We start from the raw sequence: 55,316 nt of genomic DNA, 5'->3' as shown, positions 1-55,316 counted from the left end.
CTCGACCACCAAGTCGGGCATCCCCGTGCTCACCGCCGTGGACCCCTCCCAGGTCAAGGCGAGCGCGAAGACGCTCGCCAAGATCCCCGAGATCATGGAGTGGCAGGAGCTGAACTTCGGCCCCTACCCCTTCTCGTCGACGGGCGCGATCGTCGACAAGGAGGACGACGTGGGCTACGCCCTGGAGACCCAGACCCGCCCCACCTTCCCCGGCGCCCCCGACACCGAACTGCTCGTCCACGAGCTGGCCCACCAGTGGTTCGGCGACTCCGTGACGCCCAAGTCCTGGCAGGACATGTGGCTCAACGAAGGCTTCGCGACGTATGCGGAGTGGCTGTGGCAGGAGGACCACGGCGGCGACAGCGCGCAGGAGATCTTCGACCAGATCTACGCGGGCGACTACTACGAGTCCGACGAGGACAACAAGGCGATCTGGGCCTTCCCGCCGGCGAAGCCGCCGTCCGCGGCGCGCATCTCGGACAGTCCCGTGTACGAGCGGGGCGGCATGGTCGTCCACAAGATCCGGCAGGCGGTGGGCGACGACACCTTCTACGACATCGTGCAGGGCTGGACGAAGTCGCGTCGCCACGGCAACGCGGACACGAAGGACTTCACGCGGTACGTCGAGGAGCACGCGGGCGGCGACGCGGCGCGCGAGAAGGTGCGCGCGATCTGGGGTCCGTGGCTCCACGAAGACGGAAAGCCGGACCACCCCTGAGGCCTGAGAGGTGATCCGGCCTTGTTCCAGGGGGCCAGAGCTACTTGACGTTCACCCCGGTCCAGGCGGCCGCGACCGCCTTCTCCTCGGCGCTGCCCGCGCCGTACAGGTCGGCGGCCGCCTTGAGCGTGGCGGTGCGGGCGCCCGCGTAGTTGGTCGTCGACGTCATGTAGACGGACAGCGCCTTGTACCAGATCTGGTAGGCCTTGGTCCGTCCGATGCCGGTGAGCGAACTGCCGTCCGCCGTGGCGGAGTCGTAGGAGACGCCGTTGATGGTCTTCGCGCCGCTGCCCTCGCTCAGCAGGTAGAAGAAGTGGTTGGCGACGCCGGACGAGTAGTGCACGTCGAGGCGGCCGACGTTCTTGGACCAGAAGTCGGCGGAGTTGCCGTCCTTGCTGGGCTTGTCCATGTAGCGCAGCGGGGTGCCGTTGCCGCGGATGTCGATCTTCTCGCCGATGAGGTAGTCGCCGACGTCGCTCGGGTTGTTGGCGTGGAACTCGACGGACGTGCCGAGGATGTCGCTCGTCGCCTCGTTCAGACCGCCGGACTCCCGGCTGTAGTTGAGCTTCGCGGTGGCGGCGGTGAGGCCGTGGCTCATCTCGTGGCCGGCCACGTCGAGCGAGGTCAGCGGCTTGAGGTTGCCCGCTCCGTCGCCGTACGTCATGCAGAAGCAGGCGTCGGACCAGAAGGCGTTGACGTACGCGTTGCCGTAGTGGACGCGGGAGTAGGCGGCCTTGCCGTCGCCGGCGATGCCGTTCCTGTTGAACTCGGACTTGTAGAAGTCCCAGGTCTGCGCGGCTCCGTACGCGGCGTCGACGGCGGCGGTCTGCCGGTTCTGCGGCGTCCCGTCGCCCCACTTGTCGTCGGCGTCGTGGAAGAGGGTGCCGGTGCCCGACGTGCCCCCGTTGAGGTCGTACGTCTTGTGGCCGCCGCGGGCGCCGTCGGTGAGGTCGTAGCCGCCGGACGCGGAGGCGGTCGAGCCGACGGCGACGGAGCCGCTGTACTGCCCCGTCCCGGTGCCGTTCTCGATGGCCTCGTGGCTGAAGAGCTGCTTGCCGGTGCGGGCGTCGGTGACGACGTGCAGCTCGCTGGGGGTGCCGTCGTGCTGTACGCCCGTCACGACGGTCTCGTACGCGAGGACGGGCGAACTGCCCTTGTCCCCGGCCCAGATGACCTTGCGTACGTTCTTGGCGCCTGCCTTCTTGGAGTCGGCCGCGGCGACGGCGGACTTCTTGGCGTCGGCGCTCGACACATCGGCGTCCGTCGACGCCACGGATATCCGTCCGCCGCGGGCCTTGTCGACGCTTTTCAGCTTGCCGCTCTTGGCGGTGTGCGCGACGAGGTCGCCGCCGAGCACGGGCAGGCCCTCGTAGGTGCGCTCGTAGCGGGTGTGGACGGTGCCGTCGGTGTCCTTGACGACATCGCGGACGACGAGCTTCTCCTTGCCGCCGAGTCCGATCGCCTCGGCGGCCGAAGATGCGTCCGCCTGGGCCGACTTGATGGCATCGGCGCGCTGCGCGGCGCTCAGGCGCAGGGTGCCCGCGCCGGCGGAGTCCTGGTCACCGGCCGCGGTGGCGGCGGTGGTGCTCTGGACGCCGATGACGACCATGGCGGCGGATGCGGCGAGGGCGGCGGCGCGAACAGCGGCCTTGCGAGGGGTGGGGGACTGCTGTCTCACTGGCTCTCCTTGAAAGGGCTTGGCCGGGTGGGGAGCGGCGGAGAGAGAGTGACACCGGTGACCCGTTGATTGACGGTTCACGAACAACTCTTTACTTGTTCTTGTCCGAATGGTGCGGCCCAATGTCCGCTATGCGTACGGTTGTTGGCTACCTCAGCGGCTTGCGGAGCACGGCGCACGGGCGCTCCGCGCCGCGATCCTTCCGGTGGTCCACGACCTCGTACCCGAGCGAGCCCCAGAAGGCGAACCCCGCGTCATCGCCCTCAAGGACGGCGAGCCGCACCCCCGCGCGCCCCTCCTCCCGGAACCGCTCCTCGATCATGCCCGCGAACTCCCGCCCGTACCCCTTGCGTTGCTGCCGCACGTCCACCATCAGCAGCCCGATCCACGGATCGGGGTCGGCGGGATCGGGATGCCGGTCCAGCGTGATCCCCACCCCGACGACCCGCCCCTCGGAACGGGCCAGCAGCACCTCGGCCCCCGGCACGGCCAGCTCGTCCGCCAGGGCGGCGGCGACCTGCTCGGGACGGATGTCGTCGGGGTCGGGGAAGTCGCCGGAGAGCGCGTGGAAGGCGCGGTTGGAGGCGTACACGGCGGTGAGCTCGGTGAGCAGTTCGCCGGGCAGGGCGCCGCTGTCCGACGGGGTGAGCGGTTCGAGGATCATGCGGCGCAGATTAGTGGACGGAGGGGCCTGTTCCCGCTGCCGCCCATTTCGCTTTCTTTCCCTCGCGCACCAGGAATTGATTCCGGCATCGTGCGTCTGAACAAATTCAGGACAGCTGTCGATTTGGCCGGAAGAACGGGTGCCGCGAGGCGCGCGAATTCTTCAATCTGTACGAGCGTCGCCGTGCCCACAGAGAATCTGTGAGGCGGGAAAGTATTCGGTTCTCAACCAAAAAGTGCGGCGCTCAACCAATTCCCCGGAAGGGAGAATTACGTGGCAAGCAGCAGGGCACGTATCCGCGTCGAGCTCGTCAAGGTCCACTGTTTCGACACCGAGGACAACCTCGGCGGCGACGAGTTCTACGTCGTGGGTGCCGCCGCCTGTGGTGACATCCGCAACGTCGTCCTCACCAAGCCGCTCGACATCAACGACCAGCAGACGAAGATGTTCAACCCGACCGAGTCCGTGATCTTCGAGGGCGAGGTCGGCATGGACGACACCCTCACCCTCGGAATCGCCGGCTACGACGAGGACTTCAGCTCGGACTGGGGCAAGTACGGCCAGGCCCTCAAGGAGATGCTGGACTCCGTCAACAAGGTCGTACCCATCCCCGGCCAGTTCGGCCAGCAGCTCATCGACGTCTCGTACACGGCGATGAGCGAGGTCCTCAAGAAGATCGACCCGGACGACGAACTCGGTCAGCTCACGGTCTCCCGCCCCATTTCGGAAATCCACGCGGGCGACAAGCCGTGGCCGTTCGAGGGCGGCACGTGGATGGGCAAGTGGAAGTATGAAGTGACGTACCGGATCACCAAGATTCCGGTGGAGTAAACGAGTAGCGAGTAGCGAGTAGCCGCAGGTCTCTTCTGGATGGGACGGCTTTCCACACACGGAGGCCGTCCCATTCCGGGCTTTACGGCCTGGACGTCAGGGACTTGAACGCCCGGGTCTGCTCCACGATTGCCCGCTCCGTGGGGAGGCGTTCGATGGAGGACGCGCCGAAGAAGCCGACGATTCCCGTCGTGTGGGCCAGGACGTACGCCGCGTCCTGCGGCTCCGCGATCGGCCCTCCGTGGCAGAGCACCAGGATGTCGGGGTTCACCTCCTTCGCCGCGTCGTGCATCTCCTGGACCGCTGCCGCCGCCTGGTCCAGGGTCAGGGCCGTGCCCGCGCCGATCGAGCCCTTCGTGGTCAGGCCCACGTGCGGGACGAGGACGTCCGCGCCCGCGCGGGCCATCTCCGCCGCCTGGGCCGGGTCGAAGACGTAGGGGGCCGTCAGGAGGTCACGGGCGCGGGCCTCGCGGACCATGTCGACCTCCAGGGCGTAACCCATGCCCGTCTCCTCGAGGTTGGCGCGGAACGTGCCGTCGTAGAGACCGACCGTCGGGAAGTTCTGGACGCCCGCGAAGCCCATCGCCTTCAGCTCGTCCAGGAAGCGGCCCATGTCCCGGAACGGGTCCGTGCCGCACACCCCGGCGAGCACCGGGGTGTCTTTCACCACCGGAAGGACCTCCCGCGCCATGTCGACCACGATCGCGTTCGCGTCGCCGTACGGCAGCAGCCCGGCGAGCGAGCCGCGGCCCGCCATCCGGTAGCGGCCCGAGTTGTAGATGATCAGGAGGTCCACGCCGCCCTCCTCCGCGCACTTGGCGGAGAGGCCGGTGCCCGCGCCCGCCCCGATGACGGGATTCCCCGCCGCCACTTGGGAGTTGAGGCGGGAGAGGGCTTCCTTGCGGGTGATCGATGTCATGAGGTCAGCGCTCCTTGATGCCTGTGAGTGCGTACGTCGATGCCTGTGTGCGGGTGCGTCACGGCGCCGTCTTCAGCTCGCGCGAGCTGATCAGCTCGTCCAGGCGGTTCGCCATCGCCACCGCGAACGCCGCGTCGTTGATGTGTACGTCCATTTCGTGGAGCCGCACCCCGCTGCCCCGCACCGTCGTGCGCAGGGCGGCCAGGCCCGCCGCGTCCGCCGCCGCGTCCTCGAACGGGCCGCCGTCGATGTCCACGGCCGAGACGCCGCGCAACGGCCAGAACAGTTCGGCGGGGCCGCGTGCCGCGGCGAGCTTGTGGCCGAGCGATGCGCCCAGGGCCGCCATCTCCTGGGCGGTCGTCCGCATCAGGGTGACCGTGGGGTTGTGGACGAGCAGATTGCGGTCCGCGAAGCGTGCGGGGACGGTCGGCTCCGGGCCGAAGTTGACCATGTCCAGGGCGCCGGGGGCGACCACCTGGGGGATGCCCGCGCGGCCCGCGGCGGTGAGGCGCTCGGGGCCCGCGGAGAGGACACCGCCGACCAGATCGTCGGCCAGTTCGGTGGTGGTCAGGTCGAGTACGCCGTCCAGGAGACCGTCGGCCGCCAGTTTCTCCACCGCGCGGCCGCCGGCGCCGGTGGCGTGGAAGACCAGAACCTCGTAGCCCAGCTCCTCCAGACGGGCGCGGGCCGCGTCGATCGCGGGCGTCGTCACGCCGAACATCGTCGCCGCTACCACCTTGCGGCCCTGGCCCGCGAGTTCGTCGTGGTTGCGCTCGAAGCGGCGCGCCATGCCGGAGGCCGCGGCCGCCGCGTTGCCGAGGACCTGCCGGGAGACCGAGTTGATGCCGGAGATGTCGACGACGCTGTACATGAGGGTGATGTCGCTGCTGCCGACGTACGGGGCGACATCCCCGCCCGCCATCGTGCTGACGAGAACCTTCGGCACCCCGATCGGCAGCGCCCGCATCGCCTGCGCGGCGATCGCCGAGCCGCCGCTGCCCGCCGCCGCGAGCACCGCGTGCAGCCTGCCGGCGCGGTGCAGGTCGAGGATCACCTCGGTCACACCGTCCGCCATCGCTGCGACCGCCGCGCCCCGGTCGCCCGAGCGCCGCAGCTTCGCCAGGTCGTGTCCGGCGGCGCGGGCCACGGCGTCGGCCGGTACGTCGGGGGTGGGCGCCTGCGCGGGGGGCGGCAGTATGCCCGTGTCGACGAGCAGGACGTCGCTGCCGTACTCCCGCAGGCGCTCGCGCAGCCATGCGTACTCGGCGCCTTTGGTGTCCAGCGTGCCGACCAGCACCACCGTTGCCATGGGCCTCACACTCCTTCACGCTCCGGTTCGCGGGTCGTCCGTCCCGCCGCTTCGCCGCGGATCCTTTCCCACCCACTCACCCGATCACCCTGCGACGCACCGACGACGAAGGCCCCCGGCGGTGATCCCGCCAGGGGCCCTCGTCAACTGCCTGGTGAACCTCAGACGTTGACGCCGAAGTCCTGCGCGATACCGACCAGACCGGACGCGTAGCCCTGGCCCACCGCGCGGAACTTCCACTCCGCACCGCTGCGGTACAGCTCGCCGAAGACCATGGCGGTCTCGGTGGCGGCGTCCTCGGAGAGGTCGTAACGAGCGATCTCGGTGCCGCCGGCCTGGTTGAGGATGCGGATGAAGGCGTTCCGCACCTGGCCGAAGTTCTGCGAGCGGTTCTCGGCGTCGTAGATCGAGACCGGGAAGACGATCTTGTCGATGTCGGCCGGGAGGCCCGCCAGGTTGACGTTGATCTGCTCGTCGTCGCCCTCGCCCGCACCCGTGACGTTGTCACCGGTGTGCACGATGGTCTGGTCCGGCGTCGCCTTGTTGTTGAAGAAGACGAAGTGGCCGTCCGAGAAGACCTTGCCCTGGGGGTTCACCGCGATCGCGGAGGCGTCCAGGTCGAAGTCGGTGCCAGTGGTGGTGCGGACGTCCCAGCCGAGGCCCACGGTGACGGCGGTCAGGCCCGGAGCCTCCTTGGTGAGCGAGACGTTGCCACCCTTGGACAGGCTTACTGCCATTGTTGGGAGTCCCTTCCCTCGTTGCGTACGAACGGGCTTCGTACTGGGGACGAAGCTACCGTCACCTCTATGAACGTCGACCGGGGTCCCAGAGGTTCCAGTTCCTTTTACTTTCTTTACTCACCTCTGGCACCACACGTCCCCGGCGCGTCGGCATGACGACCGTAAATACGGGTGACGTGGACCGGACAGACGCGGGACCATGGAGCACATGTCCGGTCCCTATGTCATCCGCGGCTCCGTCTCCTTGCCCGAGGCCGAGCTCATGTGGCGTTTCTCGCGGTCCTCGGGGCCGGGCGGGCAGCACGTCAACACCAGTGATTCGCAGGTGGAGCTGAGGTTCGACCTGGCGAACACGGACGCGCTGCCCGAGGTGTGGAAGGAGCGCGCCCTGGAGCGCCTCGCGAGCCGTCTCGTCGGCGGCGTCGTCAGCGTGCGGGCGTCGGAGCACCGCTCCCAGTGGCGCAACCGCGAGATGGCCGCGATCCGTCTCGCCTCGCTCCTCGCGGAAGCCACCGCCCCGCCGCCGCGGCCCCGCAGGGCCACGAAGATCCCCCGTGGCATCAATGAGCGGCGGCTGCGGAACAAGAAGCAGCGCAGCGAGACCAAGCGCGGCCGCTCGGGCCAGGGCTGGGGCTGAACCCGCAAACCCGCTTCAGCAATCTCCGCTTCAGCGATCTCCGCTTCAGCAAACCCCGCTATGGCAAACCTCGCTCAGCCCAGATGCCGGTACTTCCCCTTGAAATACATCAGCGGCCCCCCGTCCGCGCTGGGCAGCTCCGCCGTGAGCACGCGCCCGATGACCAGGGTGTGATCACCCGCCGTCACCGTCTGCTCGGTGCGGCACTCCAGCGTCGCGAGCGCGCCGCCCACCAGCGGGGCCCCGGACGCCTCGCCCCGTACGTAAGGGATGTCCTCGAAGAGCAGCCGGTCGCTGATCCGGCCCTTCATGGCGAACCGCCCCGCGATGTGCCGCTGGCTCTCGGCGAGCACCGAGACGCCCCACAGCGGCTGCTCGGCGAGCAGGTCGTCTATCCGGGAGCCCTCACGCAGGCTGACCAGCACCAGCGGCGGGTCCAGGGAGACGGAGAGGAAGGCCGTCGCGGTCATGCCGACGTCCTCGCCGCCCGGTGCCATCGGGTCCTGCGCGTCCAGCGGAAGCTCACGCGCGGTCACCAGGACCACGCCCGCTGCGAGCCGGGACATGGCGGCGCGGAACTCTTCGTTGCTCACCCCCACAGGATGCCTGCCGGGGGCCGGGATGCTGGGGGATGCCGGGGCGGGGGAGGCCGCGGGAGCGCCCTGGGGCGGCGCCTGCGGCGTCTGGAGTGTCTTCGGTACGGGAACCACGGCACCGACGCTAGCCCGGCACTCGCCGCCGCCACATCGGGCCCGGGGCCGAGACCGGGCCTAGGACCGATGGCCTATGGGCCGCTGCCGGGAGGGTGGACTAGGCCAGTGGACTGGACCAACGAAGGCTTCCCATCTGTGACTTGAGTCACAGGACCCATAAATTGTTGACCCTGTGTACCGAGTGAGCTGCTCGCTGTGATTCAGTGACGGTGGCAATCAGACACTGAGGTGACTCAGACACTGAGGGAACTAAGGGCGCTGCGAATCCTGGAGTTGCTGTCGAGGTCTCGGGGAGAGCGAGCAATGGAGACCGAGTCGGAGCCGTACGTCCGTCTTGCGACCCTGCGGCAGCTGCATCAAGTGGTGGCGGACCTGAACACGGCCCGAAGCCTGGCGGACACGCTGCAGACCGTCGCCGACGGCGTGGTCAACGGCCTTGGCTATGAGCTGGCGTGCGTCAATCTCGTGCGCCCGGACGGCGACCTCGTCGTCGCCGCCTTCGCGGGCAACACCGCCGCCGAGGCGCTCATCACCGGCCGGGTCGGCTCCCGTGACGCCTGGGAGCGCCGCCTCTCCATGGGCGAGCCCTGGGGCGCCCTCCGCTTCATCTCGTACACCGAAGGCTGGATCCTCGACGAGGACGACGTCCCCCAGTGGTACACCGAGGGCCCCGAGCCCCGCTTCGAGGACGAGTGGCACCCCTCCGACCGGCTCTTCGCCCCCATGTACGCGACCGGTGCCGCCGGCGGTGAACTGCTCGGCGTGATCTCGGTGGACCGCCCGCGCAACGGCCGCAGGCCCGGCGCCTGGGGCCGCGAGGCCCTGCAGATGTACGCCTTCCAGGCCGCCATCGCGATCAGCAACGCACGGCTTCGCGCCAACATGCAGCGCGCCCTGGTCAGGCTGGAGCGCGAGCAGCAGGCGCTGCGGGCCAGCGAGGAGAGTTTCCGGCAGGCCTTCGAGTACGCGCCCTCCGGCATGGCCATCGCCGAGATGGGCGGCGACCAGCACGGCCGCATCCTGCGGACGAACGACGCGCTCTGCCGCCTCCTGGGCCGCCCCGCGTCGGCCATGCGCCGCTACTCCTTCTCCGACCTCGTCCACCCCGAGGACATCGGCACCCTCCTGCGGACCTCCGCCGAGGGCGGCCGCGCCGAGCTGCGCCTGGCCCGCCGCGACGGGACGTACGTCTGGGTGTCGCTGCGCAACTCCGTCGTCGCGGACGCCGCCGACGGCCCCCGGTTCCTCCTGACCCACGTCGAGGACATCGAGGAGCGCAAGCGCCGCGAGCTCCAGCTCGCCCACCGCGCCTCGCACGACTCGCTCACCGGCCTGCCCAACTCCGCCGAGCTGCGCTCCCGGCTCAGCGCGCGCCTGTGCCGCCGCCCGCACGCGGGCCAGCCCAGCGCGGTGGACTCGCTGGACGCCGCGTACGACGGCGCCTACGACGCGGACGGGCAGCACGGCTTCGACTACGGCCTGCACGCCGCGCAGGCGCCGAACAGCCTGCAGCAGGGCGGCGAGGGCTTCGACCACCACGTGCACACCGTCGCACCCCCGGAGGGGAACGGCGACACGGACGACGGCACCAAGGGTCTGGCCGTTCTCTTCTGCGACCTCGACGGCTTCAAGTCCATCAACGACCGCTTCGGCCACCACACCGGCGACGCCGTCCTCATCGAGGTGGCGAGGCGGCTCACCAACGGCGTACGCGACGGGGACACCGTCGCCAGGCTCGGCGGCGACGAGTTCGTCGTCCTCGCCGACGGGCTCGGCAGGGCCGACGCGCAGGACCTCGCGGTGCGGCTGCGGAACGCGATCATCCCGCCGATTCGCGTCGACGGGCGGGCGGTCCGGGTCGGGGCCAGTTTCGGCATCGGCTGGGCGCACTGCGGGATGTCGGCCGACGAAGTGTTGCACTCCGCTGACCAGCGGATGTACGTGGAGAAACGCTCACGTGCCAAGCAGCACCGGCGGGCCGGCTGACGGTCCGGATGAGGTCAACGCCACCCCGTGGCATCACTCGGAGCGGGTAGGCTCCCCCGGTCAGCGATATGTATGAGGGAGTGACCTGGGAATGACGACGCCCGGCAATAACGGCGAGCAGACGCCGAGCGCGCCGCAGGGCGACGACGACCCGTTCGGCTATCTGTACGAGGACGGCCAGGCGGCCGGCGCGACCCCGCCCAGCGGAGGCGGCGGCTACGGCTACCCGGGCCCCCGGTCCTCGTACAACCAGGTCCGCGCGGTCGGCGACCGCCGCCCTTCGTACGGTCACCCGCAGCAGGCGCAGGCGCAGCAGACGTACGGCCAGCAGGTCCCGCAGCAGCAGCCCTACGGCCGGCCGAACGCCCACTACGCGGCTCCGGAGACGCAGCCGGGCGGCGCGCCCCAGTACTCACCGGCGCCCGCGGGCACGGGCGGCGGCCGGAGCCGCGGCCCCAACACCAAGGGCCTCCTGATCGGCGCGATCGCGGTGGTGGCGGTCGTCGCCATCGGTATCGGCGCGGCGATGCTGTCCGGTGGCGGTGACGAGAAGAACGACCCGGACGCGGGCGGCAAGCCCGGCGGGGCGTCGACGGTCGAGCCCAGCGAAAAGCCGTCGAAGCCCGCGAAGAAGGACCCGGTCGACCTCCCCAAGACGGACGCGAAGGCCCTGAAGCTGGAGGGCGGCACGACGACGGCGTCGGACGTCCCCGGCGCGCAGGCCGCGGGCGGTGTCTACGTGGCGGGCCTCGACAAGGTCGGCGCCCAGGTCACGTGGACGGTGAACGGCATCCCCAAGGGCGGGACGTACAAGCTGCAGGTGACGTACGGCGTGCCGGGCAAGGATGCCAACGCGAACATCTACGTGAACGGCAAGAAGGAAACCCGTCCGCTGAACATGAAGAACTTCGCCGGCGCCGAGGAAGGCGACTGGGAGAAGGGCTGGACGAACACGTACGCCGTGATCCAGCTGAACAAGGGGACGAACACGATCGCGCTCGGGTGCGATCAGAGCAGCATCTGCGGGGCGAACCTCGACCAGATGTGGCTCAAGGGGAGCCAGGGGTAGGTTTCACCCTCCCCAGCAGCTCCTCGTACACAGTCGCGTCGAACTCGCCCGCCACGGGCGAGGCCACCGTCGCCGCCGAGAGGGCTGTCGCGCGGGTCAGGCGCTCCGGCCAGGCCAGGCCCTCCACCAGGGCCGAGAGCAGGCCCGCCACCGCCGAGTCGCCCGCGCCCGTCGGGTTGCCGTGGACGCGGGTCGGCGGGGTCGCCTGCCAGGTGCCGTCGGGGGTGACCGCCAGGAGGCCCTTGGCGCCCAGGGATGCCACCACCGTGTGCGCGCCCCGGCGCCGGGCGTCACGGGTCGCCTGGGCGGGCTCGTGGGAGCCGGTCAGCTCGGCGAGTTCGTCGGCGTTCGGCTTGACGATGTCGGGGCGGGCGGCGACGCCGCGGCGCAGCGGCTCCCCGCTGGTGTCCAGGAGGACCGGGATCTTGGCGGCGCGGGCCGCGCGGACCAGCACGGCGTACGCGCCGACCGGCACGCCCGGCGGCAGGCTGCCGCACAGCGCGACGGCGGACGCGTCGCGCAGCAACTCCTCGTAGGCGGACTGGAATTCCGCCCATTCGGCGGGCGAGACCTGCGGGCCCGGTTCGTTCAGTTGTGTGGTGTCGCCGGTCGTCGCGTCGACGACGGCGATGGTGCGGCGGGTGGCGCCGGCGACGGGCAGCAGTGCGTCCGTGACGCGTGGCTCGTGCGCGAGACGGCTGCGCAGGGTGCGGCCGGTGTCGCCGCCCGCGAGGCCGGTCACCGTCACGTCGTGGCCGAGCGCGGCGAGCACGCGGGCGACGTTCAGGCCTTTGCCGCCCGGGCGTTCGGTGACCTCGGTGACGCGGTGCGAGGCATGCGGGGTGAGGGCGGGGACCTGGTAGGTGATGTCCAGGGCGGCGTTCAGCGTGACGGTCAGGATCACTCGTACCACCCCCGGGAACGGTCACGTTCGGTCGCTTTCGGCGTCTGATCATGCCAAACAGAAGGCGGTTGGCCCAGAGGTCGGAACCAACCGCCTGGCGCTCAACAGCAGGTGAAATCACCTGAGTTGGGGCTAAAAGGGCTCAACCACCCATTCGCCCTTGCGCATCACGCCCTTGAGCTCGAAGCCCGCGTCGAGGACCACCAGGTCCGCGTCCTTGCCGGGCTCAAGCGAGCCGATCCTGTCGTACATCCCAAGGAGCTTGGCCGGATTGGCGGAGATGGCGCGGACGGTGTCCTCGACGGAAAGGCCGTCGACCGTCACCGAGCGTTTGAACGCGCGGTCCAGGGTGAGGGTCGATCCCGCGATCGAACCGCCTTCGACGAGGCGCGCCACGCTGTCCCTCACCTCGACCTCCAGCGGGCCGAGCATGTAGCGGCCGTCGCCGAAGCCCGCCGCGTCCATCGCGTCGGTGATGAGGGCGACGCGGGCCGCGCCCGCGCGGTGGAAGGCCAGCTCGAAGGCGGCGGGGTGCAGGTGCGTGCCGTCGTTGATCAGTTCGACGGTGATCCGCTCGTCCTCAAGGAGGGCGGCGATCGGGCCCGGCGCGCGGTGGCCGAGGGCCGGCATCGCGTTGTAGAGGTGCGTGGCGACGGTGGCGCCCGCGTCGATGGCCTGCACGGTCTGCTCGTACGTCGCGTCCGTGTGGCCGATGGCCGCGATCACGCCGTGCTCGGCGAGCAGGCGTACGGAGTCGATGCCGCCGGGCAGTTCGGCGGCGAGCGTGACCATCTTCGCGTGGCCGTGTGCCGCGTCGACCAGCTTGCGCACATCGGCCGGGTCCGGGTCGCGCAGGAGGGCCTCGCTGTGCGCGCCCTTGCGGCACGGGGAGATGAAGGGGCCCTCGAAGTGGATGCCGGCGATGTCGCCCTGCTCGGCGAGTTCGGAGAGCAGCCCGGCCCGCTGGACCAGGAAGTCCATCTCCCCGGTGACGGTCGATGCGACGACGGTCGTGGTGCCGTGCAGGCGGTGGGTCTGGACTCCCTTCAGTACGTCGTCGACGGTGCCGGAGGTGAAGGAGGCACCGCCGCCGCCGTGGTTGTGGATGTCGACGAAGCCGGGCACCACCCAGTGGCCGCTGAGGTCGACCGTCTCCGCGTCGCGCGGAGCGCTCCCGGCGATCCGCGAACCGTCGACGATCACTCGGCCGTCCGTGAGGGTCCCGGTGGGCAGCACCACCTGAGCACCGGCGAGCACCTTGCTAGTGGCCATCAGGCGGTTACCTCCGTGGGGTCGGACTTCGGGTCCGGCGTCGGGCCGGGCTTCTGCTCGGATTTCTGCTCGGACTTCTGGCTGACGAGGTCCCAGGCCAGCAGGCCCGCGCCCAGGCACCCGGCGGTGTCGCCGAGGGCCGCGGGCACGATCTGGGGCAGCGTCTGGAACTGGACGACGCGCGCCGCGACCGCGGCCCGCAGGGGTGTGAACAAGGTTTCCCCGGCCTCGGCGAGACCGCCACCGATGATCAGGGTGTGCGGGTCCAGGAGGGTGAGGGCGGTGATCAGACCGTCGGCGAGCGCGTCGACGGCGTTCTGCCAGACCTCCAGGGCGAGCGGGTCGCCGGACTCCACGGCCTTCGCGCAGTCCGCGGCGTCCGCGTCGGGGTCGCCGCTTGCCGCCGCCCACGCCTGGCTCACCGCGGACGCGGAGGCGAGCCGCTCCAGGCAGCCGCGCTGGCCGCAGCCGCAGGGCGGTCCTCCGGGGCGTACGACGATGTGCCCGATCTCGCCGGCCGAGCCGTGCGCGCCGGGCTCGATGCCGCCGCCGATCCCGATGGCCCCGGCGATGCCCGTGCCGAGCGGCACGAACAGGAACCGGTCGGCGCCCTTGCCCGCGCCGATCCGCCCCTCGGCGAGGCCGCCGGTGCGGACGTCGTGGCCCAGGGCCACGGGTACGCCTTCCAGCCTCCGGCTCAGCAGGTCCCGCAGTGGGACGTCGTGCCAGCCGAGGTTCGACGCGTACACGGCGATGCCGCGCTCGGTGTCGACGATTCCCGGTACGGCGACGCCGGCCGCGGCGGCGGGTTCCCCGAGCTCCTTGATCCCGTGCGCGCGCAGGTCGGCGGCGAAGCCGACGATGGACTCGACCACGGCGTCGGGCCCGCGCTCGCGGCCGGTGGGCCTGCGGGCCTCGTGCAGGAGCGTGCCGTCCGCCCCGACCAGGGCGGCCTTCATTCCGGTGCCGCCCACATCGAGGGCGATGACGTGTTTCACGGGGGACAGTCTCGCGCGTGACCCGCGAGAGGTCTAGTCCACTTCGGGTACTTGCGTGGGGTAATCGGCGGGCGATCCGTGCGGCAATCGGACGGGTGTCCGTAGTGCGCCGTTGAACAAGCGATACTGGAGTGGTGTAGACCTCGTGCTCCTGCGCGGGGGGAAATCGCAGTTCACGTAGATCATCGAGGGTGGGAACAGCTGTGCAGCGGCGCGCGACAGGACTGACCGCGGCGGTAGCCGCACTGGGCATGGCGGCGGCTCTCGCCGGCTGCGGAGGTCCGGGCGACTCAGGCGACGTCACCCTCAAGCTGGTGGCCGCCGATTATGGCGACTCCAAGGCCAACAGCTCCCAGAAGTACTGGGACAAGCTCGCCGAGAAGTTCGAGGACGAGAACCCGGGCATCAAGGTCGACGTCAGCGTCTACTCCTGGACGGACGTCGACCGCAAGGTCAAGGACATGGTCAAGGCGGGCAACGCCCCCGACATGGCCCAGATCGGCGCCTACGCCGACTACGCCGCGCAGGACAAGCTGTACCGCGCCGAGGACCTGCTCTCCATCTCCACCCAGGCCGACTTCATGGCGCCCCTCTCGGAGGCGGGCGAGGTCAACCGCGTCCAGTACGGCATGCCGTTCGCCTCCTCCACGCGCCTGCTCTTCTACAACGAGAAGATCTTCAAGGACGCCGGCCTCACCCCGCCGCAGAGCTGGACCGAGCTCGCGGCCGACGCCAAGGCGCTCAAGGCGCGCGGCGTGAAGATCCCCTACGCCCTGCCGCTCGGCCCGGAAGAGGCGCAGGCCGAGACGATGCAGTGGCTGCTCAGCGGTGGCGGCGGCTACACCGACAACGTCGGCACGTACGCCATCGACTCCACGCAGAACGTGAAGACGTTCACCTGGCTGAAGGACGAGCTCGTCGACAAGGGCCTGACGGGACCGACGGCGCCCGCCGAGCTCGACCGCGCCGAGGCCTTCGCCGCGTTCACCCGCGGCGACGTCGGCATGCTCAACGGCCATCCCACGCTGATGCGGATGGCCGAGAAGAAGGGCCTGAAGTACGGCATGGTGCCGATGCCCGGCGTGAACGGCAACGCCAAGGCCACCATGGGCGTCGCCGACTGGATGATGGCCTTCAAGCAGAACGGCCACCGCGAGGAGATCGGCAAGTTCCTCGACTTCGCCTACAGCACGAAGAACGTCCTGGACTTCTCCCGCGAGTACAACCTGCTGCCCGTCACTACCTCCGCCGCGCAGCAGATGACCGGCAACGATGACGACAAGGCGCTCGCCGAGTTCCTGGGGGAGCTGCCCACCTCGCAGCTGTACCCGGTCGGCAAGACGTCCTGGGCGCGGGTCTCCGTCGAGGTCAAGAAGTACATCGGCAAGGCCGTCTCCCCGAACGCCGACCCGGCCTCGATCCTCACCCAGATCCAGACCAAGGCGGCGGCCGAGGCGAACTCGGAATAGCGTGACGGCATGACGGGCACAACAGGCGGGCCAGACACGACCGACGACGGCACCCCGGACGGCACCGGCCTGACCGAGCGCGACCGCGCGATCCTCGCCCTGGAGCGGCAGGACTGGGTGTCCGGGCCCGGCGCCAAGGAGCGCGCGATCCGCGAGCGGCTCGGCATGGTGCCGGTCCGCTACTACCAGGTCCTCAATGCCCTGCTCGACGATCCCCGCGCCCTCGCGCACGACCCGGTGACCGTCAACCGGCTTCGGCGGGTTAGGGAGTCCCGGCGCGAGGAGCGTTGAGCGTAGGGTCGGCCCCATGGGTGACCCCGTGTACGCGCCGTCCTCTCCCGCTCCCGAGCTGCCCGAGCCCGTGACCCCCGCCGGGCGCGAGGGTCTGGCCGCGCTCCTGGCGCGGCCCGAACGTGCCGTGATCGCGCTCGACTTCGACGGCACGCTGGCCCCGATCGTCCCCGACCCGGAGCAGGCCCGTGCCCACCCCGACGCCGTGCCCGCCCTCGCCGCGCTCGCGCCGAAGGTGCGGTCCGTCGCCGTGGTCACCGGCCGCCCGGCGGGCGTCGCCGTGCGCTACGGCGGCCTCGCGGGCGTCCCCGGCCTCGAACACCTCGTCGTGCTCGGGCACTACGGCGCCGAGCGCTGGGACGCCGTCTCCTCCGCCGTGCACGCCGCCGAACCGCACCCCGGCGTCGCGGCGGTCCGCGCCGAACTCCCCGGCTTCCTCGACGCGATCGGCGCCTGGCGCGGCACCTGGATCGAGGAGAAGGGCCGCGCGGTCGCCGTCCACACCCGCCGCGCGCAGGACCCGCAGGCCGCCTTCGATGCACTGCGCGAGCCGCTCGGCGAGTTGGCGTCCCGCCACGGCCTGATCGTCGAACCGGGCCGCCTGGTCCTGGAGTTGCGGCCGCCGGGCATGGACAAGGGCGTGGCCCTCGCCGACTACGTACGCGAAGTGGGCGCCGAGACGGTCGTCTACGCCGGCGACGACCTGGGCGACCTGCCCGCCTTCGCCGCCGTCGAGAAGCTCCGCTCGGACCAGGTGCGCGGCCTGCTGGTGTGCAGCGGCAGCGCGGAGGTCGCGGAACTGGCCGAGCGGGCCGACCTGGTGGTGGACGGCCCGCAGGGCGTGGTGGAACTGATCGCGGCGATCGCGGCTCAACTTCCCTGATCTGCCCCGAGGTTGGGCGGATCGGGGATGGGATTGCCGAAGTAGTCGTGGGTGGTCCCGTCGTCGACGGGCGTGCCGATGCCGCGAGCGGGGGATCCGCTCTTCAGCCGTACGTCGTCGGGGGCGTCCGGAGTGGTGTCGGTGAACCGGGGGTCGGCGTTGACGCCGGACGCGTCGCGCGGCTGGGCGGTCCGCCAGTACAGGTTGTTGCTGTAGGTACTGACGGTGTCCTTGATGGGAGACCCGGCACCCGGCGCACCCACGAAGACATTGTCGCGGAAGGTGACACCGGTGGGCCCGTTGTTGGAGACGAGCGCGGTGTCGGCGCGGTCGGTGACGACGGTGTTCCGATAGACCTGGGTGTCGGTCGCGGCCCCGCAGACGACGGAGATCACGGCGTACGGAGACGTGGTGTTCCGGTCGTTGACGCTGATGTTGTCGTGGATGCGGTTGCCGTCGCTGGTCTTGTCGGTGGCATTGCAGACGAGGAGGAAGCCGCCTTCGTTGTCGTGGCTGTAGTTGTAGCGGTAGGTGTTGCGGACGTTGCCGCCGTCGATGTCGTACGCCATCGAGTCCCGCGTCCCATGGCCGCCGGTGACCTCGTTGTACTGGTAGAGCGCGTCCTGCGACTCCCAGGCCCAGATGCCGGCGTTGTAGCCGGCCGAGCGCATATTGAACCCGTCCACGTAGTTGTGCTCGACGCGGGCCTTCCGCGTCTCATGGATGACGATGCCGTCGCCGCCGACGTCGTGAGCCTTGTTCCGTACGAACTCGACGCCGCTGGAAAGGAGTTCGGCATCGGCGTCCGTGCCGCTGCCCCAGGTCGACATGGTGCCGATGCCGGTGCGGTCGACGTGGCGGACGGTGGAGTCCTCGACGCGGAGGCCGTTGAAACGGGTCGGGGTGGTACTGCCCTGCACGACGAAGAGAATCCCGCCGGAGGGGTCGGGGTCCTTGAAGTCGGCGCCGTTCACATCATGCACATCGACTCCGTCGACGACGAAGTGGTCGGCGGTGCCGTAGTCGGTGAGCTGGACGTAGAGCCCGGCGCGGCGTTCCGTGGTGGTGGCGGGACCGGTGTTGGAGAGGTCCAGGTTCCGGATCTCCCACTGCTCGGTGTTGATCAGATGCAGGGCGGCGCGGGCGCCGTTCGCCTGGATGCGGGGCTTGGCCTTGCCGCTTCCGTACGCGTCGATCAGCACGGGGGCGCCGGCCGCACCCGCACCTTTGGGAGCCAGCACCCCCGTGCAGCTTGTGCCGCGCCGCAGCAGCAGTTTCTCGCCGGGGGCGTAGGTGTGGGCGCTCGCCTTCTGCAGGCTGCGCCAGGCCGTTCCGGCGGAGGTGCCGGACGCGTTGTCGCTGCCGCGCAGGCAGTCGACGTAGTACGTCTTCGCCTCCGCGGCGGCGGGGGCGGCTGTCGCCCCTGCCAGGGCGAGGGCGGTGAGGGCTACGGTGCATGTGCGGCGTAGGGCCATGCCCCGGAAGGTACCGAGGGGGCTGGCCGGGGGCCCATGGACAAACGTGGGGCGGGGTTGGACGGATCTTTCCCGCCCACCCGCCCGATTGCCCCGCGGCGGCCTCGGTCTGCCCACGCGCCGTTGTCGGCCGCGCCGCCGTACCGCCGCTTCGCGGCGAAAGCTTTCCCGCCCACCCGTCGGTAGCCCGGCGCAGCCGGGGGCGGGGCAGGGGAAAGGTACCCGTAGGGTCGACCGCGTGACGAGTGATGACGTGACGTTGGCCGCGGGAGACGCGGAAGTGACCGTGCAGGCCGGGAACGGCTGCCGGGTGGGGAGTCTGCGGGTCGGCGGCAAGGAGCTGCTCCGGCAAGGGGAGCGCTACGGGTGCTTCCCCATGGTTCCGTGGTGCGGGCGGATCCGGGAGGGGCGGTTCCGTAACGGGGGGACGAGCCATCAGATGCCGGTCAACTCGCCGCCGCACGCCATCCACGGCTTCGCCCGCGACGCCCGGTGGAAGACCGCCCGAGCCACCGCCACCGAGGCCGCGTTCACATACGACCTCGCCGAGCCCTGGCCCTACCAGGGCCGCGTCACCCAGCTCGTCGCCCTCACCGAGGACTCCCTCACCCTCACCCTCGGCATCGAGACCTACGGCGACTCCTTCCCCGCCCAGGCGGGCTGGCATCCCTGGTTCAACCGCAACCTCGGCCAGGAAGACGTACGCGTCGACTTCAGCGCCGCCTGGCAGGAGGAGCGTGGGGACGACCACCTGCCCACCGGCCGCCGCATCGCCCCCGCCCCCGGCCCCTGGGACGACTGCTTCGGCATGCCCGACGGCGTCGACGTCACCCTCACCTGGCCCGAGCAGCTTCAGCTCCAGGTGAAGAGCCGCGAGCCATGGGTCGTCGTGTACGACGAGCAGGACGCCGCCGTCTGCGTCGAGCCGCAGACCGGACCGCCGGACGGGCTCAACACCCTGCCCCGCCTCGTCACCCCGATCGAGCCCCTGGAGACGGCGACGACCTGGACCTGGACGCGGCTTCAGCGGCTTTAAGCTGGCAGGCATGACTGACGACGTACGTGGCGCCCTGCTGCAGCAGATCAAGGACAAGGCCGTGGTGCACGGCAAGGTGACCCTCTCCTCGGGGATGGAAGCCGACTACTACATCGACCTGCGCCGCATCACCCTCGACGGCGAGGCCGCCCCGCTGGTCGGGCAGGTGCTGCTCGACCTCACCGCCGAGCTGGACTTCGATGCCGTCGGTGGGCTCACCATGGGGGCCGACCCCGTCGCCGGCGCGATGCTGCACGCCGCCGCCGCGCGGGGCAAGCGGCTCGACGCCTTCGTCGTGCGCAAGGCCGCCAAGGCGCACGGCATGCAGCGTCGGGTGGAAGGGCCCGACATCAAGGGCCGCCGCGTACTCGTCGTCGAGGACACCTCCACCACCGGCGGCTCGCCGCTCACCGCCGTCGAGGCCGTGCGCGAGGCCGGTGCCGAGGTGGTCGGCGTCGCGACCATCGTCGACCGCGCCACCGGCGCGGGCGAGAAGATCACCGATGGCGCCGGGGTGCCGTACCTCTTCGCGTACTCGAAGGACGACCTCGGACTGGACTAGAGCCCTCCCGCTCCTGCGGCTGGAGCCGGACGGCGAGTCTGGAAAGATGGGGGCGACGATGACGTCGCCCCCTTAGGTCAGGGCCAAGCACACACCCGCACATCACAAGGAGCGGACACATGCCCATCGCAACCCCCGAGGTCTACGCCGAGATGCTCGACCGGGCGAAGGCAGGCAAGTTCGCCTACCCGGCCATCAACGTGACCTCCTCGCAGACCCTGAACGCGGCCCTGCGCGGCTTCGCGGAGGCCGAGAGCGACGGCATCATCCAGATCTCCACCGGTGGTGCGGAGTTCCTGGGGGGCCAGTACAACAAGGACATGGTGACGGGCGCCGTCGCCCTCGCCGAGTACGCGCACATCATCGCCGCGAAGTACGACGTCACGGTCGCGCTGCACACCGACCACTGCCCCAAGGACAAGCTGGACACCTACGTCCGTCCGCTGATCGACGTCTCCGCCGAGCGCGTCAAGGCCGGCCGCGACCCGCTGTTCCAGTCGCACATGTGGGACGGCTCCGCCGAGACCCTCGCCGACAACCTGGCCATCGGACAGGAGCTGCTCGCGAAGGCCGCCGCCGCGAAGATCATCCTTGAGGTCGAGATCACCCCGACCGGTGGCGAGGAGGACGGCGTCTCGCACGAGATCAACGACGAGCTGTACACGACCGTCGACGACGCGCTGCGTACGGCGGAAGCCCTTGGTCTCGGCGACAAGGGGCGCTATCTGCTCGCCGCCTCGTTCGGCAACGTGCACGGCGTCTACAAGCCGGGCAACGTCGTCCTGCGCCCGGAGCTCCTCAAGGACCTCCAGGAGGGCGTCGGCGCCAAGTACGGCAAGACCGCCCCGTTCGACTTCGTCTTCCACGGCGGCTCCGGCTCCACCGAGCAGGAGATCGCGACCGCGCTTGAGAACGGCGTCGTGAAGATGAACCTCGACACCGACACCCAGTACGCCTTCACGCGCCCCGTCGCGGACCACATGTTCCGCAACTACGACGGCGTCCTGAAGGTCGACGGCGAGGTCGGCTCGAAGAAGCAGTACGACCCGCGCACCTGGGGCAAGCTCGCCGAGGCGGGCATGGCCGGGCGCGTCAGCGAGGCCTGCGCGAACCTGCGCTCCACGGGTACGAAGCTGAAGTAACCGGCACCCGCCGGGGCCACGGGCCCGGCATCCCGCCTTTCAGGACGGGGTGCCGGGCCCGTCGCGTGGCGTCATGGCGCAGACTGGAACCCATGGCCATTCACAAGGATCTGCTCGGGGGACCGCCCCCGACCCACCTGCCCGACGACCCCGAGCCGCGCGAGCTGCTCGCGAACGGCGCGGCGCCCGCCGACGTCGCCGCCAAGTACCCCACCTCCTCCCTCGCCTGGGCGCAGCTCGCCGACGAGGCGTTCGAGCGGGGCAGCGTCGTCGAGTCGTACGCGTACGCCCGTACCGGCTACCACCGCGGCCTCGACTCGCTGCGCCGCAGCGGTTGGAAGGGCCACGGCCCGGTGCCGTGGGAGCACGAGCCGAACCGCGGCTTCCTGCGCGCCCTGCACGCGCTGGCCCGCGCCGCGCAGTCGATCGGCGAGCAGGAGGAGTACGAGCGCTGCGCCGGCTTCCTGAGGGACTCTTCGCAGACGGCGGCGGACACGCTGGGCTAGCCCCTGACCACGTGCGAGACCTGCCTGGGCGCCGCTGTGACCAGGCAGGTCTTGCCGTTTCGTGGGATGTTGCGGAGGATGCCGGTGGGGACCGGGGCCCCCGTGTCGGTAACGGCAGGGGCGGACCGCTACCCGTAGTACGTATTCAAGGAGACCGCGATGTCCGCGATGTCCCACGAGGCTCACGAGGCGGAGACCCCGAACCTCGATTTCGCCGGCACCACCCCTTACGAGGACTACGTCCAGGCGGACGTCCTCACCCACCTCCAGCACCCCCGCTCCGAAGATCCCGGAGAGATGGTCTTCCTGGTCACCACCCAGGTGATGGAGCTGTGGTTCACCGTCATCGTCCACGAGTGGGAGACCGCGTCGCACGCCCTGCGCCGCGACGACATCCCCGTCGCGGTGGCAGCACTCAAGCGCAGCATCCGCGAGCTGGAGGCGCTGAACGCCTCCTGGCGCCCGCTGGCCCAGCTGACGCCCGGGCAGTTCAACTCCTACCGCGCCGCGCTCGGCGAGGGGTCCGGATTCCAGTCCGCGATGTACCGCCGCATGGAGTTCCTGCTCGGCGAGAAGTCCGCGTCCATGCTGGTGCCGCACCGGGGCGCGCCGCGCGTCCACCAGGAGCTGGAGAAGGCGCTGCAGGAGCCCAGCCTGTACGACGAGGTCCTGGCGCTGCTCGCGCGGCGCGGGCACGCCGTTCCGGACGCGGTGCTGCAGCGCGACCTGACGCAGAAGTACGAGCCTTCGCCCGAGGTCGAGAAGGTGTGGACGGACCTCTACTCCGGTGACGAGAGCGATGAACTGGCCCGGCTCGGCGAGACGTTGACGGACGTCGGCGAGCTGGTGTGGCGATGGCGCAACGACCATCTGGTGGCGACGCGCCGCGCGATGGGCTCCAAGACCGGCACGGGCGGCTCCGCCGGGGTGGCCTGGCTGGAGAAGCGCGCAGTGAAGAACGTGTTCCCCGAGCTGTGGACTGCGAGGAGCCATGTCTGAGGCCCTGCTGAAGGCGCGAGCGGCGAAGCTCGACGCCGAGGACCAACTGGGCGCGAAGCGCAAGGAGTTCGTCCTCGACGACACCGTCTATCTGGACGGCAACTCGCTGGGTGCGCTGCCCGCCGGGGTTCCGGAGCGCGTCGCGGACGTCATCTCCCGGCAGTGGGGGCAACTCCGCATCCGCTCCTGGGACGAAAGCGGCTGGTGGACCGCGCCCGAGCGGATCGGTGACCGGATAGCGCCCCTGGTGGGCGCCGCCCCCGGCCAGATCGTGGTCGGCGACTCCACCAGCGTCAACGTCTTCAAGGCGCTGGTCGCCGCCGTACGCATGGCGGGTGACCCGGCAGGGGGGCGCGACGAGATCGTCGTTGACGCGACGACGTTTCCCACGGACGGGTACATCGCCGAGTCCGCGGCGCGGCTCACCGGCTGCCGCGTCGTGGCGGTCGCGCCCGGCGAGGTGCGGGGCGTCCTTGGCCCGCGTACCGCGGCGGTCCTCCTGAACCACGCCGACTACCGCACCGGACGCCTGCACGATCTGCCGTCCCTGACGGCCGCCGTGCACGAGGCGGGCGCGCTCGTCGTCTGGGACCTGTGCCATACGGCCGGTGCGCTGCCGGTCGGGCTCGACGAGCACGGCGTCGACCTCGCGGTCGGCTGCACGTACAAGTACCTGAACGGGGGGCCCGGTTCGCCTGCGTACATCTACGTACGGGCGGATCTGCAGGGGCGGTTCGACTCGCCGCTGCCCGGCTGGAACTCGCATGTGGAGCCCTTCGGGATGCGGGCGGAGTTCGAGGCGGCTCAGGGGGCTGTGCGGGGGCGTGTCGGTACGCCCGACATCCTCTCGATGCTGGCGCTCGAAGCGGCGCTCGACGTCTGGGACGGCGTCTCGATCGAGGCGGTGCGGGCCAAGTCCCTCGCGCTGACGGACTTCTTCCTGGAGTGCGTGGCGGCTTATGTCCCCGCGGGCCGGGTGGAGCCGATCACTCCGGCGGCGCATGGTGAGCGGGGCAGTCAGGTGGCTCTGCGGTGCGAGGACGCAGGGGATGTCATGCGGCGGCTGATCGAGGCGGGCGTGGTGGGCGACTTCCGCGCCCCGGACGTCCTGCGCTTCGGCTTCACACCGCTGTACGTGGGCTTCGCCGATGCGGAGCGGGCGGCGGGGGTGCTGGCCGGGGTGCTGGCCGGGTCCTAGCCTCCCCGTTACCGGGAAGGGGCGGGGTAGGGGAAGATCGCAAGAATCAGTCTCCCCGCCCCGCCGTTCCCCCCACCCGCAGAGAGGTTGTCGCAATGCCGGACGACGCCGCCGTGGCCCGCGATGCCGCCGAGGCCGACGCCGCCTTCTCGCACCCCGCGGTGCCGCCCGACGCCACCGCCGCGTACGGCGAACACCCCGACCAGGTCGTCGACTTCTACGAACCCCGCATCCGTACGGAAACCCCCGCCCCGCTCGTCGTCGTCCTGCACGGCGGCGCCTGGCGCGCCCCGTACGACCGGCAGCACATCACCCCCTTCGCGGACTTCCTCGCCAGACGCGGATTCGCCGTCGCCAACGTGGAGTACCGGCGGGGGAGTTCGATCCCCGTACAGGGAGAGGGGCCCGTCGCCGGGCGCTGGCCCGAGACGTTCGACGACGTCGCCGCCGCCTTCGACGCGCTGCCCGGCCTCGTCCGGGAGTTCCTGCCGTCCGCCGATCCGCGCCGCACCGTCGTGACGGGGCACTCCGCGGGCGGACACCTCGCCCTGTGGGCCGCCGCACGCCATGTGCTGCCCGTCGGCTCGCCCTGGCGCACCGAACGGCCCGCGCCCCTGCGCGGCGTCGTCGCCCTCGCCCCGATCGCCGACTTCCGGGTCGCTCAGGAGCTGGGGGTCTGCACGGATGCCGCACTCCAACTCCTGGGTGGGGAAGGGAAGTTCGAAGAAAGGCTCCCGCACGCCGATCCGGCCGCCCTGCTGCCGACCGGGATCGCCACCGCCGTGGTTCAGGGACGTACCGACATCGTCGTGCCGTACGCCGTATCCGAGGCGTACGCCGACGCCGCCGCGAAGGCGGGCGAGGTCGTCGGGGTCACGCTGCTCGAAGACGTGGGGCACTTCCCGCTGATCGATCCGGCGGCGGACGCCTGCGCCGTGGTCGCGGAGGAGATCGCGCAACTGGCCTACTAGGGACGGAGGCCGGGACTCACCCCTGGGCTACCCGTCATACCTGAGAGCTACGGCGCAAGTGAGTTCCCTGGTGTGATGCCGACTACCAGGCCTGATCCATAACTTCCTTTCCAGAGACGCGCATCGCGTACGACGCGTCTCGTACGGAAGGGAAGGCACCTCATGAAGCTCCGGGCCGGACGGCTGCGCCGCACTCTGCTCGCCGCACTGGTGGCCGGCGCCGTCGTCGTGCCGGTTTCGGCCGCGGCGCGCCCTCAGGTCCCGGCCCCCGCCCCGGCGGACATCCCGGCCCTGACGGCGGCCACGCTGGACACCGCGTACGACGCGAACCGCGCCAACGCCGCCGAGGCCGCGAAGATGGCCGAGCGGTACGGCGACCGGGACAGGGCGGCGCGGCTGCGGGCCATGGCCGGTCAGGAGCGGAACTTCCTCTCCTTCGACGGGCGCGGCGCGGGCCGCACCGCCGAGGTGCTCGGCGATCTGGCGGCGGCGGAACGGGTCGCCGTCCTGGTGCCGGGCTCGGACACCGGCATCGACACCTACGGGAGATTCCGTGCGGGAGCCGTCGCCCTGCACGAGCGGCTCGGCCCGCGCACGGCGGTCGTCGCCTGGCTCGGCTATGAGACGCCGGGCACGGTCAGCCCCGCCGTCCTGACGACGGACCGCGCCGAGGAGGCAGCGCCCGAACTCAGGTCGTTCGTCGGAGAGCTGAGTGCCGTCAATCCGGGGGCGCGTCTCTCGTTGCTCTGCCATTCGTACGGGTCGGTCGTGTGCGGCCGGGCGGCGGCGCAGGCGGCGCAGGGGCCGCAGGGCCTGGATGTCGCCGACATCGCCCTCTACGGCAGCCCGGGTGTCGGCGTCGACCGGGCCGCCGATCTCAAGTCCCGTACCCACACCCGGATTTGGGCGGGGCGCGGCGCGGGCGACTGGATCTCCGACGTGCCGCACAGCAGCGTCGGCCTGTTCGGGACCACCGTCGGCTTCGGGACGGACCCGGTGTCCCCCGGCTTCGGCGCGCGGGTTTTTCCTGCGGGCGACGGCGGCCACAGCGACTACCTGAAGCCGGGGTCCGTCGCACTGGACAGCCTCGCGCGGATCGTGCGCGGCCAGAGCCCGGAAGGGGCCTCTCATGCGTGACCTGCGTGACCTGCGTGGCCTGCGTGGCCTGCGTGCGCTCGTCCGCCGTGTCGACGACGCGACCCCGCCCGACCGCGACCGTGCCGTCGACGCCCTGCGCGCCCTCGCCATCCTCGGTGTCGTCCTCGGGCACTGGCTGGTCACCGCGATCGTGCCGGACAGCGGCGGGCTCCACGTGGCCAGCCCCTTGCGGCACCTGCCGTGGCTCGCGCCGATCTCCTGGGTGTTCCAGACGCTCGCCGTGTTCTTCCTGGTGGGCGGGCACGTGGCCGCCAAGAGCCATGCGTCGGCGCGGGCGCGCGGCACGGGCTACCGGGCGTGGCTGACGGTCCGGCTCGCGCGGCTCTTCCGGCCGGTCGCCGCCGTGCTCGTGCTGTGGACCGTCGCGGCGGGGTGCATGCTCGCGTCGGGCGCCGGCCTCGAGACCGTCCACACACTGGTCAAACTGGCGCTCTCGCCGCTCTGGTTCCTGCTGGTCTTCGCGGCGCTGACGGCGGCGACTCCGCTGGTGGCGCGGATCAACCCGCTGTGGCCGCTGGCCGTCGTACTGCACGTGGATCTCATCCGCTTCGGGCTCGGCGGACCGTCCTGGCCCGGCTGGATCAACGTGGCGGCGGGCTGGCTCGTGCCGTACACGCTGGGTGCCGCGTGGACGCGCGGCGAGCTGACCCGGCGTTCCGGCTGGGTGCTGCTCACGGGCGGTGCGGCGGCGACCGCCGGGCTCGTCCTGTGGGCCGGCTACCCGGCGTCGATGGTCGGCGTCCCCGGCGCCACGGTCTCGAACCTGGACCCGCCGACCCTGGCGGCCGTCGCCTTCGGCCTCGCCCAGTGCGGGCTCGCCCTGCTTGTGCGGGAGCCGCTCGGCCGGTGGCTGCGGCGGCCCGCGGCCTGGGCGGCGGTGGCGCTGGTGAACCTCTCCGCGATGACGGTCTTCCTGTGGCACCAGACCGCGCTCATGGCGGTCACCGCGCTCGGCCTGCTCGCGGGATCTCCGCTGCCGGGTCTTCACACGGTGCCGGACGGGCTCGGCTGGGTGCCCGCCAGGATCGCGTGGCTGCCGGTGTTCGCGGCCGGGCTCGCGGTGTGCTGGGCGGCGTTCCGTACGTACGAGCAAGGGGGCCGCGGGAGCGGCAGGGGCGGGCCGCGCGTGGTGCGGGTGCACCGGCCGGCACCGAAGTCGGTGCGGCGTGCTTAAGGTTGATCTTGTGGCGGGGGACAGCAGGACCGACGGGACCGGGGACGGCAAGCGGGGCAGAGAGGGCTTCGGCGGCTTCGTGCTGTCCGTGCTCCGGGTGCCGCGCGACCAGTTGTGGACCTTCGCGGCGATGCCGCTGCCGCCGCTGTCCAGGCCGCGCCGACTGCGCTGGTTGCCGCACGTCGTCGTCGTGTGGATCACCTTCGGCACGGTCGTCGGCAACCTCGGCCAGCTGGTGCAGCGCTACGGCCTCGGCCATGAGATCGGCTTCTCGCTCGCACTCGCGCAGGGCGTCGCGGTCGTGCTCGCCCTGTGGCGGCCGGTCCCCGCCTGGTGGCTCTCCCTGGCGGCGTCCGCCGTCACCGCGCTCTGCTCGACGGGGCACGTCGAGGACGCGCCGTGGCCATGGGGCCCGGCGAATCTCATCTCGCACGCCACGATCCTGCTGCTGCTCGCGCTGCGGGTGCCGACCGCGGGCGCCGTGACGGCGCTGCTGCTCAGCGCCGGGCTGCTGCCGGTGCTCCAGGATGTGCGCTCCCCATCCGTGTACGACAACACGATGCCGCTCGCCGCGGTCGTCTTCGGCGTCGTCACGCTGATCGGCATCGTCCTGCGCGGCCGCCGCGATGCGCGCACGCGCCTTGTCGAGCAGGAGGCGCTGACGGCGGAGGAGCGGGCCCGGCGCACTCTCCTCGAAGAGCGCGGGCGCATCGCACGCGAACTGCACGACGTGGTCGCGCACCACATGTCGGTGATCTCCATCCAGGCGCAGGTCGCCCCGCACCTGGTCAAGGAACCGCCCGACGAGCTGAAGGAGAACCTGGAGGGCATCCGGCAGAACGCCCTCGAAGCCCTGACGGAGCTGCGCCGCGTCCTCGGCGTGCTGCGCTCGGAGAACCCGGACGGCCTCGAAGCGGCCCCGCAGGCCCCGCTGCCCACCCTCGACCGGCTGACCGGCCTGGTGGAGAACGCCCGTGCCGCCGGCCTCACCGTCGACTGCGCCACCACCGGGGAGCGGCGCCCGCTGCCGCCGGGCGTGGACCTCTCCGCGTACCGGATCGTGCAGGAGGCGCTGAGCAACGCGATCCGGCACGCACCGGGCTCCGACGTGCAGATAGCACTTGCCCACACCAGACCCGGCCTGCGCGTCCGCATCACCAACACCGCGCCACGCACGGCGATTTCACCGTCACCAGGCGCCGGGCACGGCCTCCTGGGCATGCGCGAGCGCACGGCGATGCTGGGCGGAGACCTGACCACGGGCCCGACATCCGACGGCGGCTACGAGGTGTCCGCCTTCCTGCCGACCAACGGAGAGAACACATGAGCACCATCCGCGTACTGATAGCCGACGACCAGATCATGGTCCGCCAGGGCTTCACGGTGCTCCTCGACGCGGAGCCGGACATCGAGGTGATCGGCCAGGCGGTCGACGGGGCCGACGCGGTGGCGCGGGTCGCCGAACTCACCCCGGACGTCGTCCTGATGGACATCCGGATGCCGGAACTGAGCGGCATCGAGGCCACCCGCCGCATCACGTCCGCGCTGCCGGACGTCCGCGTGCTCGTCCTGACCACGTTCGATCTCGACGAGTACGTGTACGAGGCGCTGCGCGCGGGCGCGTCCGGCTTCCTCCTCAAGGACGCGTCGGCGGATCAACTCGCGGAGGCGGTAAGGGTGGTGGCCGCAGGCGACGCGCTCCTCGCCCCCGGCATCACCCGCCGTCTGATCGCCGAGTTCTCCCGCATCGGCCAGGGCCCGCGCGGCCCGCTGAAGCCGAGGGCCGGGGACCTGACGACACGCGAGACGGAGGTGCTCGCCCTCATCGCGCAGGGCCTGTCCAACGCGGAAATCGCGGCGAAGCTGGTCGTGGCCGAGCAGACGGTCAAGACCCACGTGGGCCGCATCCTGGTCAAACTGGGCCTGCGGGACCGCACGCAGGCGGCGGTGTTCGCGTGGGAGACGGGGTTGGTGCGGGCTGCGGGCAGCAATTAGAGCCGTCCGGCGATTGAGGACCGGGGTCTGGGGCAGAGCCCCAGGAGACGGCGGGGGACGGCCGATCAGACCTCGACCAGCAACTCTCGGAGCCCGCGGATCACGAAATTCGGCTTCCGCTCCGGCTCCGCCGCGAGGCGCATCTTCGGCGCCAGGCGGAGCAACGCACCGAGGGAAGCGCTCAGTTCCGCCCTCGCCAGCGCAGCGCCGATGCAGTAGTGGATCCCCGCGCTGAAGGAGATGTGCGGATTCTCGGCGCGGGTCAGGTCCAGTTCGGCGGGGTCGGTGAAGACCGCCGGGTCGTGGTTGGCGGAGCCGAAGAGGAGGGCGATCTCGCTGCCGCGCGGGATCACCGTGCCGTCGATCTCGATGTCGTCTAGGACCCAGCGTTCGAAGAGCTGGAGCGGGGTGTCGTAGCGCATCAGCTCCTCCACTGCCGTGGGGACGATCCGGGCGGGATCGCGTCGGAGCGCGGCCAGTTGCTCCGGGTGGCGGAAGAGTGCGTACCAGCCGTTGACGGTGGCGTTGACCGTCGCTTCGTGGCCCGCGTTCAGGAGCAGCACGCAGGTGGAGATCATCTCCTGCTCGCTGAGCGAATCGCCCTCGTCGTGCGCGGCGATGAGCCCCGAGATCAGGTCGTCGCCCGGCTTCTCGCGGCGTGCGGCGATGAGTTCGCGCAGATACGCCGAGAAGTCGAGGGAGGCGCGCACCGCCCGCCCGGCGGTCTCCTCGGAGGGGTTCAGTTCGTACATTCCGCAGATGTCGGCGGACCAGGGCCGCAGTTGGTCCCTGTCGCTCTCCGGGATGCCCAGCATCTGCGCGATGACGGCCACCGGCAGGGGTTCCGCCACCCGCGCGGCGAGGTCGCCGCCGCCCTCCGCCACCAGGTCCCGCACCAGCCGGTCCGCCAACTCCTCGACGTACGGCTTGAGTTGCTCGACCGTGCGGGGGGTGAACGCCTTCGACACCAGGCGGCGGATGCGGGTGTGGGTCGGCGCCTCCAGGTCGAGCATGCCGTTGTCGTTCAGGACGTGGAACGGCTCGTGCGCGGCCGGTGGCGCCTGCCGCCCGAACTCCTCGTGCGTGAACCGGTGCAGATAGGTGCGCCCGAGCCGCCGGTCGCGCAGCAGCGCCGACACATCGGCGTGGTGCGGGATCAGCCACTGGTCGGTGGGCTCGAAGTAGAGCACGCGCCCGGCCGCCCGCAGCCGTGGGTAGGCGGGGTACGGGTCGGCGATGAACTCCGGTGCCCAGGGGGTGAAGTCCGTGGTGGGGGCGTTCATGGGGGGACGGTAGCCGGGTCAGCCCGGCGTGACCAGTCTTGCCTCGTACGCGAAGACCGCCGCCTGGGTGCGGTCGCGCAGGCCCAGTTTCACCAGGATGCGGCTCACATGCGTCTTGATCGTGGACTCGGCCACCACCAGGCGCGAGGCGATCTCCGAGTTGGAGAGGCCCTGCGCGATCAGGACGAGGACCTCCGTCTCGCGCTCGGTCAGTTCGCCGTACTGCTGGGCCTGGACCGCCGCCGAGAGGCGCGGGGTCTCGCCGAGCCGGGAGAACTCGTTGATCAGGCGGCGCGTCACGGTGGGTGCGAGGAGGGCTTCGCCGGCTGCCACCACCCTTACGCCGTCGGCGAGCTGGCGTGCCGACGCGTCCTTGAGCAGGAAGCCGGACGCGCCCGCGCGCAGCGCCTCGTACACATACTCGTCCAGGTCGAAGGTGGTCAGGACCAGGACCTTGGAGTCGCCGTCCGACGCGATGATCTCGCGGGTCGCCTCCATGCCGTTGAGGACCGGCATGCGGATGTCCATCAGGACGACGTCGGGGGCGAGTTCGCGGACGCGGTCGACCGCCTCGCGGCCGTTGACCGCCTCGCCGACGACCTCGATGTCCGGCATCGCGTTCAGGAGTACGGAGAAGCCTTCGCGGACCATCATCTGGTCGTCGGCGATCAGTACGCGGATCGTCATTCCTTGCCTCCGGTGGGCTCCGACGCGGAAGCCACCGGCAGGAACACGGTGACCTCGTAGCCGCCGTCCTCGGTCTCCTCCGCAGTCATCTCGCCGTTCAGCATCGTGACGCGCTCGCGCATGCCGGTGATGCCGTGGCCGGCGCCATTCGAGAGGGGCGGGCGAAGCCCTCGTTGAGGGGCGGTGGTCGGGTGACGGGAGGGCGGCTTGACAAGGCCGGTGGCCGGGCCGTTCACGATGCGCAGGGCGAGGCCGCCCAGGACGTAGCCGACCTCGACGCGGGCCGTGGCGCCGGGTGCGTGCCGCAGGGTGTTGCTGAGGGCCTCCTGCACGATGCGGTACGCCGAAAGCTCGACGCCCTGCGGGAGTTCGCGGACCGCGCCGGTGACGATCTTCTCGACGCTCAGGCCCGTCTCGTCGACGTTCGCGATGAGCCGGTCGAGGTCGGCGAGGGTGGGCTGCGGGGCGTCCGGCGCCTCGTAGTCCTCCGCGCGTACGACACCGAGGACGCGGCGCAGCTCCGTCAGCGCGGCCACGGCGTTCTCGCGGATCGTGACGAACGCCTGCTCGAGCTCGGGCGGCGGGTTCTCCACGCGGTAGGGCGCGGCCTCCGCCTGGATGGCGACCACCGACATGTGGTGGGCGACCACGTCGTGCAGCTCGCGCGCGATCGTCGTCCGCTCCTCCAGGAGCGTGCGCTTGTCGCGCTCGATCGCGGTGACCGTCCGCTGGACGCTGACCTCGCGCTTGGCCTCGCGGCGGGTGTGCACGAGGGACGCGGCGAGGAGGGCGAGCGCGGAGAAGAAGAGCATCTCCGGGAGGTTCGTGGTGTACCCCGGGCTGAGGAAGACCTCGGCGGCGATGCCGTACGCCGCCGTGCCCGCCCACATCCACGCGGCGGTGCGCGGACGGGTCCGCAGGGTGATCACCGTCATCACGGCGAGGTGCGCGAGGAAGACGCTCGCGGGCCACGGGTAGCCGTCCCAGTGGCCGCCGAGGGCGCCGGCGAAGGGCGTGCTCGCGATCATGACCCACCAGGCGCCGACGGGCCTGACCAGGGTCATGACGACGGCGACGGCCGGGATGAGGCCGGTGATCACGTAGTCGAGGCCGAAGGAGTCCTGCGCGTACGCGAGCATGAAGGTGAAGAAGGCGGCCGTGCAGACCGCCGCGTGCGGGGTCCAGCCGGCGTACCTGCGTATCCGCGCCGGAAGCCGCCGGGTCACCGGCCCGTCCGTACGCATCTCTTGCAGCGGCCGGTAGGCGAAGGCGTCCCGGAAGAGGTCCTGGCGGAGCCCCCCGAGAGCGTCCATGGCCAGGCGGAACTCCGGGCTGCGGTTGCTGCCGGGGGCGGTCTTGGTCGCGTCAGTCACGCTTACGAAGGTACGGGGCCCTCGGGCGGGGGTCGTCCTCACCGGGAGGGGTTCCTGGGGGTCCGTCGCAGGTACTACGCGCTGGCCTGCGGCCTCGGGTCCCGTCTGCGTGGGCGGGAAAGGCTTGTTCGTTCAGCAGGGCCTCAGGTCAGCATGTCCCGGCGCCGCAGCCCCGCCAGCCCCGCAGCCACCAGAGCTGCCGCCAGGGCGAGCAGAACCAGCACCGGGCCCCACGTCATCTCCCCGCCCGGCAGCTTCGGAAGGTGGCCGAACGGGGAGAGGTCCAGCACCGCCCCCGGAAGGTCAAGCGCGGGGCCGATCCAGCCGATCGCCAGACACACCCCGGCCACGCCCCACGCCCCCACCGCCGCCCTCGGGAACGCCCCGACGAGCAGTACCGCAAGGCCGCCGAGCACCCAGATCGCCGCCACCTGCACCAGGCACGCGCCCAGCACGGGGCCGAAGTCCTGCCCGTACCCGAGCGCCAGGCCGAGACCGCCGACCAGCATCAGGACAGCCGCACCGCCGAAGGCGATGACCAGGTGGCCGCCGGCCCACCGCAGCCGCCCCACCGCGTTCGCGAGGACCGGCTCGGCCCGCTGCGACGTCTCCTCGCCGTGCAGCCGCAGCACGGAAGCGACGACGTACAGCGAAGCGATCATGGCAAGGATGCCGGTCATCGTGGCGAGGAACGCGTCCGTGAGGCCCGCCTGGCCGCCCATCCGCTCGATGATGTCGCGGGTGTTCTGGTTGTCGCCGACGATGTCCGCGGCCCCGTCCACCATCCCGCCGAAGACGACACCGGCGACGAGGAAGCCGAGCGTCCAGCCGAGCACGCCGCCCCGCTGCAGCCGCCAGGCGAGCGCCCCCGCCGTGCCGAGCCGGCCCGTCGCGGGCCCCGGCCGGGTCGGCAGGAAGCTCATCCCGACGTCACGCCGGCCCGCGAGGTCGTACGCCACGGCGCCCTGCGCCACGATCGCGGCGGCGATGAGCAGCAGCACCCACCACCGCTCACCGGCGTACGCGCGGAGGTTCTCGAGCCAGCCGAGCGGCGAGAACCAGGTCAGCGCGGACGAGCCGCCCTGCGTGCCCGCGTCCCCCGCGGCCTTCAGCACGAACGCCGTGCCGAGCACCGCCGACGTGAGCCCCTTGGCGAGCCGCGCGCTCTCCGTGAGCTGGGCGACGATCGCCGCCATGGTGGCGAAGAGCATGCCGGTGCCCGCGACCCCGAGCCCAAGGACGAGCGCGCCGCCCGCCCCCTGCCCGGCCATCCCTGCGGTGATCAGAATCCCCACCGCCGCGTTCGCCACGAACGCGGCGAGCAGCGCGGCGGTCAGCGGCGCCCGCCGGCCCACCATCGCGGCGGAGACCATCTCCTGGCGGCCGGTCTCCTCCTCCTCGCGGGTGTGCCGTACGACGATGATCAGGCTCATCACCGCGGCGAGCACCCCGGCGTAGACGCCGATGCGCCAGGCGGAGAGCGCGCCGACGGAGTCCCCGAAGACCGGCCCGTACATGGCCCGCATCGAGGAGTTGGCGTTCATCGACTCCATGGCGTCGGCGCGCTCGGCCGCGGTGCCGTACACCGACTCCAGGGAGCCCGGCATGGACAGGACCATGACCGCCACGACGAACACCCAGACCGGCATCATGACCCGGTCGCGGCGCAGCGCGAGCCTCAACAGGGCGCCCGTGCCCGCGAGTTGACGCGACCCGCCGTGCCGGGTCCGGAACGCCGAAGCGTCGGCGACGGCGGTCATCGCGCTACCGCCCCTTCGGCGCCGGCGGTGCGTACGTCGTCCTGGTAGTGCCGCAGGAAGAGCTCCTCCAGCGTGGGCGGCGTCGAGGTGAGCGAGCGGATCCCGGAGTCGGTGAGCGAGCGCAGGACCGCGTCCAGCTTGTCGGTGTCGACCTGGAGCCTGACCCGGTGCCCCGTCACGTCGACGTCGTGCACGCCGGGCAGGTGCGCGAGCCCGTTGGGCGGACCCGCGAGCTCGGCGGTGACGCTGGTGCGGGTCAGATGCCGCAGATCGGCCAGCGAACCCGTCTCGACGGTCCGGCCCTTCCTGATGATGCTGACGCGGTCGCAGAGCGTCTCCACCTCGCTGAGGATGTGCGAGGAGAGCAGGATCGTCCGCCCCCGGTCGCGCTCCTCCTCGACGCAGCTCTGGAAGACCTCCTCCATCAGCGGGTCGAGCCCGGAGGTCGGCTCGTCGAGGATCAGCAGGTCGACGTCGGACGCGAAGGCGGCGACGAGGGCGACCTTCTGCCGGTTGCCCTTGGAGTACGTACGCCCCTTCTTGGCCGGGTCGAGTTCGAACCGCTCGACGAGATCGGCGCGCCGGGCCTTGTCGAGCCCGCCCCGCAGCTTGCCGTACAGATCGATGACCTCGCCGCCCGACAGGTTCCGCCACAGGGTGACGTCGCCCGGCACGTACGCCACGCGGCGGTGCAGCTCGACCGCGTCGCTCCAGGGGTCCTGACCGAGGAGCTGGGCGGCGCCGGAGTCCGCGCGGAGCAGGCCGAGCAGGACCCGGATGGTCGTGGACTTCCCTGCGCCGTTGGGGCCGAGGAAGCCGTGGACCTCGCCGGTCTCGACGTCGAGGTCGAGACCGTCGAGCGCGTGCGTCCGTCCGAACGACTTGTGCAGTCCGGAGACGGTGATTGCCTTCGTCATGTTTCAGAACGTACGCTACTTTCACAAAGTTGTGAAGTTAAGGAAGCGTATAAACTCGGCAGTGCTCGCACGCACGGGGGAGATGACAGGGGAGATGATCGGCACATGCCCAACGAGCCCGCACCGGGGGAGCCCGCCCGCGACGCGGAGGTCCACTCGCGTTTCGTCGAGAAGTTCGCCGCCCAGCTGGTCGAGGCCGGTATGCCGAGGATGCCGTCGAGGATCTTCGCGGCGCTCCTCGCATCGGACTCGGGCGCGCTGACCTCGGCGGAGCTCGGCGAGCAGCTGCGGATCAGCCCCGCCGCGGTGTCGGGCGGGGTGCGCTATCTCTCCCAGCAGCACATGGTCGCCCGCGAGCGTGAGCCCGGCTCGCGGCGCGACATCTTCAGGGTGCACAGCAACCAGTGGTACGAGGCGCTCGGCAACCGGGACGCGGTGCTCAAGCGCTGGGAGGACGCCCTGCGCGACGGCGTCTCAAGCCTCGGAGCCGACACCCCCGCGGGGCGCCGGCTCGCCGAGACGCTTGCGTTCTTCGAGTTCGTCCAGTCGGAACTGGAGGGAATGATGGAGCGCTGGCGCGTGCACCGGCAGTCCCTCTTCGGTGCGTGACCCCTCTCCGGGGGACTGCCTACTTCGGGTCGCGGTTGAAGGACGCCTTCGACCAGAAGTAGCCGAGCACGGTCAGGGCCAGGCACCAGCCGATCGCGAGCCAGCCGTTGTGGCCGATCTCGGTGCCGAGGAGCAGTCCGCGCAGGGTCTCGATGGCCGGTGTGAACGGCTGGTACTCGGCGATCGGCTGGAACCAGCCCGGCATCGCGTCGACCGGCACGAAGGTGCTGGAGACGAGCGGCAGGAAGATCAGCGGCAGCGCGTTGTTGCTTGCCGCCTCGGCGTTCGGGCTGATCAGGCCCATCCCGACCGCGATCCAGGTGAACGCGAGGGAGAACAGCACGAGCAGCCCAAGGGCCGCGACCCATTCCACGGCCGTGGCGTCCACGGAGCGGAAGCCGATGGCGAGGCCCACGGCCCCGACGACGAGCACGCTCAGCACGCACTGCAGCACGCTGCCGACGACGTGCCCGATGAGGATCGACCCGCGGTGGATCCGCATGGTGCGGAAGCGGGCGATGATGCCCTCGTTCATGTCCGTGGCGACGGACACCGCGCTGCCGATCGTGGTGCCGCCGATGGTCATCAGCAGGATGCCCGGGACGAGATACGCGATGTAGTCGGACCGGTCCGCCGCCCCGTTCCCGAGGCCGGCGCTCATCACGTCGCCGAAGATGTAGACGAAGAGCAGCAGCATCATGACCGGCGTGAGCAGCAGGTTCAGCGTGAGGGACGGATAGCGCCGGGCGTGCAGGAGGTTGCGCCGCAGCATCGTGGACGAGTCACGCACGGCGAGGGTCATGGGGGTCATCGGACGGCCTCCTTGGCCTGGTTGGCCTGGTTGCTTCTGTCGGTGCTGCCGGTCAGGGCGAAGAAGACGTCGTCGAGGTCGGGGGTGTGCACGGTCAGCTCGTCGGCCTCGATGCCGGCGGCGTCCAGCCAGTCGAGGACGGCGCGCAGCTCGCGCTGGCTGCCGTCGCTGGGCAGCTGCAACGACAGCGCCTCGTCGTCACAGGTGGCCCCGTGCAGGGCGTCCGCGGCGGACCGGTAGACGGCGGGGTCGGTGAAGCGGAGGCGGATGTGTCCGCCGGGGATGAGCCGTTTGAGCTCATCGGCGGTGCCCTCGGCGGCGATCTTCCCGTCGTTCAACACCGCGATGCGGTCGGCGAGTTCGTCGGCCTCTTCGAGGTACTGGGTGGTGAGGAAGACGGTGACGCCGTCGGAGACCAGCTCGCGGATGATGCCCCACATGTTGTGGCGGCTGCGCGGGTCGAGGCCGGTGGTCGGCTCGTCGAGGAAGATGATCCGCGGGCTGCCCACCAGAGTCATGGCGATGTCGAGCCGCCGCTTCATGCCGCCGGAGTAGCTCTGGGCGGGCTTCTTGGCGGCGTCGACGAGGTCGAAGCGCTCAAGCAGTTCGGCGGCGACCCGCCGCCCCTCGCGCTTGGACAGGTGGTGCAGATCCGCCATGAGGAGCATGTTCTCCTCGCCGGTGATCAGCCCGTCGACGGCGGAGAACTGCCCGGTGACGCCGATCGCGGCCCGCACCCCGTCCGGGGATGTGGCGACGTCGTGGCCCGCGACCTGGGCCTGTCCGCCGTCGGCGGAGATGAGCGTGGAGAGGATCTTCACGGCGGTGGTCTTGCCCGCGCCGTTCGGCCCGAGCAGCGCGAAGACGGACCCGGCCGGGATGTGGAGATCGATGCCGTCGAGCACGGTCTTGTCGCCGTACGACTTGCGCAGACCGACGGTGGAGACGGCGGCCGGGGGCAGCTGACCGTTCCCTTGACGTGATGTGGGCATGACAGAAGAAGGCATGGGCCCTCCCGTTCGAAGGCTGAGGGGATGGAAGTCGCTGGGGGAGTGAGTGAGTTGAGGCCGGGTGAAGAGGTGGTGTCAGGCCTTGGCGCGACGGATGTCGATGTTGCCCCAGTTGGTACGGGCGTGGACCTTGACGGTGTCCTCGGTCCGCTCGGGGGCCTCGGAGGAGGTGAGCGTGTTGCGCACCTGCCCGCGGTTGGAGTTGACGTCGAGCCAGGCGGCCGTGCCCTCGCGGATGCCGATCTCGATGGAGCCGTTGGAGGTCTCCAACTGGACGGTGCCGCGGGCGACTTCGGCGATGCGAAGGACGCCGTTGGTGGAGGTGCCGGTGACCGACGACTCGGCGCGCGCGATGTCGATGGAGCCGTTGGCGCCGTTCACCCGCAGTTCGCCGGTCACGGTGCCGACGGTCGTGGTGCCGTGCGAGTTCTTCAGGACGGCGGGTCCGTCGACGGTGCCGACGCGCACGTTTCCGGTGCTGCTGGTGATGTCGGCCAGGCCTTCGACCCGGTCGACGGTGATCGTGCCGTGCGCCGCCTTCATCTGCAGCGGTCCTGTGGTGTCGAGGCGGACGTCGCCGGCCGAGGACTTCACGTGGACCTCGCCGAGCCGGCCCTCGCCGAGCAGCCTGGCCGCGGCGCCGGACACGTCGATGTCCGAGCCCGTGGGCAGTTCCACCGTCACGTCGACGGTGCCGGCGCGGCCGAGCAGATTGGCCTTGGGCGTCCTGACGGTCAGGGCGCCGCCGGCGTACCCGACCTCGGTCTGGTCGGCCGCCCGGACGTCCAGGTCCTTCTTGGGGTCGCGGGGCCGCACTTCGACGACGGTGTCGATGCGGTCGGCCGCGGTGAACTGGATGGACCCGGCGTACACGTGCGCCGTGACCGAGATCGGTTCGGGAGTGTCGAAAGAAGGCATGGCTGTCCCGTCCTCTTGGGTCTTCAGGGCGTCCCCGCTGGTGGGACGTGGTGTGAGTGAAGTGGTGCGGGCAGGGGGGCGCGGCTAACGCACCCAGCCCGTGAAGCTCTGTCCGACCGTCTGGGCCTTCTCCGGCGTACGCGGCCGGGTGCCGCCGTCGACCGCGGCCGACACCGCCCGCACCAGCCACGCGTTGACCGACAGGCCCTCGCGGCTCGCGGCCTCCTCGGCGCGCGCCTTGAGGTGGGCCGGCAGCCGCAGATTGACGCGGGCGGTGCCGCTGTCCTCGCTGTCGACCGGGGCGGGGGGCGTGAACGATTCGACGGGCGCGGCGGGCTCCTCGGGGGCGCCGCCGTAGGTGGGCGGCGGTGTCACCACGAAGTCCGGGTCGGTACCGCGCAGCCGTACGTCGACCGAGCCGGGGGCGAGGTCACGGGTGATCTCGTCCATCGCGGCGGAGAGCACGTTGAGCATGGTCAGACGGGTCGCCGACTCCAGGGGAGCGGTGAGCCGCTCGGCCAGCTCGCGGGCTTCGTCGCCGCCGGCTTCGGCGGCCACCGCGAGTTCGCGGCGGAGGGTGTCGACGTACGGGGTGAGGTCCATAACGCCATCATGGCACCACAGTGGCGCCATGCGCAAGCTTTGGTGGCACCTTGCGTGGGGTGAGGTAGAGGGAAGCCGCGCTGACCTGCGCAAACGTGGGGAAGGTGACCTGGATGGCGGTGTTCCTGCGCCTGCGCGTGTGGCCCTAGGGGCGGGAGATGGCACCAGATGGCGCCGGGTGGTGCCGAGTGGTGCCAAGTGGCGCCGGATGGCATCAAGCCGCACCACGACGATTGAGCCTCCGATTCGACCGCAGGTGCGTCGTGGCTGGTCGCGCAGTTCCCCGCGCCCCTTCGGGGCGCCCCCATCACTTCGGCAAAGTAAGCCCCCAGGCCCGCGGCCGCACCGTCCAGGTCCGGGTCCGCACGGGCCCCGCCACCACCGCGTCCGCCCGGTAGCGGAAATCCGCCCCGGAAACGGTGATCGTCCGGGCCCGCACCCGCAGCGCCGCCGCCTCCGCGCCCACCGACGCACGGCGGACCTCGACCTCCGCGTAGCCCCCGTCCCCCGGGGTCAGGAAGAGGCCCTCGACCGGCTGGTCCAGGTCCACCACGAGCACCCCGTCCGCCTCGACCCGCAGCCGCGCCGGCGCGGGCCCCGGCACCGAAGCCACCCGCGAGGGACGCGAGGGCCGGGACGCGAGGGTGCGTACGAAGGACTGGCAGCTGCGGAGCCACGGATGGTGCCCATCGGCATCCGCCACCCCGCCAGAAGCCCCACCGGAAGCCCCGCCGACGTCCCCCGCACCGGAAGAGCCCCCCGCCCCGGCCGCGGCGCCCACGCCAGAAATGGGCGGAATCCGCAGCTCCCCGAGCACCACCCCGTCCCGGTCGTCCACCAGCAGATCCAGCCGCCGCTCCACCCCTTCAAGCACCGCCCGCGCCGCCGCGACCGCCCCGGAGGGCACTCCGAGCGCCCGCGTGAGGACTTGTGCGGCGCCCACGGGAACGACCGAAAGCGCGCACGAAGCCAGCTCCCGCTCCCGGTGCAGGACCGCCACGGCCCGCACCAGAGCCCGGTCGTCACCCACCACCACCAGACGCCTCGCACCCCTCCTGGCCAGCGCTTTCGCGAAATCCTCTGGGCCATCGGGGAGGCAGACCCGGACGGCGGCGGCCGCGCCGAGCACATCCTTCGCGATCCGTACCGACTCACCGTCCGTGCGCCGGGCGACCGGGTCGATGACGACTAGCAGCTGGTCGCGAGCCGACACGTCCGTCCTTCCTCGGGTAGCATCTTTGTGCAAGAGCCCCTTGCGCTATTGCGCCAGGGGCTTCGTCTATTCCGGGGCAGCATCCAAGGCACACCCATATGGCGGCTACGGCCCCTGACCTTGGACATGCCCCGCCCGGAAGGGGTGTACGCCTGTGCCCGCACTTGTGCTGCTCGGTGCTCAGTGGGGTGACGAAGGCAAGGGAAAGGCCACTGACCTGCTCGGTGGCTCCGTGGATTATGTGGTGCGCTACCAGGGCGGCAACAACGCCGGCCACACGGTCGTCGTAGGCGACCAGAAGTACGCGCTGCATCTCCTCCCTTCCGGGATTCTCTCCCCGGACTGCGTGCCTGTCATCGGCAACGGAGTCGTCGTCGACCCGTCGGTCCTGCTCTCCGAGCTGAGCGGTCTGAACGAGCGCGGCGTCGACACGTCGAAGCTGCTGATCAGCGGCAACGCGCACATCATCACGCCGTACAACGTCACCGTCGACAAGGTGACGGAACGCTTCCTCGGAAAGCGGAAGATCGGCACGACGGGGCGCGGCATCGGCCCGACCTACGCCGACAAGATCAACCGCACCGGCATCCGCGTACAGGACCTCTACGACGAGTCGATCCTGCAGCAGAAGGTCGAGGCGGCGCTCGAGATCAAGAACCAGCTCCTCACGAAGCTGTACAACCGCCGCGCGATCGAGGCGGAGCAGATCGTCGAGCAGCTCCTCGTGCACGGCGAGAACATCAAGCAGTACGTCGCCGACACGACCCTGATCCTCAACAACGCGCTCGACGACGACAAGGTCGTCCTCTTCGAGGGCGGCCAGGGCACGCTCCTGGACGTGGACCACGGCACGTACCCCTTCGTCACCTCCTCGAACCCGACCGCGGGCGGCGCCTGCACGGGTACGGGCGTGGGCCCGACGAAGATCAGCCGGGTCATCGGCATCCTCAAGGCGTACACCACGCGGGTCGGCGCGGGCCCGTTCCCGACCGAGCTGTTCGACCAGGACGGCGAGGACCTGCGCCGCATCGGCGGCGAGCGCGGTGTGACGACCGGCCGTGACCGCCGCTGCGGCTGGTTCGACGCCCCGATCGCCCGCTACGCGACCCGCGTGAACGGCCTGACGGACTTCTTCCTCACGAAGCTCGACGTCCTCACCGGCTGGGAGCAGATCCCGGTCTGTGTCGCGTACGAGATCGACGGCAAGCGCGTCGAGGAACTCCCGTACAACCAGACCGACTTCCACCACGCGAAGCCGGTCTACGAGTACCTCCCCGGCTGGTCCGAGGACATCACCAAGGCCCAGACCTTCGCCGACCTGCCGAAGAACGCGCAGGGTTACGTGAAGGCCCTGGAGGAGATGTCCGGCGCCCCGATCTCCGCGATCGGCGTGGGTCCGGGCCGTACGGAGACGATCGAGATCAACTCGTTCATCTAGTCGGTACGTTGCGGGGGCGCCCCCGGTCGACTTCGGTCGGCCGGGGGCGTTCCGCTGTCTCCGGGGCTGTCGCACTCACGCGCGCCGGCGGCGCCAGTACGCGACCGCCGAGGGTCGCCGGGCAGCCGCCAGATCCCGACGGGGAGCACGACCAGGGGGATGGCGTGCGCGACGAGCTCGGCCCGGCGGGCACGGGCCGCTCGGTCCGAGTCGCCCCTGTGGTCGGCCGGGCTTCCGTCTCGCCTACCGCGTATGTCGTGGTCATGCCTCCGGCTAGAAGGGGCTCACCCGTCCTTCTCGTACGTCAAACCCTTGTCCGTGCCCGTGTTCTCGCGGTGCAGGCGGCCGTCCGACAGCAAGGTCACCGTGCTCGCCGTGCCCGCCTTGCAGGAGGACGCCGGCTGGCCGACGATGACGTCCGTCGGGCCGATGCGCAGGGTGTTGCCGCTGGCCGACTCCAACTTGCCCTGGAACACGCAGTGGTACGTGCCGCCCGTGTCGGTCGGGCCGTCCGCCGTGATCGACAGGACCGTGTCGCCGATCTCGCCCTGCTGGAAGACGAGTTCACGGGAGTTGTGGCCCAGGTCGTTCTCGATGGCGCCGCTCCAGGTGCCGAGGAACTTCTCCGGGACCTCGCCGTCCTCGTTCTTCTCGTCCGCGGCGGATGTGGGGGGCGATTCGGGCTCCGACGACTCTTCCTCCGAGGGCGTGCCCTGCTCCGAAGGGGCGCTGGACGTCGGTGACTTGGAGCTGTCGCCGCCCGCCTTCGCTTCGCCCTCGCCCTTCATCACCGCGTACACGCCGCCGCCCGCGCCGATCGCCACTATCAGCGCCACCGCGATCAGCGCGGCGGTCGAGCGGCCGCTGCGGCGCGGGGGTTCGGCCATGGGGGTCACGACCGGGCCGTACGGAGGCGTGGGGCCGTATCCGCCCTGTTGCGGGTAGCCGTAGGGAGTGGGCGGGAGTTGGGGCTGCTGCGGCTGGGGGTGTTGCTGGGGGTAGCCGTACGACGGGCCCGGCGGGGGTGTGGGGGGCGGGGTGCCCGAGATCATGGTGGGGAGGTGGTCCAGCGGGGCCTCGCCCGGCTTTCCCGGTGGGGGCGGGGTGTCGTCGGCCGGCGGGTTGTCGGGCGTGGCGGCCGGTGCGGCCGGCGCCTCTGCGGCCGCCGCTCCCTTCGTCAGTTCCTTCGGCGGGGCCAGGGAGACGGGGGAGCTCTCGTCCGGATTCTCCGTGTCCAGCAACTGCACGGCGTGGCGGCCCAGTTGAGCCACCAGCGCCCCCGGAAGCCAGGGGTCGCGCGTGCGGCCGCCGTCGCCGAGGGTGTCCTCCGCGCCCGTACGCTCCAGGATCTGCTCCAGCGTCGGACGGTCCGCCGGGGTCTTGCGGAGGCAGTCGGCGACCAGCTCGGCCAGCTCCTCCGGGAGCGCCGACAGGTCGGGCTCCTCCTGCGCGATACGGAACATCAGCGCGTGCACGCCGCTGTTCGCCGTGCCGAAGGGCAGCGCCCCCGACGCCGCGTACGCGAGGACCGAGCCCAGGCAGAACACGTCGCACGCCGGAGTGACCCGGTCGCCCCGCACCTGCTCGGGTGCCATGAAGCCGGGGGAGCCGACGAGCGCGCCGGTGCGGGTGAGGCCGCCGTCCGTCACCGTCTCCAGGGCGCGGGCGATGCCGAAGTCGATGACCCGGGGGCCGTCGATCGTGACAAGGACGTTCGACGGCTTGAGGTCGCGGTGGATGAGGCCCGCCGCGTGAATGTCCTTGAGGGCGTTGGCGAGTCCCGCCGCGAGGATCTTCACGGAACGCTCGGGCAGCGGGCCGTGGTCCTGCGAGATGACGCTCTGCAGGGAGGGGCCCGCGACGTATCCCGTCGCCAGCCAGGGAATCGCCGCCTCGGTGTCCGCGTCGAGCACCGGCGCCGTCCACGCGCCGCCGACCCGCCGGGCCGCCTGGACTTCCTGCCGGAAGCGGTTCCTGAACTCCTCCTGCTCGGCGAGTTCTTCGCGTACCAGCTTGACCGCGACCGTGCGCCCGCGGTCGGAGCGCGCCAGATAGACGTGCCCCATCCCGCCCGCGCCGAGCCGAGCGAGCAGCCGATAGACGCCTATTCGCTGTGGATCCCCGGGCCCGAGCTTCTCCATCGCCGCGCGACCTCCCCCGTTGGTGTGCAACGAATCGAGTTTAGTGCGGTCGTGGGACGGGGTGGGGCTGACTGTCTGCTACGGGTCCGTAACGGGTTTCGCATCGCCTTCCAGTTGTGCCATGGCATCGTCTTCCAGTTGTGCCACCGCCCGGGAGAGTCGCTCCAACACCCGTACCGTCTCGGCGAATTCCGCCTCGCCGAGCGTGGCCGCAAGGCGCGCCGCCATTTCCGCATGGCCGGGGCCGATCTTCTCGACGGCCGCGCGGCCCTCGTCCGTGGGGCGCAGGAGCTTCGCGCGGCGGTGGGCCGGGTTCGGCACGTACTCGGCGAGGCCCCGGCGCACCAGGAGGTCGGCGATGCGCTGCACGCTCTGCCGGGTGATGCCCATCGCGCGGGCGATCCCGGCGACCGGCAGGGGCTCGCGCAGCACCGCGCCGAGCACCTGCCACCAGGCGGCGGTGAGCCCGCCCGGCCTGGCCAACTCCTCTGCCACGGAGAGGAATTGGCCGTTGAGCCTGAAGACCCCGAGCGCGGTGCGGGAGAAGAGGTCCTGCTGCTCCCGCACCCGGTCCTGGTCCGTGCTCACGACTCGAGCACCTCGTACGCGGACGCGTCCGAGTCGTGGAAGAGGCGGTACCAGGCGTCCAGCTTCTCGCCCTCGAAGGCGCCGAGCCGCCCGAGCACCTCGCGGGCGAAGGCGACCGGCTCGGTCGGGCCCGCCGTGATCAGGTCGCCGTCGGTGACGGCGTCCGCGTCGACGTACCGCTCGCCGCCCTTGTAGCCGGTGGCCGCGAGGTAGAACGACACCGCGCTGGTGTGCGCGCGGTCGTCGAGCAGCCCCTCGCGGGCGAGCCCCGCGGTGGCACCGCAGATCGCGGCGACCGGCACGCCCGCGTCGAGGAAGGCGCGTGCGGTGCGGGCGAAGGGGGCGAGGTCGTCGCCGGTGTCCCACAGGTCGGCGCCCGGCAGGATCAGCAGCGAGCTGTCCTCGGGGCGCAGCTCGGCGAGGTCCAGATCGGGCTTGATGCGTACGCCGGCGACCGTGGTGACGGTGTCGGGCGAACCGGCGGCGACCGTGCGGATCTCGTGTCCGGTGCGGGCGAGGTACGCCGTGGCGTATCCGGGCTCCCAGTCGGCGAGTGTGTCGTAGACGGCCAGGTGTACGGGCTTGCGGAACATGAGCAATACCTCCGCTGGTTCGGCTGCCGTTCTCCGTGCTGTGCTTACGTAAGCATGCTGTCAAAACGACAGCATGCTGTCAATAGGGTCCAAGGGAGGTCTGTACGGCGGGCCGCGCGGGTTAACTTCCGGCAGGGGCGGCGTTAACCCGCCGATCCCTAGCGTCCCGGTCATGGACAGCACACAGACCACCCTCGAACAGACCGGCCAGATCGCGGCCCACCTCGGCCTCGACCTCGTCGCCGTGACCCTGCTGACCTTCGGCGTCTTCTATCCGAGGCACCGCAGGCGCGAGCTGGTCCCCGCCTATCTCGCCCTGAACGTCGCGCTGTTCGCGGTCGTCGCAGCCCTCGCGAGCGCCGGCGGCGACGGCGGACTCGCGCTCGGCTTCGGGCTCTTCGGGGTGCTCTCGATCGTGCGGCTCCGCTCGGACGCGGTGCAGCACCAGGAGGTCGCGTACTACTTCATCACCCTCGTCCTCGGCCTGCTCTGCGGCCTTCCCGCGCTCTCGCTGCCGATGGCGAGCGGCCTCGCTGCCGTCCTGCTCCTGGTCATGTACGTCGCCGACCACCCGCGCCTGTACGCCGGTGACCGGCGGACGGTCGTCACGCTGGACGCCGTGTACCGGGAGGAGACCGCGCTGCGCGCCGAGCTCGCGCGGCGCCTGGGGGAGCCGCTCGGCTGGACCGTCCAGGAGGTCGACTACGTACGCGACCTGATGGTTGTGGAAGTCCGGTTCCGGCAGCCGGAACCTTCCGGGCGGCCCGGGGAGTTCGCAGGAGTACGTACAGCACAACGACGACGCACGACCCGGTCCCGCACGCCTGCCCCCGCACCCCAGAAGGAGACCGTGTGAACCCCGCCGTACGCGCCATCGGAAGGGCCGCGCTCGCCGCGCACCCCATCGCGCTTGACGAGGTGAACGCGCGGGCGGAACTGCTCGCCCGCTACGACAACAGCTATCTCGTGCCGGTCGAGATATTCGAGGACCTGGCCGCGCTGCTCACGGATCCCCGCCGTCCCTCGGGCCCCTTCCGGGCCCTGAGCATCGGCGGCAAGCGCTGGTTCGGCTACCACTCGACGTACTACGACACCCCTGAGCTGCTGACCTTCCACGAGCACCGGCAGGGGCGGCGGCTGCGCTACCGCATCAGGGAGCGGCTCTACCAGGACAGCGGGGAGCGGCAGTTCGAGATCAAGCTGAAGAGCGGGCGCGGCGAGACGGTCAAGCACCGGCAGCGTCTGGAGGGCGACGACCACGTCCTGGACGCCGCACGGCAGGGCTATCTGGCGGGAGTGCTGAGGGGTTCGTACGGGATCGAGGCGCCGGGCGGTCTGACGAAGGCGCTGGTCACCGAGTACCAGCGGGCGACCTTCGTCGCCGACGGGCAGCGGGTGACGTGCGACGCGGGGCTCGTGGTGCGGGACATGGCCACGGGGCGGACGGTGGAGGCGGACCGCGGTCTCGTGCTCGTGGAGACCAAGACGCAGGGGCATCTGACGGAGGCGGACCGGGTCCTTCACCGGTATGGGGTGCGGGCCGCTGACTTCACCAAGTACTGCGGTGGATTCGCCGCGCTGCGGCCCGAGTTGGGCATCAACCGGTGGGCGCGTGCGGTGCGGACCGCGTTCCCGCGGGCGGGGGTTGCGGCGCGCGGGGGAAGGTGAGGGTGACCCGGGTGCCGGGGGCGGCGTCCGCCGTGGCGAACGTGCCGCCCGCGTCCTCGGCCGTCCGGCGGGCGATGTCCAGGCCGAGACCGGTGGAGCCGCCGCCGCTGGTGCCGCGTTCGGCCGCGTACGTCGCGGGGAGGCCGGGGCCTTCGTCGGCGACCGTGAGTTCGGCGGTGCCCTGCGCGGTGACGCGGACGGTGATGCGGAAGGCGGTGCCCTGGGGGGTGTGGTCCAGGACGTTGCCGATGAGGGCGTCGAGGGCGGCGGCAAGCTCGTCCTCGGGGACGGGCACGGGAATCCGCTCTTCAGGGGTTTGTGTCTCGGTCGTACGGCCCTGATCCTCGGCCAACGGCAGCCAGAAGGCGGCGCGTTCGCGGGCCACGGATGCGAGGTCGGCGTGCGGGGTGTCCCGGAGGGGGCGGCGGGCCTTGCGGATGACGTCGTCGACGCTGCGTTCGAGGGCGGCGACATCCGCGGCGATGCGGTGCGCCTCTTCCGTGTCCCGCAGGGTCTCGGCGTCCAGACGGAGGGCGGCGACGGGGGTGCGCAGGCGGTGGGCGAGGTCGGCGGCGTTCTCGCGCTCGGCGGCGAGGAGTTCGTCGATGCGGGCCGCCAGGCGGTTCAACTCGCCCGCCACCAGGCGGAGTTCGGGTGGACCCTCCGGGGTGGCGCGGGCGGTGAGATCGCCTGCGGCGAGGCGGTCGGCGGTGCGGGCGAGGCGGCGGGTGGCGCCGACGAGCCGTGCGCCGAGCCGGTCGGCGAGCAGCAGCCCGATGAGTACGAGCCCGACCCCGATCCCGGCGAGCACGAGCCAGGACGTCATCATCCCCGCGTACAACTGGCCCTCGGTGAGCGTGACTTGGACGACCGCGGTGCCGCCTTCGGCGCCCTGGACGGGGACCAGGACCTGGCGGCCCCCGGTGGAGGGCTCGTAGGTGAAGGCGCGACCGGTGCGGGCCAGGCGGATGGCGTCGGTGACGGGCGGCGTGCCCTTCGCCACGGGCGGCCCGATGCGGGACCCGTCACCCAGGATGAGTGAAGTGGCGGGCAGACCGGGGGTGTTGACGCTCTCCACCGTCTGCTCTGCGGTCTCGCGCTCGGCCGCGGTGGCCAGGGCCGGTCCCAGGGCATGGGCCACCCACTGGGCACGGGCGGTGGCCTCGGCCGTGGCCCGGTCGGCGGCGTGGGTGCGGGTGAGGAGGGTCAGCGGCACGAGGAGGGCGGTCAGGACGAGGGCGGTCGTGGCGGCGGTGAGGAGCAGGAGTCGGCCGCGCATCAGCCGGCCTCTGGGTCTTGGGTCCGGCCGGGCATCAGCTGGCCTCTGGGTCTTGGGCCTGGCCGCGCATCAGCCGGCCTCTGGGTCTTGGGTCCGGCCGGGCATCAGCCGGCCCCTGGGTCTTGGGCCCGGCCGGGCTTCGGTGGCTCGGCGTCTTCTTCCGGTGCACCGCCGTCGTGGGGCGCCCGGCCCTTTGGACCCTCACGTGCGTCTCGCGACTGCGGGTCGTCCGGGGGCGTCAGCTTTACGCCCACCGTTCGGATCGTGTGGAGGTAGCGGGGCGCTTGGGCCGTCTCGCCCAGCTTTCTGCGCAGCCAGGAGAGATGGACGTCCACCGTCTTGTCGGCGCCGCCCAGGGGCTGTTGCCAGACCTCGGCGAGGAGTTCGCGGCGGGAGACCACCTGGCCTGGGCGGTGGGCCAGGTAGGCGAGGAGGTCGAACTCGCGCGGGGTGAGGTCGATCGGGGTGCCGTCCAGGGAGACCTCGCGGGCGGCGGGGTCGATGGCCAGACCGCCGATGTGGAGGGGCTCCTCGACCTCGTCCGCGCCGAGCCGCCGCAGCACGGCCTTGACGCGGGCGTCCAACTGGGCGGCGCCGAAGGGCTTCACGATGTAGTCGTCGGCCCCGGCCTCCAGGACGGAGACCATCTCCGGCTCCTCGTCGCGGGCCGTCGCCACGATGACGGGTACGTCGCTGACCGCGCGGAGCATACGAAGCACCTGGGCCCCGTCGACGTCCGGGAGCCCCAGGTCGAGCACGACGAGGTCGGGCCTGCTGGTGACCGCCGCGTCGAGCCCCGCCATGCCGGTGGGCGCCGTCGCGACGGCGTGCCCCTTGTCGCGCAGGGCGCGCACGAGGGCGCCGCGCAGCTGTGGATCGTCCTCCACGACGAGAAGATGGGCCATACAACCACCGTAGTCAGGGGCTTTGGGCGGCCCTTAACCGGGCGTTAGGAAACTGTGCGCCAGAGTTGCCGTATGAGGAAGTCGGTATGAGGACGTCGGCATGAGGAAGTGGCGGAGCGCGGCGGTGACGGCCGCGTGGGTGGCGGTGGGGACGGCCGCGGGGGCGCTCGGCGCCTGGCAGTTGGCGAGTTCGGACGGGGGCGGGGCGGCGCACAGCCGTCCGCTGGACGAGGCGGCGGTGCGCAGGGCGCTGACAGCGACGTCATCGACCCCGTCACCACCCCCGTCATCTCCATCCCCCTCCGCTCCATCCCTCTCCCCTTCGTCAGCCGAGCCGACGCCCACCGAACGTTCCACGGTCCGCTTCACCGGCGGCACGGCCACGGTCGAGTGCCGTGGCGACGGGACGGTGTACCTCGTCTCCTGGAGCCCGGCGGACGGCTTCCACATCGATGACGACGTCGAGCGTGGACCCGGCGCGGTGGCCCGCCTGGAGGCGGAGCCGAGTGACGACGACGAGCGGGACGATCTCGCGTACGAGATCCGGTGCGGGGCGGACGGGGAGCCGCGGGCGCGGGTGGTGGTGGACGCGGACGACTGAGGGGTGTGCTGAGGGGTGTGCTCCAGACCCTCGGTCCCCGTCACCCCGACACACTGTCCAAGAACCCCCGCCCCCGCGAAACAGGACGCCCATGTCCTATCCGCATCGTGGACATTTACCCTCGCCCACATGACCCCTCAGCCGAATCCCCAGGTCGGCGCCGCCGTCAAGGCCGCGGACCGCGCGCACGTGTTCCACTCCTGGTCCGCACAGGAGCTGATCGATCCCCTCGCCGCAGCCGGCGCGGAAGGCTCGTACTTCTGGGACTACGACGGAAACCGCTACCTCGACTTCACCAGCGGCCTCGTCTTCACGAACATCGGATACCAGCACCCGAAGGTCGTCGCGGCGATCCAGGAGCAGGCGGCGACGATGACGACGTTCGCCCCCGCGTTCGCCGTCGAGGCCCGCTCCGAGGCCGCACGCCTCATCGCCGAGCGGACCCCGGGCGACCTCGACAAGATCTTCTTCACCAACGGCGGCGCCGAGGCCGTGGAGAACGCGACCCGCATGGCGCGTCTCCACACCGGCCGCCACAAGGTGCTCTCCGCCTACCGCTCGTACCACGGCGCCACCTCCGCCGCGATCAACCTCACCGGCGACCCCCGACGCTGGCCCTCCGACAACGGCACGGCGGGCGTCGTCCACTTCTGGGCGCCGTTCCTGTACCGCAGCCCCTTCCACGCGGAGAACGAGCGGCAGGAGTGCGAGCGGGCCCTCCAGCACCTGGAGGACACGATCGCCTTCGAGGGCCCGCAGTCCATCGCGGCGATCATCCTCGAGACCGTCCCGGGCACCGCGGGCATCATGATCCCGCCGCCGGGCTACCTCAAGGGCGTACGCGAGATCTGCGACCGGTACGGCATCGTCTTCATCCTGGACGAGGTCATGGCGGGCTTCGGGCGTACGGGCAAGTGGTTCGCCGCCGAGCACTTCGACGGCGGCATCGTGCCCGATCTCCTCACCTTCGCGAAGGGCGTGAACTCCGGTTACGTCCCGCTCGGCGGCGTCGCCATCTCCGCCGCGATCGCCGAGACCTTCGCGCGCAGGCCCTACCCGGGCGGCCTCACGTACTCCGGACACCCGCTCGCCTGCGCCGCCGCCGTCGCGACGATCAACGTCATGGAGGACGAGGGCGTCGTCGAGAACGCGGCCCGCGTCGGTACGGAGATCATCGCGCCCGCCCTCGCGGACCTCGCCGAGCGGCACCCGAGCGTCGGCGAGGTGCGTGGCCTCGGCATGTTCTGGGCCCTGGAGCTGGTCAAGGACAAGACGACCCGCGAGCCGCTGGTCCCGTACAACGCCAGTGGCGAGGCGAACGCCCCCATGGCGGCGTTCGGCGCGGCCGCGAAGAAGCAGGGCCTGTGGCCCTTCATCAACATGAACCGCACCCACGTCGTCCCGCCGTGCAACATCACGGAGACGGAGGCGAAGGAGGGCCTCGCGGCGCTGGACGCGGCGCTGAGCGTGGCGGACGAGCACACCGCGTAACGCCTGGGCTCCGCCGGGTGCCGACAAACGAGGCGCCCGGCTCCGGGAACCCCGACCGCGTAGTCTGACGTGCTCGTAAGCGAAGAAGACGACCACGGACGACCCGTTCACGACCAGAACGCGGCGGGGGAGGCCCACCAGAATGCCCGCACCCGACGGCCCCGCCGTCATCCGCAGCACTCTGCGCCAGCAGATCGCCGACGCGCTGCGCGACGAGATCCTCGGCGGCCGTCTGGAGCCCGGCCAGGAGTTCACGGTCAAGGAGATCGCCGAGCAGTACGGCGTCTCCGCGACCCCGGTCCGCGAGGCCCTGGTGAACCTCGCCGCGCAGGGCCTCCTCGACGCCGACCAGCACCGCGGCTACCGCGTCCACGAGCACTCCCTCGCGGACTACCGCGGCATGCTGGAGGCCCGCAGCCTGGTCTCCGACGGCATCTTCCGCGACCTCATGACCAACGCGGCGGCGCACACCGATGCCGCCGCGGGCCTCGTCTCCGTACGCCGTCGTGGCGAGGAGGCGGCCCGCGCGGCCTGCGCCGGCGACCTGAACGTACTCATCGGCTACGACCTGCGTTTCTGGCGCGAGCTCAGCGCCCTCTTCGGCAACCCCTACCTCTCGGACTTCCTGCACCGCCTGCGCGTCCAGTCCTGGGTCTGCGCCGTCACCTACCTGCGCCGCGCCGTCGAACGCGGCGACGGCGACCTGCGGGGCGTCCTGTGGGCCCGGCACACCGACCTCGTCGACGCCCTCGCACGCCGCGACCCGCAGGCGGCGCACAGAATCGTCGCGGAGTACAACGCCCACTCCCTCGACCTCATCGAGCGGCTGGCGGCCACTGCATGAGCGTGGAACTGACCGTCGTCGTCCCCGCCTACAACGAGGAACGCCGGCTGGGACCCACGCTCGCCGCGATCCGCGCGTACCTGGACGAGACGTACCTGTACGAGGCCGGTCCTGAGGGCAAAGGCGGCCGCTGGGAGCTGATCGTCGTCGACGACGGCTCCACCGACCGCACCGCCGAGATCGCCGTCGACGCGGAGCTCGACGACCCCCGCGTCCACCTCATCCGCTCCGACCGCAACCGCGGCAAGGGCCACGCCCTGCGCCTCGGCGTCCTCGCGTCGCGCGGCGCCCGCGTCCTGGTCACCGACGCCGATCTGGCGACGCCCATCGAGGAGCTTGAGCGCCTCGACAAGGCGCTCACCGACGGCCACGCGGCCGCGGTCGGCTCCCGCGTCGGCGCGGGCGCGACGATCGAGGCCCGCCAGCACCGCCTGCGCGAGCTGCTCGGACGCAGCGGCAACTTCCTCATACGTACGGTCGCCGTCCCCGGAATCCGCGACACCCAGTGCGGATTCAAGCTCTTCGACGGCGACCACGCCCGCGAGGCCTTCGCCGCGTCCCGGCTGTGCGGCTGGGGCATCGACGTCGAGATACTCCAGCACCTGCGCCGCGCGGGCCTGCCGATCGCCGAGGTGCCGGTGCGCTGGGCGCACCAGGAGGGTTCGAAGGTCCGCCCGTTCGACTACGTGAAGGTCCTCGCCGAACTGACCTCGCTGAAGGCCCGCACCCTGCGCCGCACGGACGTCCTCGTCGCGACCCTCTTCCTGGCCCTGTCGGTCACCCTCTACTCGGGCCGCTGGATCGCGCCGGGCGACCGCTATCTCCCCGACTCGCTCCAGGACCAGAACCAGTGGGTGTGGTTCTTCGCGGTGACGGCGGACAACGTCCGCCACCTCCAGAACCCCCTCTTCACGACCCTCCAGAACGTCCCCGACGGCGTGAACCTCATGGCCAACACGGTCATGCTCGGCCTCTCCGTCCCCTTCGCCCCCGTGACCTGGCTCTTCGGCCCGGCGGTCGCCCTGAACGCGGCGATGACGCTGGGCCTCGCCGCGACCGCGGTGGCCTGGTACTGGCTGATCGTCAGGCGTCTCGTGCGCCACCGGGGCGCGGCGGCCGTCGGCGCGGCGCTCGCCGCCTTCGCGCCGCCGATGATCAGCCATGCGCACGCGCACCCGAACTTCATGGTCCTGTTCATGATCCCGCTGATCATCGACAGGGCGCTGCGGCTCTGCGAGGGCGATGGCACACGCGTCGTACGCGACGGAATCGTCCTCGGCCTCTTCACGACGTACCAGATCTTCCTCGGCGAGGAACCGCTGCTGCTCGCCGCGCTGGGCATGCTGCTGTTCGCGGCCGCGTACGGGGTGGTGCGCAGGGACGTGGCGAGGGCGGCCTTCGGGCCCCTCGCACGGGGGCTCGGCGTGGCACTCGCGGTGACCGTCCCCCTCGTCGCGTTCCCCCTGTACTGGCAGTTCTTCGGCCCGCAGAGCTACACGAGCGTGCTGCACGGCGACAACGCGGGCAACAGCCCCCTGGCCCTCCTCTCCTTCGCCGAACGCTCGCTCGCGGGCGACGGGGAGACCGCCGCCGGGCTCTCCCTGAACCCCACCGAGCAGAACGCGTTCTACGGCTGGCCCCTGGTGGCGCTGGCCTTCGCGATCGTCGTACGTCTCTGGGAGCGGGCGGTGGTGAAGGCGCTGGCGTTCACGGCGCTCGCGGCGGCGTTCCTCTCGCTGGGCCCGAAGTTCCGCATCCCGTGGACGGACGTGGTGCTGCCGGGCCCGTGGGCGCCCCTGGCTCACGCCCCCCTCTTCGAGTCGGTCATCGAATCGCGGGTGGCGATGGTGTGCGCGCCGGCCCTCGGCATGCTGGTGGCGCTCGCCCTGGCCCGCCTGCTCACGGCCCCCCGCACGGCTCTTCATTACGCCGGTGCCGCCGCCGTCGCGCTGGCCCTGCTGCCGATCGTGCCGATGCCGCTGCGGGCGGTGGAGCGTGCCGAGGTGCCGGCGTTCATCGCCGACGGGACCTGGAAGCAGTACGTGGGGGAGGGCGAATCCCTCGTGCCGGTGCCGCTCCCGGACCCCGCGAACGCGGAGGCACTGCACTGGCAGACGGCCGCCGACCTGGGCTTCAGCCTCCCCGGCGGCTACTTCAACGGGCCGTGGGGCCCGGACCGCGTGGGCATCTACGGGGCGTCGCCCCGCAACACGTCGAACCTCCTGCGGGACGTCCGCTCGGCGGGCCGCGCCCCGCAGATCACCAAGGAGTGGCGCGCCGCCGCCCGCGCAGACCTGGCGTACTGGAAGGCGGGCGTGCTGGTCCTCGCCCCGCAGGCGCATGACGCGGAACTTCGCGTGACGGTCGAGGAACTCCTTGACCGCCCCGGAAAGTGGGTAGACGGCGTGTGGATCTGGGATCTGCACAAGGGCAGCTAGGGGGCTCGCGCCGCGACTACGCTGCCTGAGCGCGGGGAAGGTCCGGGAAGGTCCGGGAAGGTCCGGCGAAGGTCCGACATCCGACATAGCAGCCGATATGAGCCAACCGATTTGAGGAGCACCCTTGGCCTGTGACCTGTGGCTGGTCCCGCTCGTCGACGTGCTGTGTCACAGCCCCGACAACCCCTTCGCGGAGGAGATCGCGGCGTACGACAAGGCGCTGACCGACGCGGGCCTTCCGCCCGTCCCCGTCTTCTCGTACATGCCGGGCCTGTCGGGGGATGTCGCCCCGGTCGCGGGCTTCGACTACGACGCGCTGCATTTCCTGCGGCGGGCGTACCTGCTCCAGGTGTGCGGCCTGGAGGTGACGCCGGTGGACGAACTGGGCGGGGACTACGAGCAGTTGCTGGAGATGTTCGACGCGACGGCCCAGCAGTCGCACCTGGTCTGGCATTACGACCACGCGGGTGCGTACGTCCCCGTGGACTTCCCCGCGCCGCTCTCGAACGACGAACTGCTCTCGGGCGGCGGTCCGTTGGGCTCGTCGCAGGCACTGCTGCGGGAACTGGAGTTCGTGGCCCCGTCGATCGGCATAGACCCCGCGAACCCGCCGGGCCCGCCGACGCCGCCACAGGCCCCCACGTCCCTGGAGGAGCCGGCGGCACCCGCCCCGCACGACGACAGTCCCTTCGCGCGGGAGCGGCACGTGTGGCTCGGCCTGCACGCGGCGACGACGCGGAGCCTGGCACAGGGATCAATGATCATCTATAGCTGAGGGGCGGGGGCGCGCCCCGGGGGGGGGGCGGGGCGCGCCGCCCCCCCCCCCCCCCCCCCCACACCCACAACAAA

53 protein-coding genes (1 of these 53 cut by a window edge) are annotated in these 55,316 nt (G+C 71.2%); 28 read left to right on the top strand and 25 right to left on the bottom strand.

Annotated features, from left to right (window positions below):
- Positions 1 to 718, top strand: the 3' portion of a protein-coding gene (locus ACFWY6_RS02365) for a M1 family metallopeptidase (protein WP_384685422.1). 740 nt of this gene lie to the left of the window's left edge; the window shows 718 of its 1,458 coding nt (coding positions 741-1,458); its start codon lies off the left edge, out of view; its stop codon occupies positions 716 to 718.
- 40 nt (positions 719 to 758) lie between these two features.
- On the opposite strand, the gene ACFWY6_RS02360 is transcribed toward ACFWY6_RS02365, so the two are convergent.
- A complete protein-coding gene (locus tag ACFWY6_RS02360) occupies positions 759 to 2,396 on the bottom strand; it encodes a M4 family metallopeptidase (RefSeq protein ID WP_384685419.1) in 1,638 nt (545 codons plus the stop codon).
- Positions 2,397 to 2,544: 148 nt separating this feature from the next.
- Positions 2,545 to 3,060 carry a GNAT family N-acetyltransferase gene (locus ACFWY6_RS02355; RefSeq protein ID WP_384685416.1) on the bottom strand — a complete coding sequence of 172 codons (516 nt, stop codon included), beginning with the start codon at positions 3,058 to 3,060 and terminating at the stop codon, positions 2,545 to 2,547.
- Between the two features lie 273 nt (positions 3,061 to 3,333).
- On the opposite strand from ACFWY6_RS02355, the gene ACFWY6_RS02350 reads away from it, so the two are divergent.
- Complete coding sequence (locus tag ACFWY6_RS02350) at positions 3,334 to 3,891, top strand: hypothetical protein (protein WP_384685413.1); 558 nt, start codon at positions 3,334 to 3,336, stop codon at positions 3,889 to 3,891.
- An 82-nt stretch (positions 3,892 to 3,973) separates the two neighbouring features.
- On the opposite strand, the gene ACFWY6_RS02345 is transcribed toward ACFWY6_RS02350, so the two are convergent.
- From ACFWY6_RS02345 to ACFWY6_RS02335, 3 genes are all read right to left on the bottom strand, one after another.
- Complete coding sequence (locus ACFWY6_RS02345; RefSeq protein WP_384685410.1) at positions 3,974 to 4,810, bottom strand: phosphoenolpyruvate hydrolase family protein; 837 nt, start codon at positions 4,808 to 4,810, stop codon at positions 3,974 to 3,976.
- Positions 4,811 to 4,868: 58 nt separating this feature from the next.
- Positions 4,869 to 6,119, bottom strand: coding sequence for a Tm-1-like ATP-binding domain-containing protein (locus tag ACFWY6_RS02340; protein ID WP_384685407.1), 1,251 nt, complete (start codon positions 6,117 to 6,119; stop codon positions 4,869 to 4,871).
- A gap of 161 nt (positions 6,120 to 6,280) precedes the next feature.
- Positions 6,281 to 6,856, bottom strand: coding sequence for a TerD family protein (locus ACFWY6_RS02335; RefSeq protein WP_266865093.1), 576 nt, complete (start codon positions 6,854 to 6,856; stop codon positions 6,281 to 6,283).
- 202 nt (positions 6,857 to 7,058) lie between these two features.
- Between ACFWY6_RS02335 and arfB the strand changes: the two genes are divergently transcribed.
- Positions 7,059 to 7,496 (top strand): alternative ribosome rescue aminoacyl-tRNA hydrolase ArfB, encoded by a 438-nt coding sequence (gene arfB / locus ACFWY6_RS02330; RefSeq protein WP_266865095.1) that lies wholly within the window; start codon positions 7,059 to 7,061, stop codon positions 7,494 to 7,496.
- Positions 7,497 to 7,570: 74 nt separating this feature from the next.
- Here the strand turns inward: arfB and ACFWY6_RS02325 are convergent, their stop codons facing one another.
- On the bottom strand, positions 7,571 to 8,062 hold the full coding sequence (locus ACFWY6_RS02325) for a flavin reductase family protein (protein WP_384685475.1): 492 nt from the start codon (positions 8,060 to 8,062) through the stop codon (positions 7,571 to 7,573).
- Positions 8,063 to 8,512: 450 nt separating this feature from the next.
- On the opposite strand from ACFWY6_RS02325, the gene cdgB reads away from it, so the two are divergent.
- Both cdgB and ACFWY6_RS02315 read left to right on the top strand, forming a co-directional pair.
- Positions 8,513 to 10,195 carry a diguanylate cyclase CdgB gene (gene cdgB, locus ACFWY6_RS02320; protein WP_384685403.1) on the top strand — a complete coding sequence of 561 codons (1,683 nt, stop codon included), beginning with the start codon at positions 8,513 to 8,515 and terminating at the stop codon, positions 10,193 to 10,195.
- A gap of 91 nt (positions 10,196 to 10,286) precedes the next feature.
- On the top strand, positions 10,287 to 11,264 hold the full coding sequence (locus ACFWY6_RS02315) for a carbohydrate-binding protein (RefSeq protein WP_384685400.1): 978 nt from the start codon (positions 10,287 to 10,289) through the stop codon (positions 11,262 to 11,264).
- On the opposite strand, the gene ACFWY6_RS02310 is transcribed toward ACFWY6_RS02315, so the two are convergent.
- From ACFWY6_RS02310 to ACFWY6_RS02300, 3 genes are all read right to left on the bottom strand, one after another.
- On the bottom strand, positions 11,245 to 12,168 hold the full coding sequence (locus ACFWY6_RS02310) for a 1-phosphofructokinase family hexose kinase (RefSeq protein WP_384685397.1): 924 nt from the start codon (positions 12,166 to 12,168) through the stop codon (positions 11,245 to 11,247). The two genes, ACFWY6_RS02315 and ACFWY6_RS02310, sit on opposite strands and share 20 nt — an antisense overlap.
- Before the next feature lie 132 nt (positions 12,169 to 12,300).
- A complete protein-coding gene (gene nagA, locus ACFWY6_RS02305; RefSeq protein ID WP_384685394.1) occupies positions 12,301 to 13,440 on the bottom strand; it encodes an N-acetylglucosamine-6-phosphate deacetylase in 1,140 nt (379 codons plus the stop codon).
- Complete coding sequence (locus tag ACFWY6_RS02300; RefSeq protein ID WP_384685391.1) at positions 13,440 to 14,438, bottom strand: ROK family protein; 999 nt, start codon at positions 14,436 to 14,438, stop codon at positions 13,440 to 13,442. The genes nagA and ACFWY6_RS02300 overlap by 1 nt, the downstream gene beginning before the upstream one ends.
- Before the next feature lie 251 nt (positions 14,439 to 14,689).
- On the opposite strand from ACFWY6_RS02300, the gene ACFWY6_RS02295 reads away from it, so the two are divergent.
- Genes ACFWY6_RS02295 through otsB form a run of 3 tightly spaced genes read left to right on the top strand, consistent with a single transcriptional unit; the run spans position 14,690 to position 17,081 of the window.
- Entirely contained in the window at positions 14,690 to 15,907 is a 1,218-nt protein-coding gene (locus ACFWY6_RS02295) for an extracellular solute-binding protein (RefSeq protein ID WP_384685472.1), read from the top strand.
- A 9-nt stretch (positions 15,908 to 15,916) separates the two neighbouring features.
- Complete coding sequence (locus ACFWY6_RS02290) at positions 15,917 to 16,198, top strand: DUF3263 domain-containing protein (protein ID WP_384685388.1); 282 nt, start codon at positions 15,917 to 15,919, stop codon at positions 16,196 to 16,198.
- 16 nt (positions 16,199 to 16,214) lie between these two features.
- On the top strand, positions 16,215 to 17,081 hold the full coding sequence (gene otsB / locus ACFWY6_RS02285) for a trehalose-phosphatase (RefSeq protein ID WP_384685385.1): 867 nt from the start codon (positions 16,215 to 16,217) through the stop codon (positions 17,079 to 17,081).
- Here otsB and ACFWY6_RS02280 read toward each other — a convergent pair.
- Positions 17,069 to 18,556 carry a right-handed parallel beta-helix repeat-containing protein gene (locus ACFWY6_RS02280; protein ID WP_384685382.1) on the bottom strand — a complete coding sequence of 496 codons (1,488 nt, stop codon included), beginning with the start codon at positions 18,554 to 18,556 and terminating at the stop codon, positions 17,069 to 17,071. The genes otsB and ACFWY6_RS02280 overlap by 13 nt on opposite strands.
- 238 nt (positions 18,557 to 18,794) lie before the next feature.
- Here ACFWY6_RS02280 and ACFWY6_RS02275 point away from each other — a divergent pair, with 238 nt between their 5' ends.
- From ACFWY6_RS02275 to ACFWY6_RS02225, 11 genes are all read left to right on the top strand, one after another.
- Positions 18,795 to 19,592, top strand: coding sequence for an aldose 1-epimerase (locus ACFWY6_RS02275; protein ID WP_384685379.1), 798 nt, complete (start codon positions 18,795 to 18,797; stop codon positions 19,590 to 19,592).
- Between the two features lie 10 nt (positions 19,593 to 19,602).
- Positions 19,603 to 20,154: an orotate phosphoribosyltransferase gene (pyrE, locus tag ACFWY6_RS02270; protein WP_384685376.1), complete on the top strand. Its 552-nt coding sequence runs from the start codon at positions 19,603 to 19,605 to the stop codon at positions 20,152 to 20,154.
- Positions 20,155 to 20,273: 119 nt separating this feature from the next.
- Positions 20,274 to 21,296 carry a class II fructose-bisphosphate aldolase gene (gene fbaA, locus ACFWY6_RS02265; RefSeq protein WP_384685373.1) on the top strand — a complete coding sequence of 341 codons (1,023 nt, stop codon included), beginning with the start codon at positions 20,274 to 20,276 and terminating at the stop codon, positions 21,294 to 21,296.
- A gap of 92 nt (positions 21,297 to 21,388) precedes the next feature.
- Positions 21,389 to 21,802 (top strand): DUF3151 domain-containing protein, encoded by a 414-nt coding sequence (locus ACFWY6_RS02260; RefSeq protein ID WP_266864068.1) that lies wholly within the window; start codon positions 21,389 to 21,391, stop codon positions 21,800 to 21,802.
- A gap of 168 nt (positions 21,803 to 21,970) precedes the next feature.
- Positions 21,971 to 22,801 (top strand): tryptophan 2,3-dioxygenase family protein, encoded by an 831-nt coding sequence (locus ACFWY6_RS02255; RefSeq protein WP_384685470.1) that lies wholly within the window; start codon positions 21,971 to 21,973, stop codon positions 22,799 to 22,801.
- Positions 22,794 to 23,999 carry a kynureninase gene (kynU, locus tag ACFWY6_RS02250; RefSeq protein WP_384685369.1) on the top strand — a complete coding sequence of 402 codons (1,206 nt, stop codon included), beginning with the start codon at positions 22,794 to 22,796 and terminating at the stop codon, positions 23,997 to 23,999. Before ACFWY6_RS02255 ends, kynU begins: the two co-directional genes overlap by 8 nt.
- A gap of 95 nt (positions 24,000 to 24,094) precedes the next feature.
- Entirely contained in the window at positions 24,095 to 24,970 is an 876-nt protein-coding gene (locus ACFWY6_RS02245) for an alpha/beta hydrolase (protein ID WP_384685366.1), read from the top strand.
- Positions 24,971 to 25,132: 162 nt separating this feature from the next.
- The gene (locus tag ACFWY6_RS02240; RefSeq protein WP_384685363.1) at positions 25,133 to 26,107 is read left to right on the top strand and encodes an alpha/beta hydrolase; all 975 of its coding nucleotides are present in this window, start codon (positions 25,133 to 25,135) and stop codon (positions 26,105 to 26,107) included.
- A complete protein-coding gene (locus ACFWY6_RS02235; RefSeq protein ID WP_384685360.1) occupies positions 26,100 to 27,302 on the top strand; it encodes an acyltransferase in 1,203 nt (400 codons plus the stop codon). The genes ACFWY6_RS02240 and ACFWY6_RS02235 overlap by 8 nt, the downstream gene beginning before the upstream one ends.
- 10 nt (positions 27,303 to 27,312) lie before the next feature.
- Positions 27,313 to 28,629: a sensor histidine kinase gene (locus ACFWY6_RS02230; RefSeq protein ID WP_384685357.1), complete on the top strand. Its 1,317-nt coding sequence runs from the start codon at positions 27,313 to 27,315 to the stop codon at positions 28,627 to 28,629.
- Complete coding sequence (locus ACFWY6_RS02225) at positions 28,626 to 29,297, top strand: response regulator (RefSeq protein WP_384685354.1); 672 nt, start codon at positions 28,626 to 28,628, stop codon at positions 29,295 to 29,297. Before ACFWY6_RS02230 ends, ACFWY6_RS02225 begins: the two co-directional genes overlap by 4 nt.
- Positions 29,298 to 29,362: 65 nt before the next feature.
- Here the strand turns inward: ACFWY6_RS02225 and ACFWY6_RS02220 are convergent, their stop codons facing one another.
- The 5 genes from ACFWY6_RS02220 to ACFWY6_RS02200 all read right to left on the bottom strand — a co-directional run bounded on the left by ACFWY6_RS02220 (position 29,363) and on the right by ACFWY6_RS02200 (position 35,317).
- On the bottom strand, positions 29,363 to 30,580 hold the full coding sequence (locus tag ACFWY6_RS02220; RefSeq protein ID WP_384685352.1) for a cytochrome P450: 1,218 nt from the start codon (positions 30,578 to 30,580) through the stop codon (positions 29,363 to 29,365).
- Positions 30,581 to 30,598: 18 nt separating this feature from the next.
- Complete coding sequence (locus ACFWY6_RS02215) at positions 30,599 to 31,267, bottom strand: response regulator transcription factor (protein ID WP_266864053.1); 669 nt, start codon at positions 31,265 to 31,267, stop codon at positions 30,599 to 30,601.
- A complete protein-coding gene (locus tag ACFWY6_RS02210; RefSeq protein WP_384685467.1) occupies positions 31,264 to 32,580 on the bottom strand; it encodes a sensor histidine kinase in 1,317 nt (438 codons plus the stop codon). The genes ACFWY6_RS02215 and ACFWY6_RS02210 overlap by 4 nt, the downstream gene beginning before the upstream one ends.
- A 203-nt stretch (positions 32,581 to 32,783) precedes the next feature.
- The gene (locus tag ACFWY6_RS02205; RefSeq protein ID WP_384685348.1) at positions 32,784 to 34,400 is read right to left on the bottom strand and encodes an ABC transporter permease; all 1,617 of its coding nucleotides are present in this window, start codon (positions 34,398 to 34,400) and stop codon (positions 32,784 to 32,786) included.
- On the bottom strand, positions 34,397 to 35,317 hold the full coding sequence (locus ACFWY6_RS02200) for an ATP-binding cassette domain-containing protein (RefSeq protein WP_384685346.1): 921 nt from the start codon (positions 35,315 to 35,317) through the stop codon (positions 34,397 to 34,399). Before ACFWY6_RS02200 ends, ACFWY6_RS02205 begins: the two co-directional genes overlap by 4 nt.
- A gap of 105 nt (positions 35,318 to 35,422) precedes the next feature.
- Between ACFWY6_RS02200 and ACFWY6_RS02195 the strand changes: the two genes are divergently transcribed.
- Positions 35,423 to 35,926, top strand: a complete 504-nt coding sequence (locus tag ACFWY6_RS02195; protein WP_266864047.1) for a GbsR/MarR family transcriptional regulator — start codon at positions 35,423 to 35,425, stop codon at positions 35,924 to 35,926.
- Between the two features lie 19 nt (positions 35,927 to 35,945).
- Here the strand turns inward: ACFWY6_RS02195 and ACFWY6_RS02190 are convergent, their stop codons facing one another.
- From ACFWY6_RS02190 to ACFWY6_RS02170, 5 genes are all read right to left on the bottom strand, one after another.
- Positions 35,946 to 36,737: an ABC transporter permease gene (locus tag ACFWY6_RS02190; RefSeq protein ID WP_384685343.1), complete on the bottom strand. Its 792-nt coding sequence runs from the start codon at positions 36,735 to 36,737 to the stop codon at positions 35,946 to 35,948.
- Positions 36,734 to 37,729 carry an ATP-binding cassette domain-containing protein gene (locus ACFWY6_RS02185; protein WP_384685340.1) on the bottom strand — a complete coding sequence of 332 codons (996 nt, stop codon included), beginning with the start codon at positions 37,727 to 37,729 and terminating at the stop codon, positions 36,734 to 36,736. Before ACFWY6_RS02185 ends, ACFWY6_RS02190 begins: the two co-directional genes overlap by 4 nt.
- A 93-nt stretch (positions 37,730 to 37,822) precedes the next feature.
- Entirely contained in the window at positions 37,823 to 38,665 is an 843-nt protein-coding gene (locus ACFWY6_RS02180) for a DUF4097 domain-containing protein (protein ID WP_384685337.1), read from the bottom strand.
- An 84-nt stretch (positions 38,666 to 38,749) separates the two neighbouring features.
- A complete protein-coding gene (locus ACFWY6_RS02175) occupies positions 38,750 to 39,268 on the bottom strand; it encodes a toxin-antitoxin system HicB family antitoxin (RefSeq protein ID WP_384685334.1) in 519 nt (172 codons plus the stop codon).
- A gap of 307 nt (positions 39,269 to 39,575) precedes the next feature.
- Positions 39,576 to 40,481, bottom strand: coding sequence for a diacylglycerol kinase family protein (locus ACFWY6_RS02170; protein WP_384685331.1), 906 nt, complete (start codon positions 40,479 to 40,481; stop codon positions 39,576 to 39,578).
- Positions 40,482 to 40,635: 154 nt separating this feature from the next.
- Here ACFWY6_RS02170 and ACFWY6_RS02165 point away from each other — a divergent pair, with 154 nt between their 5' ends.
- The gene (locus ACFWY6_RS02165) at positions 40,636 to 41,919 is read left to right on the top strand and encodes an adenylosuccinate synthase (RefSeq protein WP_135335599.1); all 1,284 of its coding nucleotides are present in this window, start codon (positions 40,636 to 40,638) and stop codon (positions 41,917 to 41,919) included.
- A 284-nt stretch (positions 41,920 to 42,203) separates the two neighbouring features.
- On the opposite strand, the gene ACFWY6_RS02160 is transcribed toward ACFWY6_RS02165, so the two are convergent.
- From ACFWY6_RS02160 to ACFWY6_RS02150, 3 genes are all read right to left on the bottom strand, one after another.
- The gene (locus tag ACFWY6_RS02160; protein WP_384685464.1) at positions 42,204 to 44,060 is read right to left on the bottom strand and encodes a protein kinase; all 1,857 of its coding nucleotides are present in this window, start codon (positions 44,058 to 44,060) and stop codon (positions 42,204 to 42,206) included.
- A 78-nt stretch (positions 44,061 to 44,138) separates the two neighbouring features.
- Complete coding sequence (locus ACFWY6_RS02155) at positions 44,139 to 44,648, bottom strand: MarR family winged helix-turn-helix transcriptional regulator (RefSeq protein ID WP_384685327.1); 510 nt, start codon at positions 44,646 to 44,648, stop codon at positions 44,139 to 44,141.
- On the bottom strand, positions 44,645 to 45,241 hold the full coding sequence (locus tag ACFWY6_RS02150) for a DJ-1/PfpI family protein (protein WP_384685324.1): 597 nt from the start codon (positions 45,239 to 45,241) through the stop codon (positions 44,645 to 44,647). Before ACFWY6_RS02150 ends, ACFWY6_RS02155 begins: the two co-directional genes overlap by 4 nt.
- A 172-nt stretch (positions 45,242 to 45,413) precedes the next feature.
- Between ACFWY6_RS02150 and ACFWY6_RS02145 the strand changes: the two genes are divergently transcribed.
- Entirely contained in the window at positions 45,414 to 46,097 is a 684-nt protein-coding gene (locus ACFWY6_RS02145) for a DUF4956 domain-containing protein (protein ID WP_361826979.1), read from the top strand.
- Positions 46,094 to 46,909, top strand: a complete 816-nt coding sequence (locus tag ACFWY6_RS02140; RefSeq protein WP_384685321.1) for a VTC domain-containing protein — start codon at positions 46,094 to 46,096, stop codon at positions 46,907 to 46,909. The genes ACFWY6_RS02145 and ACFWY6_RS02140 overlap by 4 nt, the downstream gene beginning before the upstream one ends.
- Here the strand turns inward: ACFWY6_RS02140 and ACFWY6_RS02135 are convergent.
- Positions 46,839 to 48,188, bottom strand: a complete 1,350-nt coding sequence (locus ACFWY6_RS02135) for a sensor histidine kinase (protein WP_384685318.1) — start codon at positions 48,186 to 48,188, stop codon at positions 46,839 to 46,841. The genes ACFWY6_RS02140 and ACFWY6_RS02135 overlap by 71 nt on opposite strands.
- 104 nt (positions 48,189 to 48,292) lie before the next feature.
- Positions 48,293 to 49,093 carry a response regulator transcription factor gene (locus tag ACFWY6_RS02130; RefSeq protein WP_384685315.1) on the bottom strand — a complete coding sequence of 267 codons (801 nt, stop codon included), beginning with the start codon at positions 49,091 to 49,093 and terminating at the stop codon, positions 48,293 to 48,295.
- A gap of 100 nt (positions 49,094 to 49,193) precedes the next feature.
- Between ACFWY6_RS02130 and ACFWY6_RS02125 the strand changes: the two genes are divergently transcribed.
- From ACFWY6_RS02125 to ACFWY6_RS02105, 5 genes are all read left to right on the top strand, one after another.
- A complete protein-coding gene (locus ACFWY6_RS02125) occupies positions 49,194 to 49,694 on the top strand; it encodes a hypothetical protein (protein WP_384685312.1) in 501 nt (166 codons plus the stop codon).
- A 129-nt stretch (positions 49,695 to 49,823) separates the two neighbouring features.
- Positions 49,824 to 51,185: an aspartate aminotransferase family protein gene (locus tag ACFWY6_RS02120; RefSeq protein ID WP_384685309.1), complete on the top strand. Its 1,362-nt coding sequence runs from the start codon at positions 49,824 to 49,826 to the stop codon at positions 51,183 to 51,185.
- A gap of 142 nt (positions 51,186 to 51,327) precedes the next feature.
- On the top strand, positions 51,328 to 52,029 hold the full coding sequence (locus ACFWY6_RS02115) for a GntR family transcriptional regulator (protein WP_384685306.1): 702 nt from the start codon (positions 51,328 to 51,330) through the stop codon (positions 52,027 to 52,029).
- Complete coding sequence (locus tag ACFWY6_RS02110; RefSeq protein WP_384685303.1) at positions 52,026 to 54,467, top strand: dolichyl-phosphate beta-glucosyltransferase; 2,442 nt, start codon at positions 52,026 to 52,028, stop codon at positions 54,465 to 54,467. Before ACFWY6_RS02115 ends, ACFWY6_RS02110 begins: the two co-directional genes overlap by 4 nt.
- Positions 54,468 to 54,591: 124 nt before the next feature.
- Positions 54,592 to 55,242, top strand: a complete 651-nt coding sequence (locus tag ACFWY6_RS02105) for a hypothetical protein (RefSeq protein ID WP_384685300.1) — start codon at positions 54,592 to 54,594, stop codon at positions 55,240 to 55,242.
- Positions 55,243 to 55,316 lie beyond the last annotated feature (74 nt).

Source organism: Streptomyces sp. NPDC059037 (assembly GCF_042740015.1).
Taxonomy (GTDB): domain Bacteria; phylum Actinomycetota; class Actinomycetes; order Streptomycetales; family Streptomycetaceae; genus Streptomyces.
The sequence above is the reverse complement of the archived record's forward strand: the minus strand, read 5'-3'. Positions and strand labels throughout refer to the sequence as shown.

Excerpts from the sequence above, each read along its gene's own strand:
- ACFWY6_RS02115 (WP_384685306.1), top strand. The coding sequence starts at position 51,328 with ATGCCCGCACCCGACGGCCCCGCCGTCATCCGCAGCACTCTGCGCCAG.
- ACFWY6_RS02355 (WP_384685416.1), bottom strand. The coding sequence starts at position 3,060 with ATGATCCTCGAACCGCTCACCCCGTCGGACAGCGGCGCCCTGCCCGGC.
- ACFWY6_RS02340 (WP_384685407.1), bottom strand. The coding sequence starts at position 6,119 with ATGGCAACGGTGGTGCTGGTCGGCACGCTGGACACCAAAGGCGCCGAG.
- ACFWY6_RS02125 (WP_384685312.1), top strand. The coding sequence starts at position 49,194 with ATGAGGAAGTGGCGGAGCGCGGCGGTGACGGCCGCGTGGGTGGCGGTG.
- arfB (WP_266865095.1), top strand. The coding sequence starts at position 7,059 with ATGGAGCACATGTCCGGTCCCTATGTCATCCGCGGCTCCGTCTCCTTG.
- ACFWY6_RS02255 (WP_384685470.1), top strand. The coding sequence starts at position 21,971 with ATGTCCCACGAGGCTCACGAGGCGGAGACCCCGAACCTCGATTTCGCC.
- ACFWY6_RS02325 (WP_384685475.1), bottom strand. The coding sequence starts at position 8,062 with ATGTCCCGGCTCGCAGCGGGCGTGGTCCTGGTGACCGCGCGTGAGCTT.
- ACFWY6_RS02260 (WP_266864068.1), top strand. The coding sequence starts at position 21,389 with ATGGCCATTCACAAGGATCTGCTCGGGGGACCGCCCCCGACCCACCTG.
- nagA (WP_384685394.1), bottom strand. The coding sequence starts at position 13,440 with ATGGCCACTAGCAAGGTGCTCGCCGGTGCTCAGGTGGTGCTGCCCACC.
- ACFWY6_RS02110 (WP_384685303.1), top strand. The coding sequence starts at position 52,026 with ATGAGCGTGGAACTGACCGTCGTCGTCCCCGCCTACAACGAGGAACGC.
- ACFWY6_RS02215 (WP_266864053.1), bottom strand. The coding sequence starts at position 31,267 with ATGACGATCCGCGTACTGATCGCCGACGACCAGATGATGGTCCGCGAA.
- otsB (WP_384685385.1), top strand. The coding sequence starts at position 16,215 with ATGGGTGACCCCGTGTACGCGCCGTCCTCTCCCGCTCCCGAGCTGCCC.
- ACFWY6_RS02335 (WP_266865093.1), bottom strand. The coding sequence starts at position 6,856 with ATGGCAGTAAGCCTGTCCAAGGGTGGCAACGTCTCGCTCACCAAGGAG.
- kynU (WP_384685369.1), top strand. The coding sequence starts at position 22,794 with ATGTCTGAGGCCCTGCTGAAGGCGCGAGCGGCGAAGCTCGACGCCGAG.
- ACFWY6_RS02225 (WP_384685354.1), top strand. The coding sequence starts at position 28,626 with ATGAGCACCATCCGCGTACTGATAGCCGACGACCAGATCATGGTCCGC.
- ACFWY6_RS02345 (WP_384685410.1), bottom strand. The coding sequence starts at position 4,810 with ATGACATCGATCACCCGCAAGGAAGCCCTCTCCCGCCTCAACTCCCAA.
- ACFWY6_RS02235 (WP_384685360.1), top strand. The coding sequence starts at position 26,100 with ATGCGTGACCTGCGTGACCTGCGTGGCCTGCGTGGCCTGCGTGCGCTC.
- cdgB (WP_384685403.1), top strand. The coding sequence starts at position 8,513 with ATGGAGACCGAGTCGGAGCCGTACGTCCGTCTTGCGACCCTGCGGCAG.
- ACFWY6_RS02135 (WP_384685318.1), bottom strand. The coding sequence starts at position 48,188 with ATGCGCGGCCGACTCCTGCTCCTCACCGCCGCCACGACCGCCCTCGTC.
- ACFWY6_RS02195 (WP_266864047.1), top strand. The coding sequence starts at position 35,423 with ATGCCCAACGAGCCCGCACCGGGGGAGCCCGCCCGCGACGCGGAGGTC.
- ACFWY6_RS02200 (WP_384685346.1), bottom strand. The coding sequence starts at position 35,317 with ATGACGAAGGCAATCACCGTCTCCGGACTGCACAAGTCGTTCGGACGG.
- ACFWY6_RS02245 (WP_384685366.1), top strand. The coding sequence starts at position 24,095 with ATGCCGGACGACGCCGCCGTGGCCCGCGATGCCGCCGAGGCCGACGCC.
- ACFWY6_RS02185 (WP_384685340.1), bottom strand. The coding sequence starts at position 37,729 with ATGCCCACATCACGTCAAGGGAACGGTCAGCTGCCCCCGGCCGCCGTC.
- ACFWY6_RS02205 (WP_384685348.1), bottom strand. The coding sequence starts at position 34,400 with ATGACCGCCGTCGCCGACGCTTCGGCGTTCCGGACCCGGCACGGCGGG.
- ACFWY6_RS02180 (WP_384685337.1), bottom strand. The coding sequence starts at position 38,665 with ATGCCTTCTTTCGACACTCCCGAACCGATCTCGGTCACGGCGCACGTG.
- ACFWY6_RS02240 (WP_384685363.1), top strand. The coding sequence starts at position 25,133 with ATGAAGCTCCGGGCCGGACGGCTGCGCCGCACTCTGCTCGCCGCACTG.
- ACFWY6_RS02190 (WP_384685343.1), bottom strand. The coding sequence starts at position 36,737 with ATGACCCCCATGACCCTCGCCGTGCGTGACTCGTCCACGATGCTGCGG.
- ACFWY6_RS02145 (WP_361826979.1), top strand. The coding sequence starts at position 45,414 with ATGGACAGCACACAGACCACCCTCGAACAGACCGGCCAGATCGCGGCC.
- ACFWY6_RS02280 (WP_384685382.1), bottom strand. The coding sequence starts at position 18,556 with ATGGCCCTACGCCGCACATGCACCGTAGCCCTCACCGCCCTCGCCCTG.
- ACFWY6_RS02295 (WP_384685472.1), top strand. The coding sequence starts at position 14,690 with ATGGCGGCGGCTCTCGCCGGCTGCGGAGGTCCGGGCGACTCAGGCGAC.
- pyrE (WP_384685376.1), top strand. The coding sequence starts at position 19,603 with ATGACTGACGACGTACGTGGCGCCCTGCTGCAGCAGATCAAGGACAAG.
- ACFWY6_RS02130 (WP_384685315.1), bottom strand. The coding sequence starts at position 49,093 with ATGGCCCATCTTCTCGTCGTGGAGGACGATCCACAGCTGCGCGGCGCC.
- ACFWY6_RS02315 (WP_384685400.1), top strand. The coding sequence starts at position 10,287 with ATGACGACGCCCGGCAATAACGGCGAGCAGACGCCGAGCGCGCCGCAG.
- ACFWY6_RS02290 (WP_384685388.1), top strand. The coding sequence starts at position 15,917 with ATGACGGGCACAACAGGCGGGCCAGACACGACCGACGACGGCACCCCG.
- ACFWY6_RS02220 (WP_384685352.1), bottom strand. The coding sequence starts at position 30,580 with ATGAACGCCCCCACCACGGACTTCACCCCCTGGGCACCGGAGTTCATC.
- ACFWY6_RS02210 (WP_384685467.1), bottom strand. The coding sequence starts at position 32,580 with ATGGACGCTCTCGGGGGGCTCCGCCAGGACCTCTTCCGGGACGCCTTC.
- ACFWY6_RS02150 (WP_384685324.1), bottom strand. The coding sequence starts at position 45,241 with ATGTTCCGCAAGCCCGTACACCTGGCCGTCTACGACACACTCGCCGAC.
- ACFWY6_RS02175 (WP_384685334.1), bottom strand. The coding sequence starts at position 39,268 with ATGGACCTCACCCCGTACGTCGACACCCTCCGCCGCGAACTCGCGGTG.
- ACFWY6_RS02160 (WP_384685464.1), bottom strand. The coding sequence starts at position 44,060 with ATGGAGAAGCTCGGGCCCGGGGATCCACAGCGAATAGGCGTCTATCGG.
- ACFWY6_RS02120 (WP_384685309.1), top strand. The coding sequence starts at position 49,824 with ATGACCCCTCAGCCGAATCCCCAGGTCGGCGCCGCCGTCAAGGCCGCG.
- fbaA (WP_384685373.1), top strand. The coding sequence starts at position 20,274 with ATGCCCATCGCAACCCCCGAGGTCTACGCCGAGATGCTCGACCGGGCG.